50 protein-coding genes and 1 rRNA gene are annotated in these 57366 nt (G+C 72.5%); 36 read left to right on the top strand and 15 right to left on the bottom strand.

Features of this window, described 5'->3' with window-relative positions; genetic code table 11:
• The first annotated feature begins 177 nt into the window (after window positions 1-177).
• A 5S ribosomal RNA gene (gene rrf, locus AB0N90_RS32095) occupies window positions 178-294 on the top strand.
• Window positions 295-323: 29 nt separating this feature from the next.
• Here rrf and AB0N90_RS32100 read toward each other — a convergent pair.
• Complete coding sequence (locus AB0N90_RS32100) at window positions 324-1652, bottom strand: hypothetical protein (protein WP_365202662.1); 1329 nt, start codon at window positions 1650-1652, stop codon at window positions 324-326.
• Between the two features lie 21 nt (window positions 1653-1673).
• Between AB0N90_RS32100 and AB0N90_RS32105 the strand changes: the two genes are divergently transcribed.
• Window positions 1674-2537: a hypothetical protein gene (locus tag AB0N90_RS32105; protein ID WP_365202651.1), complete on the top strand. Its 864-nt coding sequence runs from the start codon at window positions 1674-1676 to the stop codon at window positions 2535-2537.
• A 101-nt stretch (window positions 2538-2638) separates the two neighbouring features.
• Here the strand turns inward: AB0N90_RS32105 and AB0N90_RS32110 are convergent, their stop codons facing one another.
• Entirely contained in the window at window positions 2639-3922 is a 1284-nt protein-coding gene (locus AB0N90_RS32110; protein WP_365202513.1) for a DUF1015 domain-containing protein, read from the bottom strand.
• A 69-nt stretch (window positions 3923-3991) separates the two neighbouring features.
• Between AB0N90_RS32110 and AB0N90_RS32115 the strand changes: the two genes are divergently transcribed.
• The 4 genes from AB0N90_RS32115 (at window position 3992) to AB0N90_RS32130 (ending at window position 8134) form a co-directional block, all read left to right on the top strand.
• Window positions 3992-5020, top strand: a complete 1029-nt coding sequence (locus tag AB0N90_RS32115; RefSeq protein WP_365202514.1) for an HAD-IIA family hydrolase — start codon at window positions 3992-3994, stop codon at window positions 5018-5020.
• Window positions 5021-5184: 164 nt separating this feature from the next.
• Window positions 5185-6228 carry an iron chelate uptake ABC transporter family permease subunit gene (locus AB0N90_RS32120; protein WP_361681490.1) on the top strand — a complete coding sequence of 348 codons (1044 nt, stop codon included), beginning with the start codon at window positions 5185-5187 and terminating at the stop codon, window positions 6226-6228.
• A complete protein-coding gene (locus AB0N90_RS32125) occupies window positions 6225-7271 on the top strand; it encodes an iron chelate uptake ABC transporter family permease subunit (RefSeq protein WP_361681487.1) in 1047 nt (348 codons plus the stop codon). The genes AB0N90_RS32120 and AB0N90_RS32125 overlap by 4 nt, the downstream gene beginning before the upstream one ends.
• Complete coding sequence (locus AB0N90_RS32130) at window positions 7268-8134, top strand: ABC transporter ATP-binding protein (RefSeq protein WP_361681484.1); 867 nt, start codon at window positions 7268-7270, stop codon at window positions 8132-8134. Before AB0N90_RS32125 ends, AB0N90_RS32130 begins: the two co-directional genes overlap by 4 nt.
• Here the strand turns inward: AB0N90_RS32130 and AB0N90_RS32135 are convergent.
• A complete protein-coding gene (locus AB0N90_RS32135; RefSeq protein WP_085564073.1) occupies window positions 8118-8465 on the bottom strand; it encodes a sterol-binding protein in 348 nt (115 codons plus the stop codon). The two genes, AB0N90_RS32130 and AB0N90_RS32135, sit on opposite strands and share 17 nt — an antisense overlap.
• A gap of 42 nt (window positions 8466-8507) precedes the next feature.
• On the opposite strand from AB0N90_RS32135, the gene AB0N90_RS32140 reads away from it, so the two are divergent.
• From AB0N90_RS32140 to AB0N90_RS32165, 6 genes are all read left to right on the top strand, one after another.
• Entirely contained in the window at window positions 8508-8834 is a 327-nt protein-coding gene (locus AB0N90_RS32140; RefSeq protein ID WP_365202517.1) for a hypothetical protein, read from the top strand.
• Between the two features lie 7 nt (window positions 8835-8841).
• A complete protein-coding gene (locus AB0N90_RS32145; RefSeq protein WP_365202518.1) occupies window positions 8842-9657 on the top strand; it encodes a TlyA family RNA methyltransferase in 816 nt (271 codons plus the stop codon).
• Entirely contained in the window at window positions 9654-10556 is a 903-nt protein-coding gene (locus AB0N90_RS32150) for an NAD kinase (protein ID WP_085564071.1), read from the top strand. Before AB0N90_RS32145 ends, AB0N90_RS32150 begins: the two co-directional genes overlap by 4 nt.
• Before the next feature lie 55 nt (window positions 10557-10611).
• Window positions 10612-12354: a DNA repair protein RecN gene (gene recN / locus AB0N90_RS32155; protein WP_365202520.1), complete on the top strand. Its 1743-nt coding sequence runs from the start codon at window positions 10612-10614 to the stop codon at window positions 12352-12354.
• A gap of 40 nt (window positions 12355-12394) precedes the next feature.
• The gene (locus AB0N90_RS32160) at window positions 12395-13153 is read left to right on the top strand and encodes a hypothetical protein (protein WP_365202522.1); all 759 of its coding nucleotides are present in this window, start codon (window positions 12395-12397) and stop codon (window positions 13151-13153) included.
• 269 nt (window positions 13154-13422) lie between these two features.
• Complete coding sequence (locus AB0N90_RS32165) at window positions 13423-14559, top strand: glycosyltransferase family 4 protein (protein WP_365202524.1); 1137 nt, start codon at window positions 13423-13425, stop codon at window positions 14557-14559.
• Between the two features lie 5 nt (window positions 14560-14564).
• Here the strand turns inward: AB0N90_RS32165 and AB0N90_RS32170 are convergent, their stop codons facing one another.
• Genes AB0N90_RS32170 through AB0N90_RS32180 form a run of 3 tightly spaced genes read right to left on the bottom strand, consistent with a single transcriptional unit; the run spans window position 14565 to window position 19514 of the window.
• Window positions 14565-16217 (bottom strand): PucR family transcriptional regulator, encoded by a 1653-nt coding sequence (locus tag AB0N90_RS32170; protein WP_365202526.1) that lies wholly within the window; start codon window positions 16215-16217, stop codon window positions 14565-14567.
• Between the two features lie 56 nt (window positions 16218-16273).
• A complete protein-coding gene (locus AB0N90_RS32175) occupies window positions 16274-17656 on the bottom strand; it encodes an FAD-binding oxidoreductase (RefSeq protein ID WP_365202527.1) in 1383 nt (460 codons plus the stop codon).
• A 55-nt stretch (window positions 17657-17711) separates the two neighbouring features.
• Window positions 17712-19514 carry a glycoside hydrolase family 15 protein gene (locus tag AB0N90_RS32180; protein WP_365202653.1) on the bottom strand — a complete coding sequence of 601 codons (1803 nt, stop codon included), beginning with the start codon at window positions 19512-19514 and terminating at the stop codon, window positions 17712-17714.
• 614 nt (window positions 19515-20128) lie between these two features.
• Here AB0N90_RS32180 and AB0N90_RS32185 point away from each other — a divergent pair.
• The 11 genes from AB0N90_RS32185 (at window position 20129) to AB0N90_RS32235 (ending at window position 32791) form a co-directional block, all read left to right on the top strand.
• Complete coding sequence (locus tag AB0N90_RS32185) at window positions 20129-21778, top strand: CTP synthase (RefSeq protein ID WP_361681456.1); 1650 nt, start codon at window positions 20129-20131, stop codon at window positions 21776-21778.
• 83 nt (window positions 21779-21861) lie between these two features.
• A complete protein-coding gene (locus AB0N90_RS32190; protein ID WP_128789427.1) occupies window positions 21862-22491 on the top strand; it encodes an NUDIX hydrolase in 630 nt (209 codons plus the stop codon).
• Between the two features lie 264 nt (window positions 22492-22755).
• Window positions 22756-24843 (top strand): tetratricopeptide repeat protein, encoded by a 2088-nt coding sequence (locus AB0N90_RS32195; protein WP_361681452.1) that lies wholly within the window; start codon window positions 22756-22758, stop codon window positions 24841-24843.
• A gap of 136 nt (window positions 24844-24979) precedes the next feature.
• Window positions 24980-26104 carry an alanine dehydrogenase gene (ald, locus tag AB0N90_RS32200; RefSeq protein ID WP_361681449.1) on the top strand — a complete coding sequence of 375 codons (1125 nt, stop codon included), beginning with the start codon at window positions 24980-24982 and terminating at the stop codon, window positions 26102-26104.
• A 426-nt stretch (window positions 26105-26530) separates the two neighbouring features.
• On the top strand, window positions 26531-27664 hold the full coding sequence (locus tag AB0N90_RS32205; protein WP_361681446.1) for a ParA family protein: 1134 nt from the start codon (window positions 26531-26533) through the stop codon (window positions 27662-27664).
• Window positions 27649-28185, top strand: coding sequence for a hypothetical protein (locus AB0N90_RS32210; protein WP_361681443.1), 537 nt, complete (start codon window positions 27649-27651; stop codon window positions 28183-28185). The genes AB0N90_RS32205 and AB0N90_RS32210 overlap by 16 nt, the downstream gene beginning before the upstream one ends.
• A 17-nt stretch (window positions 28186-28202) precedes the next feature.
• Window positions 28203-29222 carry a segregation/condensation protein A gene (locus tag AB0N90_RS32215; RefSeq protein WP_365202529.1) on the top strand — a complete coding sequence of 340 codons (1020 nt, stop codon included), beginning with the start codon at window positions 28203-28205 and terminating at the stop codon, window positions 29220-29222.
• A gap of 17 nt (window positions 29223-29239) precedes the next feature.
• Window positions 29240-29875 carry an SMC-Scp complex subunit ScpB gene (gene scpB, locus AB0N90_RS32220; RefSeq protein ID WP_365202655.1) on the top strand — a complete coding sequence of 212 codons (636 nt, stop codon included), beginning with the start codon at window positions 29240-29242 and terminating at the stop codon, window positions 29873-29875.
• A gap of 12 nt (window positions 29876-29887) precedes the next feature.
• The gene (locus tag AB0N90_RS32225) at window positions 29888-30949 is read left to right on the top strand and encodes a pseudouridine synthase (RefSeq protein WP_361681438.1); all 1062 of its coding nucleotides are present in this window, start codon (window positions 29888-29890) and stop codon (window positions 30947-30949) included.
• A gap of 77 nt (window positions 30950-31026) precedes the next feature.
• Window positions 31027-32034 carry an ADP-ribosylglycohydrolase family protein gene (locus AB0N90_RS32230; RefSeq protein ID WP_365202530.1) on the top strand — a complete coding sequence of 336 codons (1008 nt, stop codon included), beginning with the start codon at window positions 31027-31029 and terminating at the stop codon, window positions 32032-32034.
• A 4-nt stretch (window positions 32035-32038) separates the two neighbouring features.
• Window positions 32039-32791: a nucleotidyltransferase domain-containing protein gene (locus tag AB0N90_RS32235; RefSeq protein ID WP_365202532.1), complete on the top strand. Its 753-nt coding sequence runs from the start codon at window positions 32039-32041 to the stop codon at window positions 32789-32791.
• A gap of 607 nt (window positions 32792-33398) precedes the next feature.
• On the opposite strand, the gene AB0N90_RS32240 is transcribed toward AB0N90_RS32235, so the two are convergent.
• Both AB0N90_RS32240 and AB0N90_RS32245 read right to left on the bottom strand, forming a co-directional pair.
• Window positions 33399-34082 carry a nucleotidyltransferase domain-containing protein gene (locus AB0N90_RS32240; RefSeq protein ID WP_365202534.1) on the bottom strand — a complete coding sequence of 228 codons (684 nt, stop codon included), beginning with the start codon at window positions 34080-34082 and terminating at the stop codon, window positions 33399-33401.
• 21 nt (window positions 34083-34103) lie between these two features.
• The gene (locus tag AB0N90_RS32245; RefSeq protein WP_361681427.1) at window positions 34104-34583 is read right to left on the bottom strand and encodes a Rieske (2Fe-2S) protein; all 480 of its coding nucleotides are present in this window, start codon (window positions 34581-34583) and stop codon (window positions 34104-34106) included.
• Between the two features lie 195 nt (window positions 34584-34778).
• Here AB0N90_RS32245 and aroH point away from each other — a divergent pair, with 195 nt between their 5' ends.
• From aroH to der, 5 genes are all read left to right on the top strand, one after another.
• Window positions 34779-35141: a chorismate mutase gene (aroH, locus tag AB0N90_RS32250; protein ID WP_365202536.1), complete on the top strand. Its 363-nt coding sequence runs from the start codon at window positions 34779-34781 to the stop codon at window positions 35139-35141.
• Complete coding sequence (locus AB0N90_RS32255) at window positions 35138-36223, top strand: prephenate dehydrogenase (RefSeq protein WP_365202538.1); 1086 nt, start codon at window positions 35138-35140, stop codon at window positions 36221-36223. The genes aroH and AB0N90_RS32255 overlap by 4 nt, the downstream gene beginning before the upstream one ends.
• Before the next feature lie 140 nt (window positions 36224-36363).
• Window positions 36364-37059, top strand: coding sequence for a (d)CMP kinase (cmk, locus tag AB0N90_RS32260; protein ID WP_365202540.1), 696 nt, complete (start codon window positions 36364-36366; stop codon window positions 37057-37059).
• A gap of 80 nt (window positions 37060-37139) precedes the next feature.
• A complete protein-coding gene (locus tag AB0N90_RS32265; RefSeq protein WP_085568439.1) occupies window positions 37140-37727 on the top strand; it encodes a lysophospholipid acyltransferase family protein in 588 nt (195 codons plus the stop codon).
• A gap of 93 nt (window positions 37728-37820) precedes the next feature.
• Window positions 37821-39302 carry a ribosome biogenesis GTPase Der gene (gene der, locus AB0N90_RS32270; RefSeq protein ID WP_365202542.1) on the top strand — a complete coding sequence of 494 codons (1482 nt, stop codon included), beginning with the start codon at window positions 37821-37823 and terminating at the stop codon, window positions 39300-39302.
• 61 nt (window positions 39303-39363) lie between these two features.
• Here the strand turns inward: der and AB0N90_RS32275 are convergent, their stop codons facing one another.
• Together AB0N90_RS32275 and AB0N90_RS32280 are read right to left on the bottom strand one after the other, a co-directional pair.
• Window positions 39364-39762, bottom strand: a complete 399-nt coding sequence (locus tag AB0N90_RS32275; RefSeq protein WP_037658256.1) for a hypothetical protein — start codon at window positions 39760-39762, stop codon at window positions 39364-39366.
• Window positions 39763-39841: 79 nt separating this feature from the next.
• The gene (locus AB0N90_RS32280) at window positions 39842-40624 is read right to left on the bottom strand and encodes a hypothetical protein (RefSeq protein WP_361681415.1); all 783 of its coding nucleotides are present in this window, start codon (window positions 40622-40624) and stop codon (window positions 39842-39844) included.
• A gap of 539 nt (window positions 40625-41163) precedes the next feature.
• Here AB0N90_RS32280 and AB0N90_RS32285 point away from each other — a divergent pair.
• Window positions 41164-41850: a transglycosylase family protein gene (locus AB0N90_RS32285; protein ID WP_365202544.1), complete on the top strand. Its 687-nt coding sequence runs from the start codon at window positions 41164-41166 to the stop codon at window positions 41848-41850.
• A gap of 7 nt (window positions 41851-41857) precedes the next feature.
• Here the strand turns inward: AB0N90_RS32285 and ctaD are convergent, their stop codons facing one another.
• Window positions 41858-43543, bottom strand: coding sequence for a cytochrome c oxidase subunit I (gene ctaD, locus AB0N90_RS32290; protein WP_361681409.1), 1686 nt, complete (start codon window positions 43541-43543; stop codon window positions 41858-41860).
• A 427-nt stretch (window positions 43544-43970) separates the two neighbouring features.
• On the opposite strand from ctaD, the gene AB0N90_RS32295 reads away from it, so the two are divergent.
• Entirely contained in the window at window positions 43971-44186 is a 216-nt protein-coding gene (locus AB0N90_RS32295; RefSeq protein ID WP_365202546.1) for an I78 family peptidase inhibitor, read from the top strand.
• A 111-nt stretch (window positions 44187-44297) separates the two neighbouring features.
• Here AB0N90_RS32295 and AB0N90_RS32300 read toward each other — a convergent pair whose 3' ends face one another.
• Window positions 44298-45323, bottom strand: a complete 1026-nt coding sequence (locus AB0N90_RS32300; RefSeq protein ID WP_361681403.1) for a phosphatase PAP2 family protein — start codon at window positions 45321-45323, stop codon at window positions 44298-44300.
• A 238-nt stretch (window positions 45324-45561) separates the two neighbouring features.
• Window positions 45562-46758 (bottom strand): glycosyltransferase family 39 protein, encoded by a 1197-nt coding sequence (locus AB0N90_RS32305; protein WP_365202657.1) that lies wholly within the window; start codon window positions 46756-46758, stop codon window positions 45562-45564.
• Window positions 46759-47058: 300 nt separating this feature from the next.
• Here AB0N90_RS32305 and AB0N90_RS32310 point away from each other — a divergent pair, with 300 nt between their 5' ends.
• Window positions 47059-48846 (top strand): MFS transporter, encoded by a 1788-nt coding sequence (locus tag AB0N90_RS32310; RefSeq protein WP_365202547.1) that lies wholly within the window; start codon window positions 47059-47061, stop codon window positions 48844-48846.
• An 89-nt stretch (window positions 48847-48935) separates the two neighbouring features.
• Window positions 48936-50120, top strand: a complete 1185-nt coding sequence (locus AB0N90_RS32315) for an acyl-CoA dehydrogenase family protein (RefSeq protein WP_365202549.1) — start codon at window positions 48936-48938, stop codon at window positions 50118-50120.
• 37 nt (window positions 50121-50157) lie between these two features.
• On the opposite strand, the gene AB0N90_RS32320 is transcribed toward AB0N90_RS32315, so the two are convergent.
• The gene (locus AB0N90_RS32320) at window positions 50158-50595 is read right to left on the bottom strand and encodes a cell division protein SepF (protein ID WP_037658270.1); all 438 of its coding nucleotides are present in this window, start codon (window positions 50593-50595) and stop codon (window positions 50158-50160) included.
• A 271-nt stretch (window positions 50596-50866) separates the two neighbouring features.
• On the opposite strand from AB0N90_RS32320, the gene AB0N90_RS32325 reads away from it, so the two are divergent.
• Window positions 50867-52093, top strand: coding sequence for a DUF5685 family protein (locus AB0N90_RS32325; RefSeq protein WP_365202551.1), 1227 nt, complete (start codon window positions 50867-50869; stop codon window positions 52091-52093).
• Window positions 52094-52120: 27 nt separating this feature from the next.
• Here AB0N90_RS32325 and AB0N90_RS32330 read toward each other — a convergent pair whose 3' ends face one another.
• Window positions 52121-53038, bottom strand: coding sequence for an ABC transporter substrate-binding protein (locus AB0N90_RS32330; protein WP_365202552.1), 918 nt, complete (start codon window positions 53036-53038; stop codon window positions 52121-52123).
• 492 nt (window positions 53039-53530) lie between these two features.
• Between AB0N90_RS32330 and AB0N90_RS32335 the strand changes: the two genes are divergently transcribed.
• From AB0N90_RS32335 to AB0N90_RS32345, 3 genes are read left to right on the top strand one after another with little or no spacing between them, the layout of a single operon-like run.
• Window positions 53531-54388: an amino acid ABC transporter permease gene (locus AB0N90_RS32335; RefSeq protein WP_365202554.1), complete on the top strand. Its 858-nt coding sequence runs from the start codon at window positions 53531-53533 to the stop codon at window positions 54386-54388.
• Complete coding sequence (locus AB0N90_RS32340) at window positions 54385-56142, top strand: FAD/NAD(P)-binding protein (protein WP_365202555.1); 1758 nt, start codon at window positions 54385-54387, stop codon at window positions 56140-56142. The genes AB0N90_RS32335 and AB0N90_RS32340 overlap by 4 nt, the downstream gene beginning before the upstream one ends.
• 30 nt (window positions 56143-56172) lie before the next feature.
• Entirely contained in the window at window positions 56173-56934 is a 762-nt protein-coding gene (locus AB0N90_RS32345; RefSeq protein WP_365202557.1) for an amino acid ABC transporter ATP-binding protein, read from the top strand.
• Window positions 56935-57366: the final 432 nt, after the last annotated feature.

Raw genomic sequence — 57366 nt, forward strand, 5'->3', positions numbered from 1 at the left:
GTTGATAGGCCGGATCTGGAAGCCAGGTAACTGGTGGAGGTGACCGGTACTAATAGGCCGAGGGCTTGTCCTCAGTTGCTCGCGTCCACTGTGTTAGTTCTGAGGCAACGAACAGTTGCCGGCTAGAGCTGAACGCATAACTACAAAGTGTGCTTGTTCGCTCGAAACCATTAGGGTTTCGGTGGTCATAGCGTAGGGGAAACGCCCGGTTACATATCGAACCCGGAAGCTAAGCCTTACAGCGCCGATGGTACTGCAGGGGGGACCCTGTGGGAGAGTAGGACGCCGCCGAACAATCTTTGGAGGACCCCTGGTCCCAGCGTTCAGCTGGGACCAGGGGTCCTTTTGTTTTTACAATGCTTGCGGTACCGAAGACAGGAGTCACCATGTCCACCAACTCTCCCGACGACCGACCGGAGCGCGATCAGCGGCGACGGGACAGTGGGGACCGTGGCGACCGCGGCGGCTTCCGCGGCGACCGTGGTGACCGCAGTGACCGTGGCGGCGGCAACCGGCGCGACGACAACCGCGGCGGCGACCGTGGCGGGTTCCGCCGCGATGACCGTCGTGACGACCGTCCCTCCTACGGTCGCCGTGACGACGACCGCGGTGGGTTCCGTCGCGATGACCGTCGTGACGACAACCGTGGTGGCGGCTACGGCCGTCGCGACGACCGCCGTGACGACCGCCGGGACGACCGTCCCTCGCGTCCGGGTTTCCAGCGTGATGACCGCGGTGACCGTGGTCCCCGTCGTGACGACCGTGGTGGCCGCCCCGGTGGCTTCCGCCGTGACGACCGCCGCGATGACCGTCCCTCGTTCCGTCGTGATGACGACCGGGGCGGTGACCGTGGTGGGTTCCGTCGTGATGACCGTCGCGATGACAACCGTGGCGGTGGCTACGGCCGCCGCGACGACCGTCCCTCCTACGGTCGCCGTGACGACGACCGCGGTGGGTTCCGTCGCGATGACCGTCGTGACGACAACCGTGGTGGCGGCTACGGCCGCCGCGACGACCGCCGCGAGGGCGACCGCTCCTCGCGTCCGGGCTTCCAGCGCGATGACCGTCCCTCGCGTCCCGGCTTCCAGCGTGATGACCGCGGTGACCGTGGTCCGCGTCGTGACGACCGTGGTGGCCGCCCCGGTGGCTTCCGCCGCGACGACCGTCGCGACGACCGCCGGGATGACCGTCCCTCGTTCCGTCGCGATGACGACCGTCCGTCCTACCGTCGTGACGACGACCGCGGCGGTGACCGTGGTGGGTTCCGTCGTGATGACCGTCGTGACGACAACCGCGGTGGCGGCTACGGCCGCCGCGACGACCGTCCCTCCTACGGTCGCCGTGACGACGACCGCGGTGGGTTCCGTCGCGATGACCGTCGTGACGACAACCGTGGTGGCGGCTACGGCCGCCGCGACGACCGCCGCGACGACCGCCGCGACGACCGCCGGGACGACCGTCCCTCGCGTCCGGGTTTCCAGCGTGATGACCGCGGTGACCGTGGTCCCCGTCGTGACGACCGTGGTGGCCGCCCCGGTGGCTTCCGCCGTGACGACCGCCGCGATGACCGCCGGGACAGCCGGGGCGACGACCGCCGTGGCGGTGGCTACGGCCGCCGTGACGACCGGGACCGCGACCGCGACCGGCACCACGACCGGGAGCCGATCAAGCGGCTGCCGATCCCGGAGGACGTCACCGGCGACGAGATCGACAAGGACGTCCGGCAGGAGCTCCAGAGCCTGCCCAAGACTCTCGCCGAGGATGTCGCCCGCAACCTGGTGATGGTCGCGCGGCTCATCGACGAGGACCCCGAGGGTGCCTACGGCTACTCCAAGGTGGCCCTGCGCCTGGCATCCCGTGTGGCCGCCGTACGCGAGGCCGCCGGTTTCGCGGCGTACGCGAACCAGAAGTTCAGCGAGGCCCTCGCCGAGTTCCGTGCCGCCCGCCGGATGACCGGCAGCGCGGAGCTGTGGCCGGTGATGGCCGACTGCGAGCGCGGGCTCGGCCGGCCGGAGAAGGCGCTGGACATGGCCGGTGCCCCCGAGGTGCACAAGCTGGACAAGGCCGGTCAGGTCGAGATGCGGCTCGTCGCGGCCGGTGCCCGGCGTGACATGGACCAGCTGGACGCGGCCATCGTGACCCTCCAGAGCTCCGAGCTGGCCTCCAACTCCATCCAGCCGTGGACCGCCCGACTGCGCTACGCCTACGCCGACGCGCTGCTCGCGGTCGGCCGTGAGGGCGAGGCGCGGGAGTGGTTCGCGAAGGCCGTCGAGGCCGACCGGGACGGCAGCACCGACGCCTCCGACCGGCTCGCCGAGATGGACGGGGTGGAGTTCGTGGACGCCCTCGACGAGGACGAGGACGAGCACGAGGGTGACTCCGCCGACGCGAAGGCCACCGACGCCGACGCCGGGACCCCCGAGGAAAAGGCCCCTGAGGCAAAGGCCCCCGAGGCCGAGGCCGACGACAGCGCCGACGACGACCTGGTCGACGACGAGGGCGACATCGAGGACGACGAACAGCGCGACAAGGACTGACGCCCGTCAGTGAGTGAGCGAGGGGGCAGGTTCCCGACGGAACCTGCCCCCTTTCGCATACCCGCAGCCGTGCCCGGAGCCATGCCCCGAGCCGTCCGGGATCAGATCTCCAGCGCCCGCAGCACCAGCCCCGACGCCGGCTTCGGCCCGAACGACGTCGACTTGCGCGGCATGGTCACGCCCTGGCGGGCCAGATCGCGTACGACCTCCTCGCGCACCGGGTGCATCAGCACGGCCGTACCGCCGTCGCGTTCGGCCTTCGCCACGGTCGCGGCCGTGTCATGGATGTAGGCGATGTGCGCCGGGGAGTCCTCGGGGATGTGCCAGACGTGTTCCAGCAGGGCGGAGTGCAGGACCGTGGCGTCCAGGGAGCGCCAGGCGGCCGGGCGGTCCGCGGGGACGGCGCGGGCCAGCAGCGCCGGGTCCGGGCGGTCCAGCAGATGGAAGGCGCCGTCGCCGGCCAGCAGGAAGGCGTTGCCCGCGCAGGACGCGTCCGCCAGCTCGGCCAGGGCCTCGGCCAGCGGCACCTGGAGGTGTCGTACCTGGAACAGGCCCTCCACGGCGGCCAGCGCGTCCGCCACCGGCAGGCCGTGCAGCAGCCGGTGGATGGCACGTACGCGCAGCGGATAGCGGGCCGTGTCGACCAGCAGGACGAGGCCGTAGTCCCAGGGGCCGGGCGCGGACTGCTCGTCGCGCAGCCGCAGATAGGTGGCCCAGCGGTGGTGGCCGTCGGCGATCAGGGCCTGGTGATGGGCCAGACCGGACTGGATCCTGGCCACGTCGGCGGCGTCCGTGATCGCCCACAGACGGTGCCGGAAGCCGTCCTCGGTGGTGGTGGCCAGCAGCGGCGGCTTCTCCGCGGTGCGCTCCACGACCTCGGCCGCCGTGCCGTCGCCGCGGTAGGTCAGCAGCAGCGGTTCCAGGTTGGCGCGGGTGGCGCGCATCAGGGCGGCGCGCTCGGCGACCACCAGCGCCATGACGCCCTCGTGCGGCAGCACCACGCCCTCGGCCGGCTCGGAGACCCGCAGGGTGCCGATGACACCGCGCTGGAGCATTCCCTCGCCGTCGCTCTGCTCGTACACGTACAGGGCGGGTTCGGGGTCCGCGGCGAGGATGCCCTCGGCGAGCCAGCGGCGCAGCGTGTCGGCGGCCTGCTCGGTGCGTTCGCTGGGCGTGTGGGCCTCGGGGAGGATCAGCCGGACGATGTTGTGGGGGTCCGCCGACTGGAGGTGGTGCACCCCGTCGGGCCGTACCACGACGTCGTACGGCGGAGAGGTGACGGAGGCCAGGCTGCCGACCCGGTCGGGGTCGTATCGAAGGCCGCGGAACGGGGTGAGTTCCAGGCCCCGGCGCGCCATTGCTTCCGAGTGACCTGCAGTGTCCATCCCGGCATCGTATGTCAGCGGCATGCGGGATGATCGGGGGTAAGCGAGCGAGCGAGGAGCGATGCGGATATGAGCGACGGCGTCAGGACCGGGCCCGAGAGCAGCGAGCGGCCCCTGAGCGAGGCGTACGACACGGCGCTGCTCGACCTCGACGGGGTGGTGTACGCGGGTGGCAACGCGATCGCGCACGCCGTCGGCTCCCTGGAGCGGGCCCGCGCGGGCGGGATGCACCTGGCGTACGTCACCAACAACGCGCTGCGCACACCGGGCGCGGTCGCCGAGCATCTGACCGAGCTGGGGATACCGGCGGCGGCCGAGGACGTCATCACCTCGGCGCAGGCGGTGGCGCGGCTGATCGCGGAGCAGGTGCCGGCCGGGGCGCGGGTGCTGGTGATCGGCGGCGAGGGACTGCGGGTGGCGCTGCGCGAGCGGGGCCTGGAGCCGGTGGAGTCGGCGGACGACGATCCCGCGGCGGTGGCGCAGGGGTACGGCGGGCCCGAGCTGACCTGGGGGCGGTTCGCGGAGGCGTCGTACGCGGTGGCGCGCGGGGTGCCGTGGTTCGCGTCGAACACCGATCTGACGATCCCGAGCGGGCGCGGGATCGCGCCGGGCAACGGAGCGGCGGTGGAGGTCGTACGGATCGCGACGGGCAAGGAGCCGCAGGTGGCGGGCAAGCCGCTGCCGCCGATGCACCGGGAGACGGTCATCAGGACCGGCGCGAAGCGGCCGCTGGTGGTGGGGGACCGGCTGGACACCGACATCGAGGGCGCGTTCAACGGCGGGGTGGACTCGCTCCTGGTGCTGACCGGGGTGACCGACGGCGCCCGGCTGCTGGCCGCGACGCCGGAGCACCGGCCGACGTATGTGGACGCGGATCTGCGCGGGCTGCTCACCGGCCAGCCGGAAATCACCCGAGAGGGTGAGGGTTTCCGATGCGGCGGGTGGACGGCGACGGCCGGGGACACCCGGCTGGAGCTGGACGGCGACGGCGAGGCCCTCGACGGACTGCGGGCGCTGTGCGCGGCGGCGTGGACGGCGGCCGGGGAGGGCTCCTGCGAGCTGGACGGGGGGAAGGCGCTGGCGCGGCTCGGACTCTGACCCGCTGTCAGCCGCGGCCCGGCATCCGAGCCCACCGCCCCTGAGCCCCCCCTCGTACCGGCGGTGGGCGGCTCCCTCCGGCGGCGCGCTGCCCGCTGTGGCGTCGCGCGGCTTTCGGTACCCGGGGATCTCGACCTCAAAGGAGGATAGGCTAACCTAACCTCGTGTTGGTCGACAGTCCTCCGGAACCGCGCGCGGCGACCGCCCCCGCGCCCCCGACTCGCCGGGCGGTGCGGCCCCTTGGGCTGCTGCTCTCCGTCGCGCTCCTGGCGCTGGTCGCCGTGGCGAGCATCGCGATCGGGGCGAAGGCGCTCACCCTGGCACAGGTCTGGCACGGCCTGTTCCACGACTCGGGCACCTACGGCGATGTCGTCGTGGACGAGCGGCTCGCGCGCACCGTGCTCGGGCTGCTGGCCGGCGCCGCGCTCGGGCTGTCCGGCGCGGTGCTCCAGGCGCTCACCCGCAATCCGCTGGCCGACCCCGGACTGCTCGGCATCAACGCCGGTGCCTCGGCGGCCGTCGTCACCGCCATCTCCTTCTTCGGCGTCACCAGCCTGAGCGGCTATGTGTGGTTCGCCTTCCTCGGCGCCGCGGCGGTGGGGGCGCTGGTCTGGTTCCTGGGCGGCAGCCGGGGCGCCACCCCGGTCCGCCTCGCCCTCGCCGGTACGGCGATCAGCGCCGCCCTCTACGGCTATCTCCAAGCCGTGATGATCATGGACGATGCGGCGCTCGGCCGGATGCGCTTCTGGACGGTGGGCTCACTGGCCTCGGCGAGCGGGACGACCATCGTGCAGGTGCTGCCGTTCCTCGCGGTGGGCGGCGTGCTCGCCCTCGGGCTGGCCCGGCCGCTGAACGCCGTGACCATGGGCGACGACACCGCCCGCGCCCTCGGCGCCCATCTGAACCGCACCCGCGCCCTGGCCATGCTGGCCGCCACCGTGCTGTGCGGCGCCGCGACCGCCGCCTGCGGCCCCATCGTCTTCGTCGGCCTGATGGTCCCGCACGCGGTGCGCTCCTTCACCGGCCCCGACCTGCGCTGGATCCTGCCGTACGCCGCCGTCCTGTCGCCCGTGCTGCTGCTCGGCGCCGATGTCGTGGGCCGCGTCGTGGCCCGCCCCGCGGAGCTCCAGGTCGGCATCGTCACCGCGGTCATCGGCGGCCCGGTCTTCATCTTTCTGGTACGACGACGGAGGACGGCCCAGCTGTGAGGACACACCCCAGGAGCCGTGCCGTACGCGTCCCCGGCGGGCTGTCGCTGCGCCTGGACCCGCGTGCGCTGACCGTCGTCGTCCTGCTGCTGCTCGCCGCGCTCGCCGCCGGTGTCGCGCTGATCGGCACCGGCGACGCGCGGATCCCCGTGGCCGACGTGGTGAAGACGCTCGCCGGGAACGGCAACGCCTACCAGCACTTCATCGTCCATGAACTGCGCCTGCCCCGGGTCCTCGTCGGGCTGCTGGTCGGCGCCTCGCTCGGGCTCGGCGGCGCGCTGTTCCAGTCCGTCTCCCGCAATCCGCTGGGCAGCCCGGACGTGCTGGGTCTGTCGCAGGGGGCGACGGCGGGCGCGCTGGTGGTGATCGTGCTGATGTCCGGCAGCGCCGCCGAGGTCACCCTCGGCGCGCTGATCGGCGGTCTGGTCACCGGGCTCGCCATCTATCTGCTGGCCTGGAAGCAGGGGGTGCACGGATACCGGCTCGTCCTGGTCGGCATCGGCGTCAGCGCGGTCGTCACCGCCGTCAACGGCTATCTGCTCACCAAGGCCGACCTGGTCGACGCGGCCCGCGCGGTGGTCTGGATGACCGGCTCGCTCGACGGCCGCGACTGGGACCAGGTCTGGCCGCTGCTCGGGCTGTGCGCCGTGCTGCTGCCACTGGTCCTCACCTACGGCCGGGGCCTGCGGATGCTGGAGATGGGCGACGACACCGCGGGCGCCCTCGGGGTGCCGGTGCAGCGGGTGCGGCTGATCCTCATGGTCAGCGCCGTGCTGCTCACCGCGGCCGCCACCGCCGCCGCCGGACCGGTCAGCTTCGTCGCCCTCACCGCCCCCCAGCTCGCCCGCCGCCTCACCCGCTCGCCGGGCCCCAATCTGGTGGCCTCCCTCTGCATGGGCGCCGCCCTCCTCGTCACCGCCGACTGGGCCTCGCAGCGCGTCTTCGGCGCGGGGCGCCTGCCCGTCGGTGTGGTCACCGGCGTCCTCGGCGGCGGCTATCTGCTGTGGCTGCTGGTCACCGAGCGCCGGGCCGGCCGGATATGAGCGCCACCCATTTCCCTAGGAGCACTGTGAACCGCCTGTCCGCCGAGCACGTCACCCTCGCCTACGACCAGCGGGTCATCGCCGAGCAGTTGTCGGTGGAGATACCCGACCACTCCTTCACGGTGATCGTCGGCCCGAACGCGTGCGGCAAGTCGACGCTGCTGCGGGCCCTGTCCCGGATGCTGAAGCCCAGCCAGGGCAAGGTCCTGCTCGACGGCCAGGCCATCGGGTCACTGCCCGCCAAGCAGGTCGCCCGCACCCTCGGCCTGCTCCCGCAGTCGGCCGTCGCGCCGGAGGGCATCACCGTCGCCGACCTGGTCGGCCGGGGCCGCTATCCGCACCAGGGCCTGCTGCGCCAGTGGTCCACCGAGGACGAGCGCGTCGTCCAGGAGTCCATGCGGCAGACCGGGGTCGAGGAGCTGGCCGAGCGGTATGTGGACGAGCTCTCCGGCGGGCAGCGGCAGCGGGTGTGGATCGCCATGGCGCTCGCCCAGCAGACCCCGCTGCTGCTCCTGGACGAGCCCACCACCTACCTCGACATCCAGCACCAGATCGACGTCCTCGACCTGTGCGCCGAACTGCACGAGACCCAGGGCCGCACCCTGGTCGCCGTCCTGCACGACCTCAACCACGCGGCCCGCTACGCCACCCATCTGATCGCCCTGCGCGGTGGTGAGGTGATCGCCGAGGGCGCGCCGAACGACATCGTCACGGCCGAGCTGGTGGAGCGGGTGTTCGGGCTGAAGTGCCAGGTCATCGAGGACCCGGAGACGGGGACCCCGCTGGTCGTGCCGGCCGCGCGCAAGGCACGGGCTCAGCGGGTCACGGCGGCTCACTCGGCCGGGGTCACAGCAGCTTCCTGAGCCGGAACAGATCCAGCAGGCTCGCCTCCAGCCGCACCCGGCCCCTGCCCCAGGCAGTCGCGAAGTGCAGCCCGCCGCCCACCAGGGCCAGCAGATCGTCACCGGCCATCGCCAGCCTGATCTGCGCCCGCTCGCGCGGGGGCCCGGGCAGGGTCTGGTCCACCTCCAGGCGGCCCCCGGTCATCCGGCCCGCGAAGGTGACGTCCAGGTCGGTGATGTGGCAGCTCACCGAGCGTTCGAGCGCGGCGGCGTCCCGCACGTCGCCCTCGGCGCCCCCCATGTTGTCCGAAAGCTTTCGCAGTGCGGTGCGGCACTCCTCGATCGTGGCCATCGCCACCGACGGTACCCCAGGGGTTCGAGGTAGCGTCTGGGCATGAGCGAGTCCGTGTCCGAGGCCGAGATCGCCGGGAGCGCCGAGATCGCCGGGCGGGGCGAGCCCCCGGCCGGGTCCCACGCGCCGCCCGAGCCCGCGTTCGACCCCGCGGCCCCGGCCCCCCTGAACCTCCCGCGCACCCCCACCGGTGACGCCGAGGTGGACGCGCGGCTGGCGCGGCTGGCCGACGCCGACCACCTCGCCACCGACGGACATGTCGAGGTGTACGAGGATGTACACCGGGGGCTGCGCGACGCGCTGACCGCGCTCGACGGCCGCCCGGGGCCTCCGGTCCCCTCACCGTCGTACGAACAAAGCAGGAGCTGAACCGAACGTGGCAGGAGTCGCACGCCGTCGTCTGGACGCGGAGCTGGTGCGCCGGAAGCTCGCGCGCTCGCGTGAGCACGCCAGCCAGCTGATCGCCGCCGGGCGGGTCACCATCGGCAAGACCGTGGCGACCAAACCGGCCACGCAGGTGGAGACCGCCGCCGCGATCGTGGTCCAGTCCGACGACAGCGACCCCGACTACGTCTCCCGGGGCGGCCACAAGCTCGCCGGCGCGTTCGCGGCCTTCGTGCCGCTGGGCCTGGTGGTCGAGGGCCGGCGCGCGCTGGACGCCGGCGCGTCCACCGGCGGCTTCACCGATGTCCTGCTGCGCGCGGGCGCCGCCCAGGTGGTGGCCGTGGACGTCGGCTACGGGCAGCTCGCCTGGTCGTTGCAGAGCGATGCCCGGGTCATCGTCAAGGACCGTACGAATGTAAGGGAGTTGACGCTCGACGCGATCGACGGGGAACCTGTTGATCTCGTCGTGGGCGATCTGTCCTTCATCCCGCTCGGGCTGGTGCTGCCCGCCCTGAAGCGGTGCGTGAGGGAGGACGCCGACCTCGTGATGATGGTCAAACCGCAGTTCGAGGTGGGTAAGGAACGGCTCGGCAGCGGGGGTGTCGTACGGAATCCGCAGCTGCGGGCGGAGGCCGTGCGAGGGGTGGCCGAGAAGGCCTGGGAGCTGGGGCTCGGGGTGCGGGGGGTCACCGCGAGTCCGCTGCCGGGACCCTCGGGCAATGTCGAGTACTTCCTGTGGCTGCGGTCCGGCGCCCCCCGCCTGGACCCGGCCGATGTCGACCGTGCAGTGGCGGAGGGGCCGCGTTGACACAGAATCTGGCGCGTACTGTTTTCCTGCTGGCCCACACCGGGCGGCCGGCGGCGATCCGCAGCGCGGAACTCGTCGTCAAGGGCCTGCTCAGACATGGCATCGGGGTGCGGGTGCTGGAGGAGGAGGCGTGCGATCTGCCGCTCCCCGACGAGGTGGAGCTGGTGGGCGAGGCGACCCCCGCGTGCCTCGACGGCTGCGAGCTGCTGATCGTGCTCGGCGGCGACGGGACGCTGCTGCGGGGCGCGGAGTTCGCCCGTGCCTCCGGGGTGCCGATGCTCGGCGTCAACCTGGGGCGCGTGGGATTCCTCGCGGAGGCCGAACGCGATGACCTCGATCGGGTGGTCGACCGGGTGGTGGCGCGCTCGTACGAGGTCGAGGAGCGGATGACCGTCGATGTGGTGGTGCACCGCAACGGGGACATCGTGCACACCGACTGGGCGCTCAACGAGGCGGCCGTGCAGAAGGCCGGCGCGGAGAAGCTGCTGGAGGTCGTGCTGGAGATCGACGGCCGGCCGGTGACCGGGTTCGGCTGCGACGGGGTGGTGCTGTCCACGCCGACCGGGTCGACGGCGTACGCGTTCTCCGCCGGGGGGCCGGTGGTGTGGCCCGAGGTGGAGGCGCTGCTGATGGTGCCGATCAGCGCGCACGCGCTGTTCGCGAAACCGCTGGTGACGTCGCCGGACTCGGTGCTCGCGGTGGAGGTGCTGCCGCATGTCCCGCCGGGGGTGCTGTGGTGCGACGGGCGGCGGACGATCGAGCTGCCGCCGGGGGCGCGGGTGGAGGTGCGGCGGGGGGCGGTGCCGGTGCGGCTGGCCCGGCTGCACCATTCCTCGTTCACCGACAGGCTGGTGGCGAAGTTCGCCCTGCCGACGACGGGGTGGCGGGGCGCGCACTAGCTCTTCGGCGGGGTGACATAGGTGGGGCATGTGCGCTCGCCGCCCGAGACCTCGTATGGTCTGTTCCGTGTTGGAGGAGATGCGGATACGGTCGCTCGGGGTCATCGACGATGCCGTCGTCGAGTTGTCGCCGGGGTTCACCGCGGTCACCGGTGAGACGGGTGCGGGCAAGACCATGGTGGTCACCAGCCTGGGGCTGCTGCTCGGGGGGCGGGCCGACCCGGCGCTCGTGCGGATAGGGGCCCAGAAGGCGGTCGTGGAGGGGCGGATCTCCGTGCCCCCGGGCGCCACCGCCGTCGTACGCGCCGAGGAGGCCGGGGCCGAGCTGGACGACGGCGCCCTGCTGATCAGCCGTACCGTCTCCGCCGAAGGCCGCTCACGGGCCCATCTGGGCGGGCGCAGCGTGCCCGTGGGGCTGCTCGCCGAGCTGGCCGACGACCTGGTGGCCGTGCACGGGCAGACCGACCAGCAGGGCCTGCTGAAGCTGTCCCGGCAGCGCGGCGCCCTCGACCGGTACGCGGGCGACGCGGTCGCGGTGCCGTTCGCCAAGTACGGCGAGGCGTACCGCCGGCTGCGGGCCGTCGCCGTCGAGCTGGACGAGATCACCACCCGGGCGCGGGAGCGGGCGCAGGAGGCCGACATGCTCCGCTACGGCCTCGACGAGATCGCCGCCGTGGAGCCGCGGCCCGGGGAGGACACGGAGCTGGCCGAGGAGGCCGAGCGGCTCGGGCACGCGGAGGCGCTGTCGTCCGCCGCGACGGTCGCGCACGCCGCGCTGGCGGGCAACCCCGAGGACCCCGAGAGCATCGACGCCCAGGCCCTCGTCGCGGGCGCCCACCGGGCCCTGGAGGCCGTACGCGCCCATGATCCGGCGCTGGCCGCGCTCGCCGAGCGGATCGGCGAGGTCGGTATCCTGCTCGGCGATGTGGCCGGTGAGCTGGCCGGATACGCCGGTGACCTGGACGCCGATCCGCTGCGGCTCGCCGCGGTCGAGGACCGCCGGGCCGCCCTGACCGCTCTGACCCGCAAGTACGGCGACGATGTGAACGCCGTGCTCGCGTGGGCCGAGCGGAGCGCCGAGCGGCTGACCGAGCTGGACGGCGACGACGAGCGGATCGGCGAGCTGGCCGCCGAGCGGGACGCGCTGGGCGCCGAACTGGGCGGGCTCGCCCAGGCGTTGACCGACGCCCGCGCCGAGGCCGCCGAGCGGTTCGCCGCCGCGGTGACCGCCGAACTCGCCTCGCTGGCCATGCCGCACGCACGGGTCTCCTTCGACATCCGGCAGACCGAGGACCCCGAGGGCGTCGAGGTCGGCGGGCGCACGGTCGCCTACGGCCCCTCGGGCGTGGACGAGGTCGAGCTGCTGCTCGCCCCGCACCCGGGCGCCCCGCCGCGGCCCATCGCCAAGGGCGCGTCCGGCGGTGAGCTGTCCCGGGTGATGCTCGCGGTGGAGGTCGTCTTCGCGGGCACCGACCCGGTCCCGACCTATCTGTTCGACGAGGTCGACGCGGGCGTCGGCGGCAAGGCCGCGGTCGAGATCGGCCGGCGCCTTGCCAAGCTGGCCCGCAGCGCCCAGGTCGTCGTCGTCACCCATCTGCCCCAGGTCGCCGCCTTCGCCGACCGGCAGCTGCTGGTCGAGAAGACCAACGACGGCTCCGTGACCCGCTCCGGCGTCAAGGTCCTGGAGGGCGAGGACCGCGTCCGTGAACTCTCCCGCATGCTGGCGGGCCAGGAGGACTCGGAGGCGGCCCGCGCCCACGCGGAGGAACTGCTGGCGACGGCACGGGCGGATCAGTAGCCCGAACCGGCGGGCCGGGAGCGGGACTTAGGGTGTCGGGATGACCGGCACCCGAAAGTCCCGCGCCTTTCTGCTGTCCGCCGCGCTCACCCGGGCCGGTTTCGTGGCGCTGCGCGCCAACCCGCCCGGAAAGCCCGCGCGTTGGGAGCGGACCAACTACGCGGGCCGGACCGTCGAGCTGTACTCCGGGCCCGCCGCGGCGGTCGGTACGGCGCTCGCCGCCGCCCGGGTGCACCCCGCGGCCGGGCTCGCCGTGCTGGCGGCGGGGGCGTGCGGGGCGTACGACGACGTGACCGGCTACTTCTCCGGGGACACCCGGCGCGGCTTCCGGGCCCACCTCGGCGCCCTGCGCGACGGCGAAGTCACCAGCGGCGCCGTCAAGTTGGCCGGGATCTCCGCGGCCGCCCTGGTCGCGGGCGCGCTGCTGAAGGAACGGCCGCTGGACAAGTTCCTCGCCGGAGTCGTCATCGCGGGCGCCGCGCACGGCGTGAACCTGGTCGACGTACGACCGGGACGCGCGCTCGGCGCGGTGCTCGCGCTCGGCCTCCCGGGACTGCTGGGCAAGGGGCCCGGCGCGGAACTGGCGGCCGTCGCCGCGGGCGGTGCGACGGCGGTGCTGCGCGAGGATCTCGGCGAGCGCACGATGCTCGGGGACACGGGGGCGCACGCCCTCGGCGCCGCGCTGGGGGCGGCCGTGGTGGCGGGCGGCGGGCGCGCGAGACTGCTCGCGGGCGCCGTCGCGGTCGTGGCCGCCGCCGGGTACGGGGACCGGGTCACCCGGTGGGCGCGGGCGCTGTGACCGCCTGACCTCGGGGGACGCGAGGGTGTCGCGTCATCCCGGAATCGGCCTCATTCACCCGTGTGGGTGATGTGCTCCGGCGCATTGCCCCGGCCCGCCGCCCCGTGCGCCCGCCCGGTATTGCCCCGACGGCCCTGCCTGCTGGCATGCTGGGCGGGGACAGCGACCGCGCGGGAGGCGCGCGGGGCACATCGCGCCGCCCCCGTGCGCCCGCTACTTTCTGTACGTTGCCTCGTGACCACCCCACGCCGAACCAGGAGCCCGGCCTCGTGAGCCCCCTGAGCAGCAACGCACCGCACGGCCGGCCGCCGCTGCGCACCGTGCAGGTGCTGGGCGGGGGCAATGCCGGCGGGAGCGCGCATGTGCGCTCCCTGACCGCGGGTCTGGTCGCCCGGGGCGTGCGGGTCACGGTGTGCGCCCCCGTCGAGGCCGACCGCGCCTACGACTTCGCCGGGACCGGCGCCGGCCACATCCATGTGCCGCGCAGCAGCGACCCCGCCTCGGTGGCCGCGCTCCGGGCGGCCTGCGCGGACGCCGACGTGGTGCACGCGCACGGTCTGCACGCCTCCTTCCGGGCAGTGCTCGCGCTCGGCGGGCGCACCACCCCGCTGGTCGTCACCTGGCACAACCGGACGTACGCCGAGGGCGCGCGGGCCCATCTGCTGCGCCTGCTGGAGCGGCGCGTGGCCCGCTCCGCGACCGTGGTCCTCGGCACCAGCCCGGACCTGGTCGACCGCGCCCGCAGGACCGGCGCCCGGGACGCCCGGCTCGCCGCCGTGACCCTGCCCGGGCGCGCCCGCCCCGCGCCCGCACCCGGCGACCCCGACCGGCTGCGGCCCAAGGCCCGCGCCGAACTCGGCGCCACCGGCCGCCCGTTGCTCCTCGCCGCCGGACCCCTCGACCGGCATCGCGGCCATGAGACCCTGCTGGACGCGGCCCGCGCCTGGCGGGACCTGGACCCCGCGCCGCTGGTCGTCATCGCGGGGGAGGGCCCGCTGCGACCGCTGCTCCAGCGGCGCATCGAGGCCGAGCGGCTCCCGGTACGGCTGCTCGGCCACCGTGAGGACCTGCCCGAACTCCTCGGCGCCGCCGATCTGGCCCTGCTGACCAGCCGCTGGGAGTCCCGCTCCGCCCTCGCCCAGGAGGCCCTGTACACGGGCGTCCCGCTGGTCGCCACCCGGGTCGGCGGCATCCCCGACCTGGTGGGCGACGCCGCCGAACTCGTGCCGTACGGCGATCCGTCGGCCCTCGCCATCGCCGTCGTACGGCTGCTCGCCGACCCGGCACGGCGCGAGCTGCTGCGCGAGAAGGGCGCGCGACAGGCGGCCGGCTGGCCGAGCGAGGACGAGACGGTCGCCCAAGTCCTCAGCGTCTACGACGAGTTGACCAAGCCCCTCATTCTCTGAGGCGGCTAGGGCGCGTGCCGCCGGGCGCGCAGCGCGAGGCTCAGTGCCAGGACGGTCTGCGGGTCGTCGAGGTCGGTGCCCAGCAACTCGCCGATGCGGGCGAGACGGTTGTACAGCGTCTGCCGGTTCAGATGGAGTTCGCGGGCGGTCTCCGCCTTGCGGCCCGCGTGCGCGAGATATGTCTCCAGGGTGGGCAGCAGCGGCGGCTTGGACCGCCGGTCGTGATCGCGCAGCGGGCCGATCGCCCGGTCCACGAAGGCCGCGAGGTCCGGATGGTCCCGCAGCCGCCACAGCAGCAGGTCGATGTCGAGGCGGCGGGCGTCGTACCAGGGCCGGTCGGTCAGGCCCTGCGCGGCCGTCGCCGTCTCCGCCGCGTGCCGCAGCCCCGCCGAGGCCGCCGCCCAGCCGCCCGCCATGCCGACGACCACCACCGGCGGGGGAGCGCCGGGCCGCCGCATCCCGGCGCGCTCGACCCCGGCCCGCAGCGCCGCCGCCACCCGGTCCGCGACCGCCGCGCGCTCCGACTCCGAGCGCAGCCCGAGCAGCACCAGCACCCGGCCCTCCACCGGCCGTACGCCCAGCAGCACCGGTACGCCCACCGCGGCCAGCTCCTCGGAGACCGCGCGGGCGAGCACCGCCCAGCCTCCTCCGGCGGGGGAGAGGGGGTCGCCGACCCGCATCACCACCGGAAGCAGCGGACTGCCGCCGGGCTTGAAGCCCAGCACCCGGGCCTGGGCGGGCGCGTCCTCCGCAAAGACCCGGCCCTCGGCGAGATCGGTGAGGAAGTCACCGCGCCCGCGCGCCGCCAGCTCCTCCTCCTGCCGGGCCTGCATCAGCACCACGGCGAGGATGCCGGCGGCCCGCTCCGCGGCGATCCGGTGCACCGCGGACAGCGGCGAGCGCACCGGCAGCAGCACCAGGCGGGCGCGCACGGAACCACTCGTACCAGGACCGCCGCCGGGGACGTCCACCAGCACCGAACCGGCGGGCGGCGGCGGAGTGTCCTTGTGCGGGCCGCGCAGTCCCTCCCACACCTGGAGCGGGTCCGCGCCCTCGGGCCCCTCACCGGCCGCGTACAGCAGCCGGCCGTCGGCGGTCTCCAGGAACACCGGGTTGCCGCTGAACCCGGCCAGGATGCTCAGCACCTGCGGTACCCCGCCCCCGCCCAGCAGCGCCTCGGTGCAGCGCCGGTGCACCTCCTCGGCCCGCTGGAGCAGCGCGTAGTGGCCGTTGACGATCTCGGTGTGGATCTCCTCGGTGACCGCCACGAACGGCACCTCGCGATGCAGCTGCACCAGCGGCAGATTGGCCGCGCGCGCGGTGTCCACCAGCGCGGCCGGCAGCCGGCTGAAGCGCGGGCCCAGCTCCACCACCAGCGCGGCGATCCCGCGCTCGGCCAGCGTGCGCACGAACGCCCGCTGCTCGGCCGGCCGGGTGCCCAGGCCGTAGCCCGTGGTGAGCAGCAGCTCGCCGCCCTTGAGCAGCGAGGCGATGTTCGGCACCTCGCCCGCGTGCACCCAGCGCACGGTACGGCTGAGCCGGTCCGCGCCCGCGATGATCTCCGGCAGCCCGCTGCGCAGTCCGGGCAGCTCCAGGGCCCGCTGAACGGTGATGCCCGCGCCGTGGGTGTCGGGTCTGCTGTCCGTACCGCTGTCCATGAAGCGGACGCTACCTGCGAAAACGCCTCAGGAACATCTCCGTGTGCGGCCGAGTGCTACACCGGCCTGATGTTGTGGTTGAACCGGAAGACGTTGTCGGGGTCGTAGCGCCGCTTCACCTTCTCCAGGCGCAGCGTGTTGCCCGCGCCGAGGCCCGCCCGGACCCGCTCGGGGCCCTCGTCGCCGATGAAGTTCAGGCAGACGTCCCCGGTGCTCCAGGGCCGGACGGCGGCCCGCACCTCGCGCACCCAGCCGATGCACCGCTCGTCGTCAGCCGGGTCCGCCCAGCTGCCGGCCGGGTGCACGGCCCAGGGCGCGTCCCGGTACGGCACCGGAAAGGTGCCCGGACCGGACGCGAGCGCCCCGCCCTGGGGGAGCAGCGCGTGCCGGGAGAGGGTCGGGGCCGGCAGGCGGTCGCCGAGGGCGCAGTAGGCGTCCACCGCGTCGTCCGGCAACGAGCCGAGGCACTCCGCCGACCAGTGGTTCCGCAGCCCGGCCGGGGTGTCCAGCAGGCACTGCGCCTCGGCGTACGGCAGCGCGCCCAGGACCCGGGCCTCGTGCGGCACCGCCAGCAGCGGGCCGGCGAGTCCCCGCAGCTCCTCCTCGCCGCCCGCGTAGGTCAGCAGGGCCAGGCACAGCCGTCGGCCCACCAGCCGCGGCGGTACGAAGTCCGCGGGAGGGCCGGTGAGGTACAGCACCGCCCCGCCGAGCGCGTCGGGTCCGGTGCGCAGGATCTCCCGGAAGGCGCGCACCATCGGGGGACCGTACTTCGGCAGGAAGAGCAGCAACGCAACGCAGAACAGCGGGAGTTCGTGCAGCTCCAGGGTGAGCGCGGTGGCGATGCCGAAGTTGCCGCCCCCGCCGTGCAGCGCCCAGAACAGCTCCGGGTTCTCATCGGCGCTCGCATGTGTCCGCTCGGCGTCCGCGGTCACCAGTTCCACCCCGAGGAGATTGTCCACGGCCGCCCCGAACGCGCGGTCCAGCCAGCCGGTGCCACCGCCGAGGACGAACCCGCCGACCCCCGTGCCGGAGTCCCGGGCCCCGGTCGTCGCCAGTGCGTACGGCTGGGTCGCCCGGTCCAGCTCGCTCATCGTGGCCCCGCCCTCGACGCGCACCGCCTGTGCCACCGGGTCGACCGTGACCCCGCGCATCCGGCGCAGATCCACCACGAGCGCGTTGTCACCGAGCGCGGCGCCCGCCACACCGTGCCCGCCCCCGCGCACCGCGACCGGCAGATCCAGCTCCCGTGCGAAGCGCACCGCGCGGACGACATCGGCGGCGCCCGCGCATCGCGCGATCACGGCCGGGCGCCGGTCGATCATCCCGTTGAAGACGGCACGGGCGGCGTCGTAGCCGACGTCCTCCGGGGCGAGGACGTCGCCGGTGAGATCCCCGCGGAGGGCGGACAGGGCGGCACGGGCCTTGGAGCGGGACGCCATGGCAGCGCGGCCCCCTTTCGAAAAGGGGGATTCATGCGCTTTCAGCCTAGGGCGGCTAACCCCCGTACGCCCCCGACGCTGTCAGCCGCAGTGCCGTGTCGATCAGCGGCACATGGCTGAACGCCTGCGGGAAGTTGCCCACCTGGCGTTGCAGACGCGGGTCCCACTCCTCGGCGAGCAGCCCGAGGTCGTTGCGCAGCGCGAGCAGCTTCTCGAACAGCTTGCGGGCCTCGTCGACGCGGCCGATCATCGCGAGGTCGTCGGCCATCCAGAACGAGCACGCGAGGAACGCGCCCTCGTCGCCCGGCAGACCGTCGACGCCCTCGGACTGACCCTCCGTGGGGTAGCGCAGGATGAAGCCGTCGGAGGTGGACAGCTCGCGCTGGATCGCCTCGATGGTGCCGATCACCCGCTTGTCGTCCGGCGGCAGGAAGCCCATCTGCGGGATCAGCAGCAGGGAGGCGTCCAGCTCCTGGGAGCCGTAGGACTGGGTGAAGGTGTTGCGCTCCTTGTCGTAGCCCTTCTCGCACACGTCCCGGTGGATGTCGTCGCGCAGTTCGCGCCAGCGCTCCAGCGGGCCGTCCGCGTCCCCGGACTCGATCAGCTTGATGGTGCGGTCCACCGCGACCCAGGCCATCACCTTGGAGTGCACGAAGTGCCGGCGCGGGCCGCGCACCTCCCAGATGCCCTCGTCCGGCTCCTGCCAGTGGTCCTCCAGGTAGCGGATCAGCTTCAGCTGGAGCAGGGACGCGTAGTCGTTGCGGGCGAGGCCGGTCATATGGGCCAGGTGCAGGGCCTCGGTGACCTCGCCGTACACGTCCAGCTGGAGCTGGTGGGCCGCGCCGTTGCCGACCCGGACCGGGGCCGAGTCCTCGTAGCCGGGCAGCCAGTCCAGCTCGGCCTCGCCCAGCTCGCGCTCACCGGCGATGCCGTACATGATCTGGAGGTTCTCCGGGTCGCCCGCGACCGCGCGCAGCAGCCACTCGCGCCAGGCGCGGGCCTCCTCGCGGTAGCCGGTGCGCAGCAGCGAGGACAGGGTGATCGCGGCGTCGCGCAGCCAGGTGTAGCGGTAGTCCCAGTTGCGCACGCCCCCGATGTCCTCGGGCAGGGAGGTGGTGGGGGCCGCGACGATGCCGCCGGTGGGCGCGTACGTCAGCGCCTTCAGGGTGATCAGCGAGCGGACCACGGCCTCGCGGTACGGCCCGTGGTACGTGCACTGCTCGACCCACTCGCGCCAGAAGCTCTCCGTCGCCTCCAGCGACTGCTCGGGCTCCGGCAGGGCGGGCGGCCGCTTGTGCGAGGGCTCCCAGGAGATCGTGAACGCGATCCGGTCACCGGGGGCGACCGTGAAGTCGGAGTAGGTCGTCAGGGACTTCCCGTAGGTCTCGGCCTCGGTGTCGAACCACACCGAGTCGGGCCCGGCGACGGCGACCGTGCGGCCCTCGTGCTTGTGCACCCAGGGCACGACCCGGCCGTAGGAGAAACGCATCCGCAGCGCCGAGCGCATCGGCACCCGGCCGGTGACGCCCTCCACGATCCGGATCAGCTGGGGCGCGCCGTCACGCGGGGGCATGAAATCGGTCACGCGGACCGTGCCGCGCGGGGTGTCCCACTCCGACTCCAGGATCAGCGAGTCGCCCCGGTAGCTCCGGCGGGCGGCCGTGGGCGGCTGGGCGTCGGCCGCGTGCGCCGGGCCGAGCCGCCAGAAGCCGTGCTCCTCGGTGCCCAGCAGGCCGGCGAAGATGGCATGCGAGTCGAAGCGGGGCAGGCACAGCCAGTCCACCGTGCCGTCCCGGCAGACCAGTGCGGCGGTCTGCATGTCTCCGATGAGTGCGTAGTCTTCGATGCGCCCGGCCACGTGCAACTCCAGTCGAACGGCCACGTCACACCCCCGCGCGAGGGGGCTGTCGCTAGTGCGGTCAAGGGTTCGTTGTTGTGCGTCGTTGAGCGGTGAAGCAAAGCAGTCCGCCGCGCCCTGAGGCAAAACGACAGTCTTTGCTCAACGAACTGCCGCGCTCTCGTTGTTCCGGGGGATCCAGGCGGGGGTGTGCCGTCGTCCGGCCGGGCCCGGCAGGGAATGTCCGAGCAGGATACGACGCACCCACAGGATCCGCGTGCCGCTCCGGGCAACCCGTGTGAGCCGAACGAGTGACCCCCCGGTGATGATCGTGTGTGCCCACCGGGACTGTGCTTATGCCTGGGACGCCTGGGGGAGCTGTGACGTCGCACCTCCCCGGTACCAGCCGGTGCGGGGCCCGCCGTGCGCGTCCCCGTGCGGAAGGTGGCCGAAAGTCGACGCATCCGTGTACGGAGCGTGGCCGGAAGCCATCGCCTCCGGGCGCTGATACCCTGGTAGCCCGTGGACCGGTGGGCCCAAAACCCCCGAACCGCAGCGACGGCACCCTCGGAGCGATCCGGGACGTACAGCCGCACCGCACGACAGCCAGCGACCACGGGAGCCCCCTCTTGGCCATGCCGCCCAAATCCACGACGACCAAGCACATCTTCGTCACCGGGGGTGTCGCCTCCTCGCTCGGCAAGGGCCTCACCGCCTCCAGCCTGGGCATGCTGCTCAAGGCTCGCGGACTGCGCGTCGTGATGCAGAAGCTCGACCCGTACCTGAACGTCGACCCGGGCACGATGAACCCCTTCCAGCACGGTGAGGTGTTCGTCACCAACGACGGCGCCGAGACCGACCTGGACATTGGCCACTACGAGCGCTTCCTCGACCGCGACCTCGACGGCTCGGCCAACGTCACCACCGGCCAGGTCTACTCGACGGTGATCGCCAAGGAGCGCCGCGGCGAGTACCTCGGCGACACCGTGCAGGTCATCCCGCACATCACCAACGAGATCAAGCACCGCATCCGGCGCATGGCCACCGACGCGGTGGACGTCGTCATCACCGAGGTCGGCGGCACCGTCGGCGACATCGAGTCGCTGCCGTTCCTGGAGACCGTCCGCCAGGTCCGCCACGAGGTGGGCCGGGACAACGTCTTCGTGGTGCACATCTCCCTGCTGCCCTACATCGGCCCGTCCGGCGAGCTGAAGACCAAGCCGACCCAGCACTCGGTCGCCGCCCTGCGCAACATCGGTATCCAGCCGGACGCCATCGTGCTGCGCTGCGACCGCGAGGTCCCCACCGCCATCAAGCGCAAGATCTCGCTGATGTGCGACGTCGACGAGGCCGCGGTCGTCGCCTGCCCGGACGCCCGTTCGATCTACGACATCCCGAAGGTCGTGCACACCGAGGGCCTGGACGCCTACGTCGTGCGCAAGCTGGACCTGCCCTTCCGGGACGTGGACTGGACGACCTGGGACGACCTGCTGGACCGCGTCCACAACCCCGACCACGAGGTCACCCTCGCCCTGGTCGGCAAGTACATCGACCTGCCCGACGCCTATCTGTCGGTCACCGAGGCGCTGCGCGCCGGCGGCTTCGCCAACCGCGCCCGCGTCAAGATCAAGTGGGTCACCTCCGACGACTGCAAGACCCCGGCCGGCGCCAAGGCGCAGCTCGCCGGCGTCGACGGCATCTGCATCCCGGGCGGCTTCGGCGACCGCGGTGTGCTCGGCAAGGTCGGCGCGATCCGCTACGCCCGCGAGAACAAGATCCCGCTGCTCGGCCTCTGCCTGGGCCTGCAGTGCATCGTGATCGAGGCCGCGCGCAACCTGGCCGAGATCGCCGACGCCAACTCCACCGAGTTCGACCCGGCCACCGCCCACCCGGTCATCTCCACCATGGCCGAGCAGCTGGACATCGTGGCCGGCGAGGGCGACATGGGCGGCACCATGCGCCTGGGCATGTACCCGGCCAAGCTGGCCGAGGGCTCCATCGTGCGCGAGGTGTACGAGGGCAAGGAGTACGTCGAGGAGCGCCACCGCCACCGCTACGAGGTGAACAACGCCTACCGCGCGGAGCTGGAGAAGAAGGCGGGCATCCTGTTCTCCGGCACCTCCCCGGACGGCAAGCTCGTGGAGTACGTCGAGTACCCGCGTGAGGTGCACCCCTACCTGGTCGCCACCCAGGCGCACCCGGAGCTGCGCTCCCGTCCGACCCGCCCGCACCCGCTCTTCGCCGGTCTGGTGAAGGCGGCCGTCGAGCGGAAGATCGCCGAGTAACCCAGGCGCTGTACGGTGGCCGGGGCGCGCGCATCCGAACGGAGCGCGCCCCGGCCATCTGCGCACATGGGGAAGGACAGGGCATGACGACGATCAAGGACACCCCCGAGGAGTGGGAGATCCGGGCGACGGACACCCCCTTCGTCGGCAACAAGACCTCGGTGCGCACCGACGACGTGGTCATGCCCGACGGCTCGGTGGTCCACCGCGACTACCAGGTCCACCCGGGCTCGGTCGCCGTCCTCGCGCTCGACGAGCAGGACCGGGTGCTGCTGATCAACCAGTACCGCCACCCGGTGCGGCACAAGCTGTGGGAGATCCCGGCCGGACTGCTCGACGTGCCCGGCGAGAACCCGCTGCACGCGGCCCAGCGCGAGCTGTACGAGGAGGCGCACGTCAAGGCCGAGGACTGGCGGGTGCTGACCGACGTCTACACCACCCCCGGCGGCTGCGACGAGGCCGTACGGATCTTCCTCGCCCGCGGGGTGTCCGAGGCCGAGGGCGAGCGCTTCGCGGTGGAGCACGAGGAGACCGACATGGCGTACGCCCGGGTGCCGGTCGACGAGCTGGTGCGCCGGATCCTCGCCGGTGATGTGCACAACAACTGCCTGGTCGTCGGGGTCCTCTCGCTGGTGGCCGCGCGCGGCGGGGACGGCCTGGACGCGCTGCGCCCGGCGGACGCGGAGTGGCCGGCCCGGCCCTTCACGTCCTGACCGCCCGGTCCCTCACGTCCTGAGCACCCGGCCCCTCATGACCCGACCGCCCCGCCCCCCACGTGCTGACCGCCGTCGCCCGGACCCCGTTCCCGGGGCCCCGCACGCATTGGTGTGACCATCGCCTGATCCGATCGGGCGATGTCCCCGCCGTCCCCGTCGTGCTCCGAGCGGAACGTCGCAGAGAGTGAACTAGGCTCTTGAACGCCCGTACCGGAAGATCCGGCGGGCTTGCGCGTGCGGTGTGGGACGGGAGTGTGGCCCGTGACGGATCAGGCGGTGGACACAGGCGATGCGCGGCTGTCCGCGCCCTCGGCCGACGGGGACCAATTCCTGGGCCGCGCACGGGAGTTGAAGGAGTTGCGCGCCGACATCGAGCGCGCGGGCCTGGACACCCTGGCCGGCCGCAAGGCCCCCCGCGCACGGGTGCTGCTGATCGCGGGCCGCCCCGGATCCGGGCGCACCACCCTTGCCGAGGAACTCGTCCGGCAGGTCGCCCACCGTTACCCCGACGGGGTGCTGCGCGCCCGGCTCGCCGAGCCCGACGGCACCCCCCTGCCGGTCGAGCGGGCCGCCCGCGAACTGCTCGGCGCGCTGCGCGTGCCCGCCCCGGCCGGTGCCGCCGAGGACGACCTCTCCGCGGCCCTGCGCACCGCCCTCGCCGACCGCAGAAAGCTCCTCCTCCTGGACGACGCGGCCGGTGCCGAACAGGTCGACGCCCTGCTCCCGGACGCCCCGGACTGCCTGGTGGTGGCCGTCTCCAAGGGCCCGCTCACCGGCATCGCGGACGTCCGCCCCTGCACCCTGGGCGGCCTGGACACCAAGTCCGCCCTCGAACTGCTCACCCGCCACACCGGCTCGGTCCGCATCACCGTGGACCCGCGCTCCGCCGAGAGCCTGGTGGAGGCGTGCCAGGGCCACCCGGCCACGCTGGTGCTGGCCGGCGGCTGGCTCGCCGCCCGCCCCAAGGCGTCCGTCGCCGACCTCGCCAAGCGGATGCACACCTGCCCGCAGGACGGCGCGGAGGAGGCGGACGCGAGCCCGCTGGCCCGGATCTTCCGGCTGATCCACGAGGAACTGCCCGGCCCCGCCGCCCGGATACTGCGCCTGCTGAGCCTCGCCCCGGCCGGTCCGGTCGACGACCACACCGCCTCCGCGCTGGCCGGCTGCTCCGTCGAGGCCGCCCGCGCCACCCTGGACGACTTCGTCGCCCTCGGTCTGCTGCGCCCGGTCGACTCGCCGCTCGCCGAGTACGACATCCCGGGCTGGCTGCACCCGCTGCTGCGCTCTCTCGCCGAGGCCCAGGAGCGCCCGGGGGAGCTCCAGCTGGCCCGCGCGCGGATGCTGGAGCGGACCGTACGGCTGCTGCACTCCTGCCGGGCCATCACCGAGACGGACAGCGACCGGTCCCGGGAGAAGGTCCAGGGCCTGCCCCGGCCGCTGCGCTTCGCCGACCCGCGCGCCGCCGCCGACTGGCTGCGCGTCCGCAAGCCCGCGCTGCTGGCCTCCGCCCGGCTCGCGGTGGCCGACGGAGAGCTGGACACCCTGGCCAGACGGCTACTGTCGCAGCTGGTCAGGGCGCTGGCCGCGCATGTCGGCACCCAGGCGGCCGCCGTCGATCTGTACGGCGTGCACGGCCTCGTCCTCGATGTCGCCGAGCGGCGCGGACTGCCCCGGGAGCGGGCGGCGGCGCTGCTCAACCTGGGCGATCTGGACGCCCAGACCGGCCGCACCCAGGGCGCGCTGGCCCGCTACCGGGCCGCGCTGGACGCCGGACGCGAGGCGAACGACCCGTACGCGACCGGCCGCGCGATGGAATCCGTAGGCGGTGCCCATCTGGAGCTGGGCGACTACGACCGGGCCGCCGACTGGTTCGGGCGCGCGCTGGCCGACCGGCTGGCCCGCGGCGAGCGCGCCGAGGCCGCGCGGCTCTACGGCCGGATCGCCACCGCCCACACCTACGCGGGCCGTTACGGCGAGGCGCTGCGCAACTGGCGGGCGGCCTGCGCGGCCTACCGCAAGGGCGGCGATGTCGCCGCTCTGGCACGGGCGTTGAGCGAGACCGCCCGGGTCCAGGAGTACGCGGGCCGCCCCCAGGAATCGCTGCGCACCTGCCAGGAGGCGGTGGAGTGGGCGCGGCGGGCGGACGACGTCCGGCTCCAGGCCGCCTTGCAGCTGCGTCTCGCGGACACCCTGGAGCGCCTCGGCGACCCGACGGCGGCCCGGTTGCACCGGGCCACGGCCGGGCGTCTCCTGGGCGAGGAGGCACCGGAGCGGCCGTCACAGCAGGCCACAAGCCCGGAACCGGACGCGAACGCCTGCGAAATCCGCAGTGCATCCAATGAAGATTGATGCAATGAAAGGCTAGACAGGCGGAACACCTTCATTAAACTGGCTCTGCCGCATGTTCCTGCGGTGTCTCCCGGTATGCCTAGGCATGTCTGGGTACATCCGTAATGCACCCCCCAAACCCTCTGAGCCAAGGACCGTGATCGACGTGAAGGTCGGCATCCCCCGCGAGGTCAAGAACAACGAGTTCCGGGTGGCCATCACCCCCGCCGGCGTGCACGAGCTGGCGCGCAACGGCCACCAGGTCGTCATCGAGCGGGGCGCCGGCCTCGGCTCCTCGATCACGGACGCCGAGTACGTGGCCGCCGGTGGCCAGATCCTGGACACCGCCGACGAGGTCTGGGCCGCCGCCGACCTGCTGCTCAAGGTCAAGGAGCCGATCGCGGAGGAGTACCACCGCCTTCGCAAGGACCAGATCCTCTTCACCTACCTGCACCTGGCCGCCTCCAAGGAGTGCACGGACGCGCTCATCGAGTCCGGCACCACCGCCATCGCCTACGAGACGGTCGAGCTGCCGAACCGCGCGCTCCCGCTGCTCGCCCCGATGTCCGAGGTCGCGGGCCGCCTCGCCCCGCAGGTCGGCGCCTACCACCTGATGCGCGCCAACGGCGGCCGCGGTGTGCTGCCCGGCGGTGTCCCGGGTGTGACCCCGGCCAAGGCCGTGGTCATCGGCGGCGGTGTCTCCGGCTGGAACGCCACCCAGGTCGCCGTCGGCATGGGCTTCGACGTGACCCTGCTCGACCGCGACATCAACAAGCTGCGCGAGGCCGACAAGATCTTCGGTACGAAGGTCAAGGCGATCATGTCCAACGCCTTCGAGCTGGAGAAGGCCGTCCTGGAGGCCGACCTGGTCATCGGCGCGGTGCTGATCCCGGGCGCCAAGGCCCCCAAGCTCGTCACCAACGAGCTGGTCGCCCGCATGAAGCCCGGAAGTGTCCTTGTCGACATCGCGATCGACCAGGGCGGCTGCTTCGAGGACTCCCGTCCCACCACGCACGCCGAGCCGACCTTCCAGGTCCACAACTCGGTCTTCTACTGCGTCGCCAACATGCCGGGCGGTGTGCCGAACACCTCCACCAACGCGCTCACCAACGCGACGCTGCCGTACATCGTCTCCCTCGCCAACAACGGCTGGGTCGAGGCGCTGCGCCGCGACGCCGCCCTCGCCCGGGGTCTCAACACCCATGACGGCAAGGTCGTTTACAAGGAGGTCGCCGAGGCCCACGGCCTGGAGCACATCGAGCTGGCCGCGCTGCTCGGCTGACCCTCGCGACCCGGCGCACGACCTGGTGAGTCGCTCAGTCGCCCACCGGTAAAAGGCGATTCGTCAACACGTCTCGTCAACCGCCCACGCCCGGCCGGACCTTGCCCGACAAGGTCCGGCCGGATGTGTGTATGGTCACTTTGCGACGCTCGGTCAACTCGCCTCGAACGTAACCGTTCAACCGATTCGCACCCCGGTGAAACCTGCTGTGCGACGGCCGTACGCCCTTGACAGCGACATGTTTCATTGCCGACACATCCTGCCGGGTCCGGCGGATTGTGTTGCTGCGGACCGCCGACACGCCATAGAGTCGCCAACCGTCGGCATGGTGCCACGCTGACCTTGTCTAGAAGTTTCCTGGTCACCAAGGAGGTAAGACGACTTGTGAATGAGTCGACATTTTCTCCCGGGGGTGGTCAACCAGGAATGCCCGCAGGGGGCCAGGGGCCCGCGGGATTCGAGGCTGTCGGCTCCGTAGCTGTGCGCACCTTCGCAGCCCACCAGAGTCTGGGAACTCAGATGCCCCGGACAGCACACCAGAGCATGGATGGCCATCACGTGAACGCCATGGCCGGCGACGGAAGTGGCGCGCCCCACAACCAACTCGCCGACTACGACGACCTGCCCGAGGGGCACTTCTACGACCCCGACGCCGAGTACGAGCCCGATCCGGAGTACGCGGCCACGCTCGCGCCCGACGCGGCCCGCCAGCGCCGTGAGCGCGTCGGTCCCACCGGTCGCCCGCTGCCGTACTTCCCGATCCCGGGCCCGCTGACCGACCACGGCCCCGCGAAGATCATCGCGATGTGCAACCAGAAGGGCGGCGTCGGCAAGACGACGTCGACCATCAACCTGGGTGCCGCGCTCGCGGAGTACGGCCGGCGGGTACTGCTCGTGGACTTCGACCCGCAGGGCGCGCTGTCGGTGGGTCTCGGCGTCAACCCCATGGAACTCGACCTCACGGTCTACAACCTGCTCATGGAGCGGGGCATGTCCGCGGACGAGGTCCTGCTGAAGACCGCGGTCCCCAACATGGACCTGCTGCCCTCCAACATCGACCTGTCGGCCGCCGAGGTCCAGCTGGTCTCCGAGGTCGCGCGCGAGTCCACGCTCCAGCGGGCGCTCAAGCCGCTGCTGCCCGACTACGACTACATCGTGATCGACTGCCAGCCCTCGCTGGGCCTGCTCACGGTGAACGCGCTGACCGCCGCGCACAAGGTGATCGTGCCGCTGGAGTGCGAGTTCTTCGCGCTGCGCGGTGTGGCCCTGCTGACCGAGACCATCGAGAAGGTCCAGGAACGGCTCAACCCCGACCTGGAGCTGGACGGCATCCTCGCCACCATGTACGACTCGCGCACGGTCCACAGCCGCGAGGTCCTGGCCCGGGTGGTCGAGGCCTTCGACGACCACGTCTACCACACGGTCATCGGGCGTACGGTCCGCTTCCCGGAGACCACGGTCGCCGGTGAGCCGATCACCACGTACGCCTCCAACTCCGTCGGTGCCGCCGCCTATCGCCAGCTCGCCAGGGAGGTGCTCGCCCGGTGTCACGCCGAGTGAGTCTGCCGGGGGCCGACGAACTCTTCCGTACGACAGGGGGGACGGCGCTCCAGCCGTCGACACCCCGGCGCGCCGCGGGCGGTGACGCCCGGGTGCCGGCACCCGCGCAGGACAGCGACGACGTGGCCGCCGCCGAGGACGCGCCGCAGGCCGTGCCCGTGCGGAACGGGGACGGCGAGGGCGCCGAGCACGTGGCGGCGGAGGCCGAACCTGCCGACGCCGAGTCCCGCGCCCGGCGCCGGGGGCCCGCGCCGGACGGTTCCGCCGCCGAAGGGCGCAAGCGGGGCCGGGCGGCGAACCGGCGGCCCAGCGGGCGCGAGCGGCACGACGAGAAGATCACGGTGTACGTCTCCGCCGAGGAGCTGATGGACCTGGAGCACGCCCGGCTGGTGCTCCGGGGCGAGCACGGGCTCGCGGTGGACCGCGGGCGCATCGTGCGCGAGGCGGTGGCCGTGGTGCTGGCCGACCTGGAGTCCCGCGGGGACGCGAGCATCCTCGTACGGCGGCTGCGGGGGCGTTAGCGGTAGCCTGCGGGGCGATGACCTCGAACGACGCCTCCCGTCCCGGCCCCGGTGCCGGTCGTCGGCGCGCGCTGGGGCGGGGACCGGGGGCACCGGTCCTCGAAGAGGCGCCCGAGACCCCCGGCGTCCCCGAGGCTCCCGAGATCCCCGAGGCCGTCGTACCGGAGGAGACTCCCGCACCCGAGGCCGCGGAGCCCGCGACCGAATCCGGCGAGACGCCCGACGGTGTCTTCAAGGTCCGCCTCGCCAACTTCGAGGGGCCCTTCGACCTGCTGCTCCAGCTGATCTCCAAGCACAAGCTGGATGTGACCGAGGTCGCGCTGTCCAAGGTCACCGACGAGTTCATGGCGCACATCCGCGCGATGGGACCCGACTGGGACCTGGACCAGACGACCGAGTTCCTCGTCGTGGCGGCCACGCTGCTCGATCTGAAGGCGGCCCGGCTGCTGCCCGCCGCCGAGGTGGAGGACGAGGGCGACCTGGCGCTGCTCGAAGCGCGCGACCTGCTGTTCGCGCGGCTGCTCCAGTACCGGGCGTACAAGCAGATCGCCGACATCTTCAACGCCCGGGTCGACGAGGAGGCCCGGCGCTACCCCCGTACCGTCGGCCTCGAACCCGAGCACGCCGAGCTGCTGCCCGAGGTCGTGATCAGCATCGGGCCCGAGGGCTTCGCGAAGCTCGCGGTCAAGGCGATGCAGCCCAGGCCCGAGCCGCGGGTCTACGTCGACCACATCCACGCCCCGCTGGTCAGCGTGCAGGAGCAGGCCGCCGTCGTGGTCACCCGGCTGCGCGAGCTGGGCGAGGCCAGCTTCCGGGTGCTGGTGGCGGACACCGATGACACGCTCACCGTGGTGGCCCGCTTCCTGGCGCTCCTGGAGCTGTACCGGGAGAAGGCCGTCGCCCTGGAGCAGGAGGCCGCCCTCGGGGAGCTGCTGGTGCGCTGGACCGGCGGGGACGGGGCGGCGGCGCCGATGGTCACCGACGAGTTCGACCGGCCGCCCGAGCGGCCCGGACCCGAGGAGGAGACGAAGCCGTGAGCGAGACCACCGAGACCATCGAGGCCCCGGCGGGTCCGGGCGACGTCGCGGGGCTGGACCTCAGGCCCGCCCTGGAGGCCGTCCTGATGGTCGTGGACGAGCCCGCGACCGAGGAGCACCTCGCCAGGATCCTGGAGCGGCCCCGGCGGCAGATCGCGGACGCGCTGCGGGCGCTGGCCGAGGAGTACACCGCGCAGGGCCGCGGCTTCGAGCTGCGCCAGGTCGCGGGCGGCTGGCGCTTCTACACCCGAGCCGCCTACGCGCCCGCCGTGGAGCGCCTCGTCCTGGACGGCCAGACGGCCCGGCTCACCCAGGCCGCGCTGGAGACCCTCGCGGTCGTCGCCTACCGCCAGCCGGTCAGCCGCAGCCGGGTCTCCGCCGTGCGCGGAGTGAACTGCGACGGCGTGATGCGCACCCTGCTCCAGCGCGGTCTGGTCGAGGAGGCGGGCGCGGAACCCGAAACAGGTGCGATCCTGTACAGGACGACGAACTACTTCCTGGAGCGGATGGGCCTGCGCGGCCTGGACGAGCTCCCGGAACTCGCGCCCTTCCTCCCGGAGGCGGAGGCGATCGAGGCCGAGACCCAGGAGGGAGTCCCGTCGTTCGACCCGGACGCGCCCGACGCGCCGGGTGCAGAGGACGCAGACGACTAAGACGGAACTTTGATGCGAAGCAGCGGCAGCGGCAAGAGTGGCGGACGCGGTAACTACCGCGGCGCCGGCAACAACCGGGACGAGCGGCAGGGGCAGGGCCGGCCCAGCAAGCCCCGCCCCGAGGAGCGCCGCTACGACGTGGGCCCCGGCGCGACCCAGGACGGCCCCAAGTCCGGGCGCGGTGGCGCGGCGCGCGGCGGCGCCAAGGGCGGCCCGCGGCGGCCCCAGCAGAGCGGCCGTACGGAGCCCTCGCGCTCGCGTGAGTACGAGACGCGGGCCGAGGAGCGCAACCGGGACCGGTACGCGGGCAAGAAGGACATCAAGCTCCCCAAGACCTTCCCGGGCGCCGAGCAGGAGGGCGAGCGGCTCCAGAAGGTGCTCGCGCGCGCGGGCTACGGCTCCCGGCGCGCCTGCGAGGAGCTGATCGAGCAGTGCCGCGTCGAGGTCAACGGCGAGATCGTCACCGAGCAGGGCAAGCGGGTCGACCCGGAGAAGGACGAGGTCAAGGTCGACGGCCTGACCGTGGCGACCCAGTCGTACCAGTTCTTCTCGCTGAACAAGCCCGCCGGTGTCGTCTCCACCATGGAGGACCCGGAGGGGCGCCAGTGCCTCGGCGACTACGTCACCAACCGTGAGACGCGGCTCTTCCACGTCGGGCGGCTGGACACCGAGACCGAGGGCGTCATCCTGCTCACCAACCACGGTGAGCTGGCGCACCGCCTGACCCATCCCAAGTACGGCGTGCAGAAGACGTACCTCGCGCACATCGTCGGCCCGATCCCGCGCGACCTCGGCAAGCGCCTGAAGGACGGCATCCAGCTGGAGGACGGCTACGCGCGCGCGGACCACTTCCGGGTGGTGGAGCAGACCGGCAAGAACTACCTGGTCGAGGTGACCCTGCACGAGGGCCGCAAGCACATCGTGCGGCGCATGCTCGCGGAGGCCGGGTTCCCGGTCGACAAGCTGGTGCGCACCTCGTTCGGCCCGATCACCCTGGGCGACCAGAAGTCCGGCTGGCTGCGGCGGCTGTCGAACACCGAGGTCGGCATGCTGATGAAGGAAGTCGAACTGTAGGCCGGGCTCCGAAAGCGCCTTGCGTCGATCATCATCCCCCTTTATTGTCACGGTGACGATAAAGGGGGATGATGTACATGTCCAAGCGGCCCGCGACCGGCTCGCTCCTCGGCCTCGCCCTAGGGGACGCGCTCGGCTTCCCGACCGAGTTCAACAAGGTGCCCGAGATCCTGGCCAAGTTCGGGCCCTGGCGCGAGATGCCGCTCGCGCGGCGCGCCTTCGTGTCCGACGACACCCAGATGACCCTCGCCCTCGGCCGGGGGCTGCGCACCGCCATGGAGCGCGGATATCTCGCGCCCGAGCGGCTGGAGCGGCCGGTGCGCGAGGAGTTCGTGGACTGGTACCACTCGCCGGACAACAACCGGGCGCCCGGCAACACCTGTCTGACCGCCTGCCGGCTGCTGGAGGCGGAGGGCCGCGCCTGGCAGGACGCCAGTCAGCTCGGCTCCAAGGGCTGCGGCGCCAATATGCGCGTCGCGCCGATCGGGCTCGCGCCCGGCCTGAGCGACGAACAGCGCGCCGGTGCGGCCCAGTTGCAGTCCGGGCTCACGCACGGCCACCCCACCGCGCTGGCCGCGTCCGATCTCACGGCCCGCGCGGTCCGCTTGCTCGCACGGGGCACCGAACCGGCGGCGCTCGTCGGGGAGTTGCGGGAGTACGCCCTCGCGCACCGGACCCGCTACGACGAGACATGGCTCGGCGATCTGTGGACCCGCTCCCAGGACCCGACGCCCGAGCACTTCGCCGCGCGCGGCTGGGACGAGTGCCTGGCGATCCTGGACCGGCTCCGGGAGGCCGTGCGGACCCACTCCCCGGAGGACGATCCATGCCTGGCCACCGGGGAGGGCTGGATCGCCGAGGAGGCGTTCGCGACCGGGCTGCTGTGCTTCCTGCTCTTCCCCGACGAGCCGCTGACCGCCCTGCGCCGGGCCGCCTGCACCGCCGGTGACTCCGACTCCATCGCCTGTCTGACCGGCGCCTTCGCGGGCGCGCGGCTCGGTGTGGACGCCTGGCCCGCGGACTGGGTCGAGCGGATCGAGTACCGGGAAGATCTGTTGGCGCTCGGCGCACTCTGGGACGCTTAGGCCCATGATCGACAACCTCGACATAGACCTCGCGCCCGTGGTCGCCGAACAGCCCGACCCGCTGCTGTTCGCCACCGTCTCCGGGGCCCATCTGTACGGCTTCCCCTCGCAGGACTCGGACGTGGACCTCCGAGGCGTCCATCTGCTGCCCGCCGCGGATCTCCTGGGCCTGCGCGAGCCGGAGGAGACCCGGTCGAAGACATGGGTGCGGTACGGCGCGGAGCTGGACCTCGTGACGCACGACCTGCGCAAGTTCGTACGGCTGATGCTGCGCCGCAACGGCTATGTGCTGGAGCAGCTGCTGTCCCCGCTGGTCGTGCACACCACCGACGCGCACCGCGAGCTGTCCGCGCTCGCCCCGGGCGTGCTCACCAGCCATCACGCCCACCACTACCGGGGGTTCGCGGTGACCCAGTGGCGGCTGTTCGAGAAGACGGGCGAACTCAAGCCGCTGCTCTACACGTTCCGTGTGCTGCTGACCGGCATCCATCTCATGCGCACCGGCGAGGTGCAGCCCCATCTGCCCACGCTGGTGCGGGAGTTGGACGCACCCGCCTATATCCCGGAACTGATCGCCGCCAAGGCCGCCCAGGAACACGGCACCTTCCCCGGCCTCGACCAGCCCCGCATCGCCGACGACGTGGAACGCCTGCACACCACCCTCGACGAGGCCCAGACCGCATCGTCCCTGCCGGACACGGCGACCGGTCATGAGGCGCTGCATGACTTCGTGGTGCGGGTGAGGCTGGGCGGCTGAGGAGGGCAGGGCGGGGTCGGCTCCGGTGCGGCCGGGTGGCTGAGTTGTCGGGGGCAGGTCGGCCCTGAACCGGCTCCGCGAGGGCGGGCGGGGTGAATGCCCGTGCGGGTGGGCCGTGTGTGCGCCCGGCTCATGGGGAGGGTGCGCCGTCCGCCCGTGCGGGAGTCCTTCGAGCGGGGCGCCGGCCGACCGGGCCCGGGCGCCGTGTGCGGCCGCCGGGCGGGGCCGGTCGTGCGCTGTCCGCACCTCCCGTACGGGCGTCCCTGCGCGAGTCGCCGGGTGAACCCGCGGGCTCGGACCCACACGGTCGGACGAGGTCTCGCGTCAGCCCCGGCCCTTCGGCGTCCGCTCCCTGACGCGCGAACCCACCAGGCGCCCGCTCCGAACCGCCCGGCGGTATGGTGCCGCGAATCGCCGGCCGGCCCTCGTCTACGGGCGCCGCCGCCCCGCCCCGCCCGCCGGCACGTTGCTCCGAGCCGGCCCACCCGCAGGCACCGGCACCCCGCCCCGATCCGCTCGCGGCACGCCGGGGTCTGTCCGTCCTCGGGCGGACCCGCCCACGGCCACCGACCCGCGCCGCCTCCGGAGCCGACGTCACCCGTCCGCCTCACCCCAGCGCCGAATCCCTGCGCGTGCGGAAAAGGAAGTCTGCCACCCGGGCATGGTCGGGTTCCGGGGGCAATGAGGTGTGGTGCAGGGCGGATTCCGTCTCCGCGGCCAGCCGGGTCATCCAGGATTCGACGGTCGTCCAGGGGACCTCGCCCCGTTTCACCGCCAGCAGCTGCTCGCGTCGGTCGCCCACGTCGAGGTGCAGCTCGCCGGTGCGCAGCAGATCGCGGCAGGACGCCAGCAGACGCAGCAGATGCATGGCGTGCTTCCAGCGCGGGGCGCCCGTCGTACGGACGTCGGCGTCCAGCTTCTTGCGCTGGCCGAGGGCGTAGCGGGTGAAGGTGTCGTACACCTTCACGGAGAGGAACGCCCGGCGCAGGGACAGCAGTTCGCGCCCGGTGTCGTCCAGGCGCTCCACCAGCGGGGAGTGCAGGCACTCCAGGATGTTCGGATTGCCGCGCAGCGCCAGCTCGCAGAACCGCTCCAGCTCCCAGGAGAACTGTTCCTCGCCCGGCCCCTCCACATGCGCCGGCGGCTTCTCGAACCGCCAGAACAGGGCGGTGGGCGCGAGATACACGCCCCGCCGGTCGGTGTCGCTCGCGTCCGTGGCCAGACCGAAGGCCCGGGACCCCATGACGCAGGCATAGATGGTGTGGTCGCGTACCAGGTCCTCGGGCTGCATGCCGGGAGCCTACGTGGCCCCTCAGCTCAGCTGGATGGAGTTTCCGTCGACCTTGATCGGGCGCTCGGCCAGCGGCTTCGTCGCGGGTCCGTCGGCCACCGAACCGTCCTCGATCTTGAACCGGCTGCCGTGGCACGGGCAGTCGATGGTGCCGTTCTGCACCCGGCTCACCGTGCAGCCCATATGCGTACAGACCGCCGAGAACGCCTTGTACTGACCCTTCGCCGGCTGCGTCACCACGATCTTCTGCGCGTCGAAGACCTTGCCCCCGCCCTCGGGGATGTCGCTCGTGCTCGCGAGTTTCTTCGCGTCCGCCGCCGCGGAGGTGCCCGCGCCGGTCGGGGTCGCCGCCGTGGGACTCGCCGCCGTGGGGCTCGTCGGCGAGGGGCTGTCCGTGCCGTCGGCGGCCGCGCTCGTGTCGCCGTTGTTGCCGCCACAGCCGGTCGCGAGCGCCGCCGCGCCCGTCGCGATCACCATGCGCCGCGTCGCGCCCTGGGTCATGTCACCACTCCGTACAGATGTCGGGATGCGGATACCGATACCGGTTTCTGGAAGAAAGCATGGGAAATGTGCGAAACCGGACGGCCTGTATCGTCTCAGTGATCGGGCGCCGCGCGCCGTGCCCACGCGGGCTGACTAGGCTGGACGGTCGAGCACGACAACACCTGTCAGCACCTGTCAGCTAGGAGCAGCACCGTGGCGGTACGAGCGGTCCGGGGGGCCGTCCAACTGGAGCGGGACGAGGCCGGGCACATGGACGAGCAGGTCGGCGCCCTGCTCACCGCCCTCCTGGAGCGGAACGGACTGACCGCGGACGATCTGATCAGCATCTGGTTCACCGCCACCCCCGATCTGCACAGCGACTTCCCGGCGGCCGCCGCCCGGGGGCTCGGCATCAGCGATGTGCCCCTGATCTGCGCCCAGGAACTGGACATCGCCGGGGCCATGCCCCGGGTCGTCCGGATCCTCGCCCATGTCGAGTCGGACCGTCCGCGCGCCGACATCGCCCACGTCTACCTCGGCGCCGCGGCCGCCCTGCGCAAGGACATCGCCCAGTGAGAACCGCACTCGTCATCGGCACCGGCCTGATCGGCACCTCCGCCGCCCTGGCCCTGACGCAGCGCGGCGTCACCGTGCACCTCGCCGACCACGACCCGGAACAGGCCCGTACCGCCGCCGCGCTCGGCGCCGGCACCGACGCGGCCCCCGAGGGACCCGTCGACCTGGTGATCGTCGCCGCCCCGCCCGCCCATGTGGCCGGACTCCTCGCCGACGCCATGCGCCGGGGACTGGCCCGCGGCTACCTCGACGTGGCCAGCGTCAAGGGCGGACCGCGCCGGGAGCTGGAGGCGCTCGGCCTGGACCTCGGCGCCTACCTCGGCACCCATCCGATGTCCGGCCGGGAGAAGTCGGGCCCGCTGGCCGCGACCGGCGATCTCTTCGAGGGCCGGCCCTGGGTGCTCACCCCCACCCGGGACACCGACACCGAGGTGCTCAACCTCGCCCTGGAACTGGTCTCGCACTGCCGTGCCGTCCCCGTCGTCATGGACGCCGACGCCCATGACCGCGCCGTCGCCCTCGTCTCCCACATGCCCCACCTGGTCTCCAGCATGGTCGCCGCCCGTCTGGAACACGCCGACGAGGCCGCCGTACGACTGTGCGGACAGGGCATCCGGGACGTGACCCGGATCGCCGCCTCCGACCCGCGCATGTGGATCGACATCCTCTCCGCCAACCCGGGCCCGGTCGCCGACCTGCTCGCCGACGTCGCCGCCGACCTGGACGAGACCGTGGGCGCCCTGCGCGCCCTCCAGTCCTCGGACGAGGACAAGCGGCGCGCCGGCAGCACCGGCATCGAGGCCGTGCTGCGCCGCGGCAACGCGGGCCAGGTACGGGTGCCCGGCAAGCACGGCAGCGCGCCGCGGGCCTACGAGACCGTGGTCGTGCTCATCGACGACCAGCCCGGCCAGCTGGCGCGCATCTTCGCCGACGCGGGCCGCGCCGGGGTCAACATCGAGGACGTGCGCATCGAGCACGCCACCGGACAGCAGGCAGGGCTGGTGCAGCTCTCCGTCGAACCGGGGGCCGTGCCGGTGCTCGCCGGCGCGCTGCGCGAGCGGGGCTGGGCACTGCGGCAGTAGCCCGGCGAGGGCGGGCGGGGGACCGGGCGGGGTCCGGCGGTGGTATGCGTCCGGACGAGTGACCCACACCCAGTAACCTTGTGCGGGGCGCTCTCGCTCCCCGACCCCGCCAGCACACCGCACCAGGAAGGTGTCCCCCCGTGGAAAACGGCGCCGCCCCGACCGCCAAGCCCGTGATCGTCGCGATCGACGGTCCCTCCGGCACGGGCAAGTCGAGCACGTCGAAGGCCGTGGCCGCCCAGCTCGGCCTGAGCTACCTGGACACCGGCGCCCAGTACCGGGCGATCACCTGGTGGATGGTGCACAACGGCATCGACCTGGCGGACCCGACCGCCGTCGCCGCCGTGGCGGGCAAGCCCGAGATCGTCTCCGGCACCGACCCGGCCGCCCCGACCATCACGGTCGACGGCGTGGACGTGGCCGCCCCGATCCGCACCCAGGAGGTCACCTCCAAGGTCAGCGCGGTCAGCGCGGTGCCCGAGGTGCGCACCCGGATCACCGAGCTCCAGCGCTCGCTGGCCACCGGCGCCGAGCGGGGCATCGTGGTCGAGGGCCGGGACATCGGTACGACGGTGCTGCCGGACGCCGACCTCAAGGTCTTCCTCACCGCCTCCCCGGAGGCCCGCGCCGCCCGCCGCAGCGGTGAGCTGAAGGGCGCCGATCTGCACGCCACCCGCGAGGCGCTGGTCAAGCGCGACGCCGCCGACTCCAGCCGCAAGACCTCCCCGCTCGCCAAGGCCGACGACGCGGTCGAGGTGGACACCACCGAGCTCACCCTCGCCCAGGTCATCGAGTGCGTCGTCACCCTGGTCGAGGAGAAGCGGGCAGGGAAGTGAGCCTGCCCTCCGCGAGACGGGAAGCGAGCCTGCCCTCCGAGAAGGGCGCCGAGGTCGGCCGGCGCATCGGCGTCGGCCTGATGTACGGGCTGTGGCGGCCGCGGGTGCTCGGCGCCTGGAAGGTGCCCGCGAGCGGTCCGGTGATCCTCGCCGTCAACCACTCCCACAACATCGACGGCCCCATGGTCATGGGTGTGGCGCCCCGGCCGACGCACTTCCTGATCAAGAAGGAGGCGTTCATCGGCCCGCTGGGCGCCTTCCTGACCGGCATCGGCCAGCTGAAGGTGGACCGCACCGCCGCCGACCGCGCCGCCATCACCCAGGCCCTCGACCTGCTGGCGGCCGGGGGAGTGCTGGGCATCTTCCCGGAGGGCACCCGGGGCGAGGGCGACTTCGCCTCGCTGCGCGCGGGCCTCGCCTACTTCGCGGTCCGCAGCGGGGCGCCGGTCGTGCCGGTGGCCGTCATGGGAAGCTCGGACCGGCCGGGACGGTTGATAAAGGCGCTGCCCCCGGTGCGCTCGCGCGTGGACGTCGTCTTCGGAGACCCGTTCGATGCGGGCGACCGCTCCGGGCGGCGTACGCGCCGGGCGCTGGACGAGGCGACCGAGCGCATCCAGAAGCAGCTCACCGCCCACCTGGAAAACGCCAGGCGCCTCACCGGGCGCTAGGCGACACTTGAGTAGTGGATCAGCCCACTGAGGGATAAGCCCACCAGGGCCTGTTCCACCGATCACCACGATGAACAACGAGGTACGGACTTCATGAACGACGACATCCAGCCCGACGGCTCGGCCGCGCACGAGCACGAGCACGGAGCTCTCGGCGACGCCGAGTACGCGCAGTTCATGGAGCTCGCCGCGGTCGAGGGCTTCGACATCGAGGACGTCGAGGGCGCCATCGAGGAGGCGGGTCACGGCCCGCTGCCCGTGCTCGCCGTCGTCGGCCGCCCGAATGTCGGCAAGTCGACCCTGGTCAACCGGATCATCGGCCGCCGCGAGGCGGTCGTCGAGGACAAGCCCGGCGTCACCCGCGACCGTGTCACCTACGAGGCCGAGTGGGCGGGCCGCCGCTTCAAGGTGGTCGACACCGGCGGCTGGGAGCAGGACGTCCTCGGCATCGACGCCTCCGTGGCCGCCCAGGCCGAGTACGCGATCGAGGCCGCCGACGCGGTGGTCTTCGTGGTCGACGCCAAGGTCGGCGCCACCGACACCGACGAGGCGGTCGTACGACTGCTGCGCAAGGCCGGCAAGCCGGTGGTGCTGTGCGCCAACAAGGTCGACGGCCAGAGCGGCGAGGCCGACGCCTCGTACCTGTGGAGCCTGGGCCTCGGCGAGCCCCACCCCGTCTCCGCGCTGCACGGCCGCGGCACCGGCGACATGCTGGACGCCGTCCTGGAGGCGCTGCCCGAGGCGCCCACGCAGTCCTTCGGCACCGCCATCGGCGGCCCCCGCCGCATCGCGCTCATCGGCCGCCCGAACGTCGGCAAGTCCTCCCTCCTGAACAAGGTCGCGGGCGAGGAGCGCGTCGTCGTCAACGAGATGGCGGGCACCACCCGCGACCCGGTCGACGAGATGATCGAACTGGGCGGCGTCACCTGGAAGTTCGTGGACACCGCGGGCATCCGCAAGCGTGTCCACCTCCAGCAGGGCGCCGACTACTACGCCTCGCTGCGCACCGCCGCCGCGGTGGAGAAGGCCGAGGTCGCGGTCATCCTGATCGACGCCTCGGAGAACATCTCCGTGCAGGACCAGCGGATCGTCACCATGGCCGTGGAGGCGGGCCGTGCGGTGGTCGTCGCCTTCAACAAGTGGGACACGCTGGACGAGGAGCGCCGCTACTACCTGGAGCGGGAGATCGAGACCGAGCTGGCCCAGATCGCCTGGGCGCCCCGGGTGAACGTGTCGGCGCGTACCGGCCGCCACATGGAGAAGCTGGTCCCGGCCATCGAGACCGCCCTCGCCGGCTGGGAGACCCGCGTCCCCACCGGCCGGCTCAACGCCTTCCTGGGCGAGCTGGTCGCGGCCCACCCGCACCCGGTCCGGGGCGGCAAGCAGCCGCGCATCCTCTTCGGCACCCAGGCCGGCACCAAGCCCCCGCGCTTCGTGCTCTTCGCCTCCGGCTTCATCGAGGCGGGCTACCGGCGCTTCATCGAGCGCCGGCTGCGCGAGGAGTTCGGCTTCGAGGGCACCCCGATCCATATCTCGGTGCGGGTGCGCGAGAAGCGCGGCACGAAGAAGAAGTAACCGCCGTACGACGCGAAGGGCGGCCCCTGTCCGACAGGGGCCGCCCTTTCGTGTGCTGGTGTCACGCGCCGCGGCGCGGTCCTGGAGGCAGCGCGGCGGGCACATGGTGCATCCCGGTGTCCTGCTGCGGCCGCCCGATGGTGCCGACGCGCTGCCACTGCGACTGCTGGCGGGCGCTGTAGGCCCCCGCGCTGTAGGCGCTGTACGAGCTGCTGAACGAGCCCGCCCGATGGCCGCCGTACGACCACCCGGTGCGGTCCGGCAGGCCGAAGGGGACGAACCTCATCCCCTCCTCGCCGCTGCGGTCGCCCGGCAGCGTGCGGAACGCCTTGACCCACTCCGAGGCGAGCATGTCGAAGATCGGCGTGGCCGAGGCACCACCCGCCCCTTCGTGCCCCGTCCGGGCGGACGGAACGGAGGAGAACGAGGACCGTCGGGGCGAAGTGTCGTATGCGTGCACGTATGTCCAAACGACAGCGCGCGAGAAGAGATGCGGTTTCGCAACCTTCCTTTGGCCGCGGCTCCTTGAGCGCGCGGGCTCAGGTGCCCGCGAGGGGGAGTGCCGCCGCGACCAGCCTGCCGTAGGCCGCCGCCTTGTCGAGCGAGTCGCGCAGCAGGTCCTCGCGCGGCTGGCGGCCGATGGAGCCCACCGGTGCGGCGAACATCAGCACCTGCTGGTGCTTGTTGGCCGCGGCCCGCCAGCCGTCGGTGACCTGGAGCGGCTGATGGGCCTGCCACCAGGCGACCGGGTGGCCGCCGGGCGGGCCCGGCTGGAGGACCGCGTGCAGCTGGCCGACCGCCAGCAGCACCGACCAGCCGTGCAGCACCGGCGGGACGGCGGCCAGCTCGGCCACCGGCATGAAGCCCTGCTCGATGAGGAGCGGCAGGAAGTCGTCCCCGGGCCCGAGGGTGCCGGGGCGCACGATGGGCGAGGTGGGCTCGACCACCAGGGCGGGGTGCAACTCGCCCTCGATCAGGACGAGTCCGCTGGTCACACCGAGCACGGCCTGCTCGGGCGCGGGCCGCTGCGGCTCGCCGCCCTCGGCCTGTGCGCCGATGGAGCGGACGGCGCCCTGCAACTGCTCCTCGGTGACCTGGACGACCTGCGAGGGCAGGCAGCTGGCGTGGGCGAAGGCGAGGACCGCGGTCTCCTCGCCGACGAAGAGAACGGTGCTGGTGCGCTCCTGCTCGGAGTCGCCCGGGGTGCGGCAGGACGTGCAGTCGTAACTGCCCGGGGCGTTCTCTCCGGCGAGCAGCCGGTCGGCTTCTTCGTCGCCGATCTCGGCGCGTACGGCGTCACTGACGTCGAGCATGCGCGGCACGGGTGGCTCCCTTGGGATGCGAGCGGGACCGGTCGGGTGGCTCCCGGCCGATGAGCCCCAGGGTTCCGGGCTCATGAAGAAGACAACGGGCGTCCTGTGGTGGGGGTCACGCATGGCGGAGCATCGGTTCGAATCAACCGTCACAGCCGATCACCCTGGGTGCGGAATCGGCCACTCATCGTCAACTCCGTGCCGGGTCAAGCTACTTGAACGGGTGAAGTGGGTCACAGAGAGTCGCCGGGCAGGGGCGAAAAATCAGTAAATCAGCGTATGTAGTGGGTGGCCGGAAATCGCCGATACCGGCGGTAACTGCCAACTGGCCTGGCACGACGGTCATGTGGTTGATGTCCGGCACACGCTTTCCCTACATTCCTCCGCCGTGTGCAACGAGCACCGCTCGGGTTCGTCCGTCACCCGGCACCGGCAACGCGTCACCGCCGGCACCGGAGGCACGGACGGGGCGGGCGCGAGGAACCGCGGTCCTGCGCGGCGAGACGCGCTCCGCCCGGGGGAACCCGGGTTTTTGGAGAGGGAGTTACATGTCCGAGTGTGCCGATACCAGCCGTACCACCACCCGTTGCGACAGCGCGCGCAGCGGCCGCACGACGGCCGTACTCGCCGGCGCCGCGCTGCTGGCCCCGCTGGGGCTGCTGGCCGCGACCGGCAACGCCGCCGCCGCGGACAACGGGGTGTGGGACCGCATCGCCCAGTGCGAGAGCGGCGGCAACTGGCACATCAACACCGGCAACGGCTACTACGGAGGACTCCAGTTCTCCGCCCACACCTGGAGCGCGTACGGCGGTGGCGCCTACGCCTCGACCGCCGACCGGGCCTCCAGGAGCGCGCAGATCGCCGTCGCGGCACGGGTCCAGCGAGCCCAGGGCTGGGGCGCCTGGCCGGTCTGCTCCGGCCGCGCGGGAGCGCTGGGCTCCGCCCCCTCACAGGTTGACCTCGACAAGGGCAGCACGACGAAGAAGTCGGCGCCGTCCAGGACACCGAGGACCTCGAGCACCCCGAAGATCTCGAAGGCACCGAGCGCATCGCGGCACCCGTCCGGCCACACCGCCCCCCGGGGCGCCGGCGGCTACACCGTCCGTGCGGGCGACACCCTGTCCGGGATCGCCGCGCGGCAGGGCATGAACTGGCACCGCCTGTACGCGGCCAACAAGTCCGTCATCGGCAACGATCCCGACCTCATCGTGCCCGGAACCCAGCTGGCCCTCTGAGCCACGCTCAGTCCCGTGCGCGACGGCCCCTCGGCTCCGGCCGAGGGGCCTGTGCCGCGTACGCCGGGTGATGCAGATCGAACGCCGGCGACTCCGAGCGGATCCTCGGCAGCGTCACGAAGTTGTGCCGCGGCGGGGGACAGGACGTCGCCCACTCCAGGGAACGGCCGTAGCCCCAGGGGTCGTCGGTGTCGACCTTCTCGCCGCAACGGGCCGTCTTCCAGACGTTGTAGAGGAAGGGGAGCGTGGAGAGGCCGAGGAGGAACGCGCCGATGGAGGACACGGTGTTGAGCGCCGTGAAGCCGTCCGCCGCCAGATAGTCGGCGTACCGGCGCGGCATCCCCTCCGCCCCCAGCCAGTGCTGCACCAGGAACGTCGTGTGGAAGCCGACGAACAGCGTCCAGAACTGGATCTTCCCCAGCCGCTCGTCCAGCATCTTCCCGGTGAACTTCGGCCACCAGAAGGCGAACCCGCCGAACACCGCGAAGACGACTGTGCCGAAGACGACGTAGTGGAAGTGCGCGACCACGAAGTACGAGTCCGTGACATGGAAGTCCATCGGCGGCGACGCGAGGATCACCCCGGTCAGCCCGCCGAACAGGAACGTCACGAGGAAGCCCAGTGCCCACAGCATCGGCGTCTCGAAGGACAGCGAGCCGTGGATCATCGTGCCGGTCCAGTTGAAGAACTTCACCCCGGTCGGCACCGCGATCAGGAACGACATGAAGGAGAAGAACGGCAGCAGCACCGCGCCCGTCGCGAACATGTGGTGCGCCCACACCACGATCGACAGGCCGGTGATCGCCATCGTCGCGCCGATCAGCGTCAGATACCCGAAGATCGGCTTGCGGCTGAAGACCGGGATGATCTCCGTGACGATCCCGAAGAACGGCAGCGCGATGATGTAGACCTCGGGGTGCCCGAAGAACCAGAACAGGTGCTGCCACAGCAGTGCCCCGCCGTTCGCCGCCTCGAACACCTGCGCACCGAACCGCCGGTCCGCCTCCAGCACCAGCAGCGCCGCCGCCAGCACCGGGAACGCCAGCAGGATCAGGATCGAGGTGAACAGGGCGTTCCAGGTGAAGATCGGCATCCGGAACATCGTCATGCCCGGCGCGCGCATGCAGATGATCGTGACGATGAAGTTGACCGCGCCGAGGATCGTCCCGAACCCGGCCAGCGCGAGCCCCATGATCCACAGATCGGGGCCGACCCCGGGGGAGTGCGTCGCGTCGTTGAGCGGCGCGTAGGCGAACCAGCCGTAGTCGGCGGGCCCGTCCGGCGAGAGCAGGGACCCCAGCACGATCAGCCCGCCGAACAGGAAGAACCAGTACGACAGCATGTTCAGCCGGGGGAAGGCCACGTCCGGGGCGCCGATCTGGAGCGGCATCAGCTCATTGGCGAACCCCGCGAAGCTCGGCGTCGCGAACAGCAGCAGCATGATCGTGCCGTGCAGGGTGAACAGCTGGTCGTATCGCTCCGCGCTCATCAGCTGGAGCCCCGGCCGGGCGAGTTCGGCCCGCATCAGCAGCGCCATCACCCCGGCGGCCAGGAAGAAGCCGAAGCCGGTGATCAGATACAGATGGCCGATCTTCTTGTGGTCCGTGGTGGTGAGCCAGTCCACCACCACCCGGCCCGCCCGCGGCCGGTCGCGCACCGGTCCCGGCGTCGCGTGCGCGGTCTCGGTCCCCATCGCTCGCCCCTTCGCGTCGTCGCGCCCCGGGCCCGCACCGGCGGTCCGCCGAGACCGGCGGGCCGGGTACCCGCGAGCGACCGCGGCATGCGCACCCCACACCGGCATGTGCGGAATCCGTGAAATTTCCTATGCGGGGTCAGCTCCCGTGGCATAGCGCGGGATTCCGCCGGGGAATCATGCTTCCGGGGCCCGTCCCGATCCTCACCACGGCACTTTCCGCCGGGTAATTCGAGGGGGCGGCACGACACGCGGGAATTCCGTTCGAATCCTCCGGTGGGCGGTACGGAAACCCCCGATCGTGTGAGGAAGTTCGACCGAAACGAGACACCGGAAGCTGTGACAGAAGTGTGACGGGAGTCTGGTCCTGCTCTTACCCTGCCGCGCCCGGCTTCCGTCACCGCGGGTGGCGCCCTAGCGTGGCCGTATGGCACCGATTCCCACTCCGCCAGCGGAGCCCCAGGACAGTCCGGACGGGTACGTCGGCCTCGACGCCGAGCAGGCGGAGCGGCGCGCCCGGGAGCGCGGCTGGGCGACCGTGCGCGCGCTGCCGCCGGGCGCGATCATCACCATGGAGTACCGGGTGGGGCGGCTCAACTTCGAGGTGCGCGAGGGCCGGGTGGCCCGCGCCTGGAAGGGCTGACCGGCCTCGCCGCGATCGCGGAAGCGCGAAGGCCCCGCTCCCGGGCAGGGAGCGGGGCCTTCGTCGTGGCGTGGGGCCGGTGTGCGTACCGGGGGCCCGTGAGCCGGGTCCTCAGCCGCCCGTCAGGGGGCGGGCCGGGGAGGTGCCGCGCGGGGCACGGTCGGCGCCGGGCGGGCGGCGGGGGCCCGCCGGGGTGACCGGGCTGCGCTCCGAACGGGCCGTGTGCGGGCTGGGCGCGAGGTGTGCCAGGCCCCGGGAGGCGCGGGTCGAGGAGACCGGCTCGCGGGCCGGCGCGGACTGCTCGGCCGAGGTGCCGCGCGGCCCGGTGAGCACCACCGGGGCGACGGGGACGACCGGTTCGGACACCGGCCGGGTGCGCCGGGCGCGCCAGCGGTCGCGCAGGTCGAACAGCCACATCTCGGTACGTGCGATCAGCGTCTCGAACCAGGGCAGGGCGAGCAGGATCAGCAGACCGGCGGCCCAGCCGAGGAGCACATCGCTGAGCCAGTGCGTACCGAGGTAGACGGTGGTGAGGCCGACGCCGAGCGACGTGATCGCGGAGACGGCCGAGAGCCAGCGGCGGGCGCGGGGGGTGGAGGCCAGATAGGCCAGGATGCCCCAGGTGACCACCGCGTTGGCGGTGTGGCCGCTGGGAAATATATCGCCGCCCCTGACCATCTCGTTCGAGCCGATCACGGTCGCGTAGTGCGGACCGAGCCGCCCCATGCCGTACTTGGCGGCGCCGACCGTGATGTTCAGCAGCAGCAGCGAGGTGGCGAGGGTGAGCAGCGGGCGGAGCGTGTGCTGCCGCCAGGAGCGCCAGCCCAGCCAGGCCGCGACCATCACCGCGGTGGGGCCGCGCTGGCCGAGCACCACGTAGTAGTCGAGGAAGGCGTGGATCTGCGGCCACTGCTGGTACGGCCGGAAGAACATGACCTGCCAGTCGAGCCGGACGAGCCAGGAGGTGGTCACCACGGCCCACACGATCGCCAGGTAGAAGGCGAGGGTCGCCGAGAACAGCACGACCCGGTGCCGGCTCATCACCGGCACATCGATATGGGCCGGCCGTTCCGGCTCGCGGTCCAGCCTGGCGAACACCCGGTCCAGACGCCGGGTGAGGTTCCGTTCGGTACGCACCCAATCGACGTTACAGCGAGTGAGCTGTGGTCCCGGTCGAAACAGCGTCTTTGTGATGACGATGTGATGTGGGAAACCTCTCAAGGGCGGCCGAATTTCACAGGATTCCGCAATCCGGTGGAGCCGTCCTCTGTAATTCCTTTGATCATGCCGGGTGTTGTTTATATGGCACTTATAAATGCGTTGACCCGGTCCTGGGTCGCAATTCCCCGGGGCGTCATCGGACCTCCGGAGTGGATCATGGGGGCCCCGAGCCGTTCAGCCAGAAGGCCCCGTACACCGCGGAGACGATCGCCAACCCCACCGTGACCAGGGCGGATCGGGAGGTCCGCAGCCGGGCGAGCGCGGCGGCGAGCGGGAAGAGCACCGGGAAGGCGGGCAGCAGCAGCCGGGGCTTGGAGCCGAAGTAGCTCGACGCGCACAGCGCGAGCGCGAGCACCACGCCGGTGTACACGAGCAGTTCGAGCGGCTGGCCCCGGCGGACGCCGGTGACGTACAGCCAGAGCAGCAGCGCGACGCCCGCGATCAGGCCGACGCCCGCGAGCGCGGCGGGCAGCGAGGTGAACTTCTCGGCCACGAAGCGTGCGAAGGCGTACCCGCCGTCGAAGCCGTTGCGCCATCCGGCCTGGACGTCCAGATAGCCGAGCGGGCCCTCGCCGGTGCGCCGGCCCACCCAGAGGACGTAACCGGCCGCGCCGAGCGGAGCGAGCAACACGCCGAGAAGGCGGCGGACGGCGGAGTGCGCGGGGGCGTGTGTCGAGGACCGCGCGCCGTCCGAACGCGCCGCGCTTCGGTCCCGCACGAACGAGACCGCGGCCGCGACCCACACCGCCGCCACCACCGCGCCGCCCACCGGCCGGGTCAGCCCCGCGAGCGCCGCGAGCAGCCCCGCGCCCACCCACCGCCCGGTCAGCAGCGCGTACAGCGCCCAGGCCGCCAGCGCCGTGAACAGCGACTCGCTGTACGCCATCGACTGCACGGCCGCGACCGGCAGCACCGCCCACAGCAGTACCGCGCAGACCCCGACCCGGGCGCCGTACACATGCTCGGCCACCGCGAAGATCCCCGCCGCCGCGGCCAGCGAGGCCACCAGGCTCACCACGAGCCCCGCGTGCGCGTACGACAGCGGGGTGAGCGCGTGCAGCAGCCGCTCCAGCCAGGGCAGCAGCGGGAAGAACGCCAGGTTCGAGTGGACGTCGCCGTTCGGCAGCCGCACCTGGTAGCCGTAGCCCAGTTCGGCGACCCGGGTGTACCAGAGGGAGTCCCAGCGCCCCGTCAGCAGCGTCAGCGCGCTCGTGCCGCGCGCGGCGCTCCACACTGCCAGCACCACCAGGCCCAGGGCACGGACCGCCGCGTACGCCAGCACGGCCGGCACCGCCCGGCGCAGCAGCGGGACGGCGGACGGGGCGGCGGGCGGGGCGTGGGCCGCGGCCACGCCGGTCCTGAGATCGGTCACGGGCTCGATTATCGACCGGACGGGGGAACGCGCCGGCCGCCGGGGAGCGGCCGGGCCGGTACGGCGCGGCGCCCGGCCGGTACGACGTGGCGCACCCCACAGGGGTCGCCGTCCCGGGGTGAGAGGTCCGCCACGCGGGGGCGGGACGGACTCGCGTAGGCTGACGAGCCATTCCCGTGGGTTCAGCGGGGTCCGGGAACACCGCTTCTTCCCGGCCGTACGACAAAGGGAGAGCCTGTCGCTCCGCCCCGCACGAGGGAACATCTGGGAGGTACGTACATGTCCGGGACGACCACGGCCGCGCTCCGGCCGCGCCGTCGGACGGCCGGGCCCGGTGCCAACCGCTGGGTCGTCCTCGTCGTCCTCTGCGTCAGCCTGCTGCTCGTCGCCCTCGACGCGACCGTGCTGCATGTGGCCGTCCCCGCGGTCAGCGAGGACCTGCGGCCCAGCGCCATCCAGCTGCTCTGGATCGTCGACGTCTACCCGCTGGTCTGCGCCGCGCTGCTGATCCTCTTCGGCACCCTCGGCGACCGCGTCGGACGCAGACGTGTGCTCCTGCTCGGCTACGGCCTGTTCGGCGTGGCCTCCGCGGTGGCGGCCTGCGCGCACTCCGCCGAGGTGCTGATCCTCGCCCGCGCCCTGCTCGGTGTCGGCGGCGCCATGATCATGCCCGCCACCCTGTCGATCCTGCGCCAGGTCTTCCCCGACCGGCGTGAGCGCGCCCTCGCCATCGGCGTGTGGAGCGCGGTCGCCGCGGTCGGCGCGGCGGTCGGACCGCTGCTCGGCGGGTTCCTGCTGGAGCACTTCTGGTGGGGCTCGGTCTTTCTGATCAACATCCCGCTGATGCTGATCAGCCTCCCCGTGGGGCGGCTGCTGCTGCCCGAGTCCCGCGGCGGGACCGACGGCCCCTGGGACGTGACCGGCGCGCTGATGGCGGCCGCGGGCCTGTTCGGCGTCGTCCTCGGCGTGAAGCGGCTCGGCGGCGGCGAGGACCCCACGGGCCCGTTCACCCTGCTGCCGCTGCTGGTCGGCGCGGCCCTCGTGATCCTCTTCGTACGACGCCAGCGACGGCTGCCGCATCCGCTGGTGGACCTGTGCATGTTCCGCAGGCCCGCCTTCAGCACCTCGGTGGGCTGCATCGTGCTGGCCATGCTCGCGCTGGTCGGCCTGGAGCTGATCGCCGCGCAGTATCTGCAACTGGTGCTCGGCCTGTCCCCGCTCGCCACCGGGCTGCGGCTGCTGCCGCTGACCGTGGCGGCGATGGCGGCCGGTCTGCTGGGCGCCCGCGTGCTGCGCCGGTTCGGGCCGCGCCGGATGGTGTGCACCGGCTTCTGTCTGACGGCGGCCGCGGTGCTGACCCTGACCGCGATGGGCACCGCCGACAACTCCCCGCTGCTGCTGTCCGGCTTCGTGCTGCTCGGCTTCGGCCTGGAGACCACGCTGTTCGGCGCCTACGAGTCGATGCTCAGCGAGGCCCCCGCGGACCGGGCCGGCGGGGCGGCGGCGATCGGCGAGACGTCGTACCAGCTCGGCGCGGGCATCGGTATCGCGCTGCTCGGCAGTGTGATGAACGCCGCCTATACGCCCCGGCTGCACACGGTCCCCGGGGTCTCCGCCCCGGACGCGACCGCCGCCGGGCACTCGCTGGGCGAGGCGTACGACGTCGCCGACCGGCTCGGCGGTCCCACCGGGGCGGTGCTGCGCCGGGTGGCGCGGGACTCCTTCGTGCACGGGCTGCATCTGACCCTGCTGGTGAGCGCGGGCCTGCTGCTGCTGGGCGCGGTGATGGCGCTGCGACTGCCGCGGATCATGCAGTGCGGCGCGGAGACCGAGACCGGTGCGGAGACCGGGACCCGCGCGGCGGCCGGGACCGGCGCGGAGCCGGAGACTGGCGCGGCGACCGGGGCCGCCGGGGAAGCGGAGGCCGCACCGGGGGCCGGGGACGCGGACGCCGACCAGCCCGCCTCCGGGCCGGGCGTCGCCGGGGTGCCCTCCCCGCGTGTCTCCGGGAAGCCGCGCACCGCCGGGAAGCCCCAGCTCCCCGAGAAGCCGCGGGTCTCCGCCTGACCCCTCTGGACGTGCGGGACACTGCGCCGTAACGTCGGCCGCACAGCCGTAACTAGCGCTGCTAGTTTTCAGTATCCGGAGGGTGTCCCATGTCCGCGAAGCTGCCCCCGTTCGTCGCCGCCGACCCGCTCGGGATCGACGATCTGCTGGACCCGGAGGACCTGGCGATCCGGGACACCGTCCGCGGCTGGGCGGCCGACCGGGTGCTGCCGTACGTCGCCGACTGGTACGAGAAGGGCGAGCTGCCCCAGATCCGGGAGCTCGCCCGGGAGCTGGGCGGCATCGGCGCCCTCGGGATGTCCCTCACCGGGTACGGCTGCGCGGGCGCGTCGGCCGTGCAGTACGGACTGGCCTGCCTGGAGCTGGAGGCGGCCGACTCCGGGATCCGCTCGCTGGTCTCCGTGCAGGGCTCCCTCGCCATGTACGCGATCCACCGCTTCGGCAGCGAGGAGCAGAAGCGGGAGTGGCTGCCGCGGATGGCGGCCGGCGAGGTGATCGGCTGCTTCGGCCTGACCGAGCCGGACCACGGCTCCGACCCCGCCTCGATGCGCACGCACGCCAAGAAGGACGGCGACGGCTGGGTGCTCAACGGGCGCAAGATGTGGATCACCAATGGCTCGGTCGCCGGGGTCGCCGTCGTCTGGGCGCAGACCGAGGAGGGCATCCGCGGCTTCGTCGTACCGACCGGCACGCCCGGTTTCTCGGCGCCCGAGATCAAGCACAAGTGGTCCCTGCGCGCCTCCGTCACCAGTGAACTCGTCCTGGACGACGTGCGGTTGCCCGCGAGCGCGGCGCTGCCGGACGTCATCGGGCTGCGTGGCCCGCTGAGCTGTCTCTCGCACGCCCGCTACGGCATCGTGTGGGGCGCGATGGGCGCGGCGCGCAGCAGCTTCGAGTCGGCCGTGGAGTACGCGAAGACCCGTGAGCAGTTCGGGCGGCCCATCGGCGGCTTCCAGCTCACCCAGGCCAAGCTCGCCGACATGGCGGTCGAGCTGCACAAGGGGATTCTGCTCGCCCACCATCTGGGGCGGCGGATGGACGCGGGCCGGCTGCGCCCGGAACAGGTCAGCTTCGGCAAGCTGAACAACGTCCGCGAGGCCATCGAGATCTGCCGTACGGCGCGGACGATCCTCGGTGCCAACGGGATCTCCCTCGAATACCCCGTGATGCGGCACGCGACCAACCTCGAATCGGTGCTCACCTACGAGGGCACCGTCGAGATGCACCAGCTGGTGCTGGGCAAGGCGCTCACCGGGCTCGACGCGTTCCGGTGAGCCACCGGATGGGGCGGGGCCGGTGAGCGGCCCCGCCTCAGCTCTGGTTGAAGAAGCCGTCCGTGCGGTGCGCGGACGCGTCACCGCTGATGATCTCCGTGTCGGCCGGGGTCAGCAGGAACACCCGCGTGGAGACCCGGTCGATGGAACCGCGCAGACCGAAGATCAGCCCCGCCGCGAAGTCCACGACCCGCTTGGCGTCGCCGGGCTCCATGCCGGTGAGGTTCATGATGACCGGGACCCCGTCCCGGAACAGCTCGCCGATGGCACGGGCGTCCCGGAAGCTGTCCGGGGTGACCGTGGCGATCCGCCGGCTCTTCTCCTCGGCCTTGTCCGCGGCCACCTGGACCCGCGGGTCGGTCACCCAGGCGTCCCCGGACGTGGTGCCCTCGGAGTAGTCGTCGTCGTAGTAGCGCTCGTCATCGTTGTCGTCGACGAGGCCGAGCCACGCACTCGCCTTGCGTACCGATCCCATGGACGCCTCCTCTCACAGCGGTCTCTCGTGCTTTGCGCACCTTCCCCTATGGTCATCCATGATGCTGACAACGCGCCAAGTGGATAGTCGCCGCACGGGGGGTTTGTGACGGTACTGGTGCACAGCCGATCCGTCGAGACTCCTTGTCTCCCAAGGGTTGTGACACGTACGGCTGCTGACTGTGAGTGAAATATGATGGTCGGCGGCGGATGGGTGACGCTCGGTGCGTCCGGGTGAAGCCATTGCCGCCTCAACACACGGGGGAAACGCTGTGTTCGGAATAGTCAGGCCCTGCTCGCATCGGCTCGGTGACCGCTTCAAGTCCGAGTGGATGGCTCATCTGTGCGGGCTCTGCCTCGCGTTGCGCCGCGACCATGGTCAGTTCGCACGTGTCGTCACCAACTATGACGGTTTGTTGATCTCTGTGTTGACGGAGGCTCAGCTCGGCCGGAGCGAGGGCGGACGGCGCCTGGCAGGGCCCTGTGCGCTGCGCGGGATGCGGTCGGCGTCCGTCGCCCAGGGCGAGGGCGCGCGGCTCGCGGCCGCCGTCTCCCTGGTGCTCGCCGCGGCGAAGGTCCGCGACCATGTCGCCGACCGGGACGGACTGCTGGCCCGCCGGCCCGTGGCCCTCGCCGCCCGCAAGGTCGCGGCGAGCTGGGGCCGGGCCGGGGCGGCGGGCGGGGCGGCGGTTGGCTTCGACACCGGTGTCCTGGTGGACGCCGTCGACCGGCAGGTCGGCATCGAGACCCTGGCCGGGCCGGGTACCCCGCTGCTGATCGTCACCGAGCCCACCGAGACGGCCACCGCCGCCGCGTTCGCGCACACCGCACGGCTGTCCGGCCGGCCGGGCAACGCGCCCCCGCTCGCCGAGGCGGGGCGGCTCTTCGGGCGGCTCGCGCATCTGCTGGACGCGGTGGAGGACCAGCAGGCCGACGCGGCAGCCGGCGCCTGGAACCCGCTCACCGCGACCGGCACCTCCCGCGCCGAGGCGCGGGGGCTCGCCGACGACGCGGTGCACGGCATCCGACTCGCCCTGAAGGACGCCGAGTTCAGCGACGGCGCGCTGGTCCATCTGCTGCTCGTGCACGAGCTGCGCCGCTCGGTCGACCGGGCGTTCGGCACGACGACCTGCGGACACACCGGTGCGGAGGGCGCGTTCGGGCCGCCGACCGGGCCGTACGCGCCGGGGAATCCGGGCAATCCGGGACCGCAGGGGCCGTATGTGCCGGGAGGCCCCTACGGCAACCCCTACGGCAGCCCTTACGGGGGCGGGCCGCAGGGCCCGGACAAGCGGGGTTTCTGGGCCGGCTGCGCCGCCGCCCTCGCCGTGTGCTGCACCTGCAAGGTGTGCTGCGCCGACGAGTTCGAGGGCCCGTGGTCGCGCAAGCGGCGCGACGGCTGCTGCGCCTCCTGCGACTGCAACTGCGACTGGTCGTGCTGCGAGGCCCTGGAGTGCTGCGAATGCTGCGAGTGCTGTGCCTGCGACTGCGGCTGCTGAGCCCCGCGTGGGCCGCTGAGCCCTCGCTCAGCCCTTGATCTCGGGCGGGGAGATCCGGGACTTCGTGATCGCCGAACCGGTCGTGCCCCACTTCTTCAGGATCTTGTCGTAGGTGCCGTCGGCGATCAGCCGGTCCACCGCGGCCCGGAAGGCGGGCGCGAGCTTCGTGCCCTTCTTGAAGGCGAAGCCGACGTCCAGGCGGTGGAACTCATTGAGGAACTTCAGGCCCGGCTGCCGCGCGACGGCGTAGCGCAGCCCGTTGATCGTGGACATCACGACATCGCTGCGGCCCTGCTGCACCGAGGACCAGATCGCGCTCGGCTCCGCGTACGTCTGCACCTGGTACGGCTTCTTGCCCGCGTCGGTGCACAGGTGCTTGCTCTCCTCCAGGGTGGCCTCGAACGTGGTGCCGGCCCCGGTCGCCACGTTCAGCCCGCACAGCTGCTTCAGATCGGTGATCCTGCCGAGCTTGCTGTCCTTGCGGGTGGCGAAGCCCTGGCCGTCGTTGATGTAGGTGACGAAGTCGATGGTCCTGCGCCGCTCGTCGGTGACCCCGAAGTTGCTCGCGCCGAAGTCGTACTTGCCGCTGTCCAGGGCGGGCAGGATCGCCTCGAAACTCGCCTGGTCCACGGTCAGTTCGAGCCCCAGCACCTTGGCGACCGCCTTGGTGAAGTCGACGTCCTGGCCGGTCAGCGTTCTGCCGTCGGCGAGGTAGGTGGTGCCGGGCGGGGTGCCGCCGACGCTGATCGCGGCGGTGAGGTGCCGGGTGCCGGGCGGCAGCAGCTTCGCCGCCGCCGGGTCGGTGCGCTCGCCCGAGACCACGTCCGCGGTCGGCACCGCCTCGGACCTGGCCGCGACCCCCGAGGCGTCCGTACCGCCCGGACCCGCGCCCGAGCCGCACGCGGTAAGGAGCAGAACGGCCGAGGTCAAGGCGGTAAAGGGCATGACAAATCGATAAATCGGCGTACGCATCGACGGCGTTCTCCTGAACGGGAAAAGGGGGCGCGCGAGTGCGAGGGGAGGGGCGCGTGTGAAGGCGCGGTGGAACGGGGGAAGCACGGAAACGCGGAAACGCGGGAACGCGTGGGATCAGTAACGCGGAGAGCGCGAAACAGGCCCGCCGGAGGCAGACGTGCGCAGGGGGTCAGCTCAACAGGAGGAGGACCACACGCGACCGAAGTCGATGTGGGAGCGGGTGACCAGCCACTGCTGTGGATGCATGGGGCAAGTGGAACAGGCATCCGGTTCCGCGTCAACTGACTTGAGACGTACTGCTCACACTATGGACACCCTTGACAGCGCGGGCGACCGCTTGCGTACTCTCGGTGCACGGCCCTGCTGAGGGGCTCGGCCGTGACCGCGCCGTTCCGTCCGGCGCAGCCGTGTGAAGGCATCACCCGTTCCGACGTTCGACCGATCGCGTCACGGAGCCTTCGCATGTCATCCGACACCCTCGCCCAAGCACCCACCGCCCCGGAGATACCCGGGCCCCCGGCCGTCCCCCGGATCGTGCCCCAGCGCCGCTACGGACAGTGGACCGCCGCCGTCGTCGTCCTCGTCCTGCTCGGTCTCGCCCTCGACTCCGTCGTCCGCAACCGGGCGTTCCAGTGGGGCGTCGTCGCCGAGTACTTCACCACCGGTTCGGTGCTGCGCGGGCTGTGGCTCACGCTCTGGCTGACCGCCGTGGTGATGGTCCTCGGCTTCGCCCTCGGCACCCTGCTCGCCGCGTTCCGGCTGTCCGCCAACCCCGTGCTGCGCGCGGTCGGCTGGGGCTATGTCTGGCTGTTCCGGTCCATTCCGATCCTGGTGCAGCTGCTGCTGTGGTTCAACATCGGGGCGCTGTACCCGACGGTGCTCGGGGTGAAGACGGTCGACCTGCTCGGCCCGGTCGCCGTCGCCGTCGTCGGCCTGACCCTGCACGAGGCCGCCTACGCCGCCGAGGTCGTGCGCGGCGGCATCCTCTCCGTCGACCGCGGCCAGATCGAGGCCGCCCAGGCACTCGGCCTGAGCCGGTGGCGCCGCTGGCGGCGGATCGTGCTGCCGCAGGCGATGCGCTCCATCGTGCCGCCCGCCGGCAACATGCTGATCGGCACCCTCAAGGGCACCTCCATCGTCAGCGTCATCGCCGTCAACGACCTCCTGTTCTCCGCCCAGTTGATCTACCACCGCACCTACCAGGTCATCCCGCTGCTGATGGTCGCCACCCTCTGGTACGCGGTCGTCACCACGGTGCTCGGCATCGGCCAGGCGTACGTCGAGAAGTACTACGCCCGCGGCACGGGCGGGACCCGATGAGGCCCCAGCTGGTGATCGTGGGCGCCGGGCCGCGGGGGACCGGCCTCCTCGAACGCATCGCCGCCAACGCCCCCGAGCTGTATGCCGATTCGGGCCTCGACATCCATCTCGTGGACCCCCATCCACCGGGCGGCGGACGCATCTGGCGCCAGGAGCAGTCGCCGCTGCTGTGGATGAACTCGCACGCCGAGGACGTCACCATGTTCACCGACGACACGGTGCGCATGGACGGACCGGTGCGCGAGGGCCCCACGCTGCACGAGTGGGCCGCCCTTGACGGCCGCACCTTCGCCGACCGCCGACTCCAGGGCGGATACCTGCGCTTCGTGTACGAACGGGCCCTGGCCGAGCTGCCCCCGGACATCACCGTGCACCACCACCCCACCCGCGCGCTGCGCGTCGGCGGCCCCCGCGAGGGACGCCAGCAGGTCTGGCTGGAGGGCAGGCCGCGCCCCCTCCTCGCCGACCTGGTGATCCTCGCCGTCGGCCACCTCGACGCCGAACTCGACCGGGAACAGGCCGCGCTGGCCGCGTACGCCCGGACGCACGACCTGGTGCACCTGCCGCCCGACTTCACCGCCGACACCGACCTGTCCGCGCTGCGCCCCGGCGAACCGGTGCTCGTGCGGGGCTTCGGACTGGCCTTCGTCGATCTGATGGTGCTGCTCACCGAGGGCCGCGGCGGCCGGTACGACGGCGACACCTACCTGCCCTCGGGACGGGAGCCGGTGCTGTACGTCGGCTCCCGGCGCGGGGTGCCGTACCACTCGAAGATCGGCTACGACTGGAGCGGCGACCGGCCTCCGCTGCCGCGCTTCCTCGGTCCCGCCGAGATCGCGGAACTGCGGTCCCGGCCGGGCGGGTTCGACTTCCGGCGCGATGTGTGGCCGCTGGTCGAGAAGGAGCTGGGCTTCGCCCACTACCACCGGCTGTTCACCGCCCACCCGGAACGCACCACGAGCGCCTGGGCCGACTTCGAGGAGAAGTACACGGCCGCCGACGGCCCCGCCGAACGGGACGCGCTCGCCGCCGCCTCCGTACCGGACCCCGCCGACCGCCTCGACCTCACCGCGCTCGACCATCCGCTGGCCGGGGTGCGCCACACCTCGCACGAGGACCTCCAGGACGGGCTGCGCGCCTATATCGAGGCCGACCTGTCCAGGCGCCACGACCCCGCCCACAGCGCCGACCTGGGCGTCTTCCTCGGACTGCTCTCCGTCTACGGGCAACTGGTGCGGCTCGGGGACATCGGGCCCTGGTGGCACGGATTCTTCAGCTATCTGGCGTCCGGGCCGCCCGGCCCCCGGCTGCGGCAGATGCTCGCGCTGTCCCGGGCGGGACTGCTGCGGTTCCTCGGCGCCGACATGGCCGTCACCGCCGAGGACGGGGTGTTCCGGGCGGCCGGACCCACCGTGCCCGGGTACGCGGTCACGGCACGGGCGCTGGTCGAGGCCCGGCTGCCCGAGCCCACCGTCGCCCGCGCCCGCGACCCCCTGCTGCGCGAACTGCACGCCGACGGCGCCGCCGAGACCCCGGAGGGGCTGCTGCGGGTCGACCCCCGCGACGGCCGCCTCCTCGACGGCGCCGGGCGCCCGCACCCCCGCCGCTTCGCGCTCGGCCCCTACACCGACGCCCGCACCCCCGGCGCCTTCACCCGGCCGCGCACCGGCGGACCCGCCTTCCGGCAGAACGACGCCACCGCGCGGGCAGTGCTGGCCTTCCTGCGCTCCGGAGCCGGCCGCGCCGCCGCCTGAACGTCCCTCCTACACAAAGGAATTGACCCCATGACCGTCATGGTCGACATCAGGTCGGTGCACAAGAGCTTCGGCCCGCTCGACGTCCTCAAGGGCATCGACCTCCAGGTCCGCACCGGCGAGGTCACCGTCGTGCTCGGCCCCTCCGGCTCCGGCAAGTCCACGCTGCTGCGCACCATCAACCACCTGGAGAAGGTGGACCGGGGCGAGATCACGGTGGACGGCGCGCCGATCGGCTACCGGCGCACCGGCGACCGGCTGCACGAGCTGCCCGAACGCGAGGTCCTGCGCCGCCGCACCAAGATCGGTTTCGTCTTCCAGAACTTCAACCTCTTCCCGCACCTCACCGTCCTGGACAATGTGATCGAGGCGCCGGTGTCCGCACTGAAGCGGCCGCGCAAGGAAGCGGAGGAGGACGCGCGCCGACTTCTCGCGCGGGTGGGGCTCGCCGACAAGTCCACCGCGTATCCACGGCAGTTGTCCGGTGGGCAGCAGCAACGCGTCGCCATCGCACGGGCGCTGGCGCTGAAGCCCCGGCTGCTGCTCTTCGACGAGCCGACCTCGGCGCTCGATCCCGAGCTGGTCGGCGAGGTCCTCGACGTCATCCGCGATCTCGCCGCCCGGGGCACCACGATGATCGTCGTCACCCATGAGATCGCCTTCGCGCGGGAGGTCGCCGACACGGTGGTCTTCATGGCCGACGGCCGGATCGTCGAACAGGGTCCGCCCGCCGCGGTGCTGGACGCCCCGCGCGAGGAGCGCACCCGGGCGTTCCTCGCGAAGGTGCTGTGAGGACGGGCGGGCGGTACCGCCGCGGGATGCTGCATCTCGCCGCCGCCCTCGACCTCGGGGACCACCCCGGCACCGGCCCCCGCACCGAACTGGTACGGCTCGCCGAGCACGGCCGGCTGGACTTCGTGACCCTGGACGATCCCGTGGGACCACCGGGACCCGAGACACTGGACCTGGTGTCGGCGATGGTGGCGGCCACTCGGCGGATCGGGCTGGTGCCGAGAGGGACGGCGACGTCCGGCCTCCTGAACCGGGTCGCCCAGGGGCGCGCGGGCCGGTGGATCGAGGTGCCCGACGCGGGGGCGGGAGAGGCGGGGCGTGCGGCCGGGTCCGACGCGGGGGTGGGGGAGGCGGGGCGTGCGGCCGGGGTTCCGGAGCCGGGTGAAGTCCCCTTCCTCGCCGGTGAGTTGTGGGACTGTCCGGCGGGTGCCG

The organism is Streptomyces sp. NPDC093018 (assembly GCF_040684035.1).
Classification (GTDB): domain Bacteria; phylum Actinomycetota; class Actinomycetes; order Streptomycetales; family Streptomycetaceae; genus Streptomyces; species Streptomyces murinus.

Excerpts from the sequence above, each read along its gene's own strand:
- AB0N90_RS32110 (WP_365202513.1), bottom strand. The coding sequence starts at position 3,922 with ATGGACACTGCAGGTCACTCGGAAGCAATGGCGCGCCGGGGCCTGGAA.
- AB0N90_RS32115 (WP_365202514.1), top strand. The coding sequence starts at position 3,992 with ATGAGCGACGGCGTCAGGACCGGGCCCGAGAGCAGCGAGCGGCCCCTG.
- AB0N90_RS32130 (WP_361681484.1), top strand. The coding sequence starts at position 7,268 with ATGAGCGCCACCCATTTCCCTAGGAGCACTGTGAACCGCCTGTCCGCC.
- AB0N90_RS32135 (WP_085564073.1), bottom strand. The coding sequence starts at position 8,465 with ATGGCCACGATCGAGGAGTGCCGCACCGCACTGCGAAAGCTTTCGGAC.
- AB0N90_RS32140 (WP_365202517.1), top strand. The coding sequence starts at position 8,508 with ATGAGCGAGTCCGTGTCCGAGGCCGAGATCGCCGGGAGCGCCGAGATC.
- recN (WP_365202520.1), top strand. The coding sequence starts at position 10,612 with ATGGTCTGTTCCGTGTTGGAGGAGATGCGGATACGGTCGCTCGGGGTC.
- AB0N90_RS32160 (WP_365202522.1), top strand. The coding sequence starts at position 12,395 with ATGACCGGCACCCGAAAGTCCCGCGCCTTTCTGCTGTCCGCCGCGCTC.
- AB0N90_RS32170 (WP_365202526.1), bottom strand. The coding sequence starts at position 16,217 with ATGGACAGCGGTACGGACAGCAGACCCGACACCCACGGCGCGGGCATC.
- AB0N90_RS32175 (WP_365202527.1), bottom strand. The coding sequence starts at position 17,656 with ATGGCGTCCCGCTCCAAGGCCCGTGCCGCCCTGTCCGCCCTCCGCGGG.
- AB0N90_RS32185 (WP_361681456.1), top strand. The coding sequence starts at position 20,129 with ATGCCGCCCAAATCCACGACGACCAAGCACATCTTCGTCACCGGGGGT.
- AB0N90_RS32190 (WP_128789427.1), top strand. The coding sequence starts at position 21,862 with ATGACGACGATCAAGGACACCCCCGAGGAGTGGGAGATCCGGGCGACG.
- AB0N90_RS32205 (WP_361681446.1), top strand. The coding sequence starts at position 26,531 with ATGCCCGCAGGGGGCCAGGGGCCCGCGGGATTCGAGGCTGTCGGCTCC.
- AB0N90_RS32215 (WP_365202529.1), top strand. The coding sequence starts at position 28,203 with ATGACCTCGAACGACGCCTCCCGTCCCGGCCCCGGTGCCGGTCGTCGG.
- AB0N90_RS32225 (WP_361681438.1), top strand. The coding sequence starts at position 29,888 with ATGCGAAGCAGCGGCAGCGGCAAGAGTGGCGGACGCGGTAACTACCGC.
- AB0N90_RS32230 (WP_365202530.1), top strand. The coding sequence starts at position 31,027 with ATGTCCAAGCGGCCCGCGACCGGCTCGCTCCTCGGCCTCGCCCTAGGG.
- AB0N90_RS32235 (WP_365202532.1), top strand. The coding sequence starts at position 32,039 with ATGATCGACAACCTCGACATAGACCTCGCGCCCGTGGTCGCCGAACAG.
- AB0N90_RS32240 (WP_365202534.1), bottom strand. The coding sequence starts at position 34,082 with ATGCAGCCCGAGGACCTGGTACGCGACCACACCATCTATGCCTGCGTC.
- AB0N90_RS32245 (WP_361681427.1), bottom strand. The coding sequence starts at position 34,583 with ATGACCCAGGGCGCGACGCGGCGCATGGTGATCGCGACGGGCGCGGCG.
- AB0N90_RS32265 (WP_085568439.1), top strand. The coding sequence starts at position 37,140 with ATGTACGGGCTGTGGCGGCCGCGGGTGCTCGGCGCCTGGAAGGTGCCC.
- der (WP_365202542.1), top strand. The coding sequence starts at position 37,821 with ATGAACGACGACATCCAGCCCGACGGCTCGGCCGCGCACGAGCACGAG.
- AB0N90_RS32285 (WP_365202544.1), top strand. The coding sequence starts at position 41,164 with ATGTCCGAGTGTGCCGATACCAGCCGTACCACCACCCGTTGCGACAGC.
- ctaD (WP_361681409.1), bottom strand. The coding sequence starts at position 43,543 with ATGGGGACCGAGACCGCGCACGCGACGCCGGGACCGGTGCGCGACCGG.
- AB0N90_RS32295 (WP_365202546.1), top strand. The coding sequence starts at position 43,971 with ATGGCACCGATTCCCACTCCGCCAGCGGAGCCCCAGGACAGTCCGGAC.
- AB0N90_RS32310 (WP_365202547.1), top strand. The coding sequence starts at position 47,059 with ATGTCCGGGACGACCACGGCCGCGCTCCGGCCGCGCCGTCGGACGGCC.
- AB0N90_RS32315 (WP_365202549.1), top strand. The coding sequence starts at position 48,936 with ATGTCCGCGAAGCTGCCCCCGTTCGTCGCCGCCGACCCGCTCGGGATC.
- AB0N90_RS32320 (WP_037658270.1), bottom strand. The coding sequence starts at position 50,595 with ATGGGATCGGTACGCAAGGCGAGTGCGTGGCTCGGCCTCGTCGACGAC.
- AB0N90_RS32330 (WP_365202552.1), bottom strand. The coding sequence starts at position 53,038 with ATGCCCTTTACCGCCTTGACCTCGGCCGTTCTGCTCCTTACCGCGTGC.
- AB0N90_RS32335 (WP_365202554.1), top strand. The coding sequence starts at position 53,531 with ATGTCATCCGACACCCTCGCCCAAGCACCCACCGCCCCGGAGATACCC.
- AB0N90_RS32340 (WP_365202555.1), top strand. The coding sequence starts at position 54,385 with ATGAGGCCCCAGCTGGTGATCGTGGGCGCCGGGCCGCGGGGGACCGGC.
- AB0N90_RS32345 (WP_365202557.1), top strand. The coding sequence starts at position 56,173 with ATGACCGTCATGGTCGACATCAGGTCGGTGCACAAGAGCTTCGGCCCG.